Annotated in this window: 60 protein-coding genes (2 of these 60 only partly in view); 26 read left to right on the top strand and 34 right to left on the bottom strand. The window is 67.9% G+C overall.

Going from position 1 to position 54044, the window contains the following annotated elements; all coding sequences use genetic code 11:
- A protein-coding gene (locus C3E99_RS02320; protein ID WP_083675010.1) for a TonB-dependent receptor crosses the window boundary here: on the bottom strand, positions 1–22 show its start. Its footprint begins 2309 nt before the window's first position; 22 of the gene's 2331 nt are visible here — the first part of the coding sequence; the start codon lies at positions 20–22; the stop codon falls past the left edge of the window.
- Positions 23–249: 227 nt separating this feature from the next.
- Between C3E99_RS02320 and C3E99_RS02315 the strand changes: the two genes are divergently transcribed.
- The gene (locus C3E99_RS02315; RefSeq protein ID WP_076074207.1) at positions 250–864 is read left to right on the top strand and encodes a TetR/AcrR family transcriptional regulator; all 615 of its coding nucleotides are present in this window, start codon (positions 250–252) and stop codon (positions 862–864) included.
- Positions 865–876: 12 nt separating this feature from the next.
- On the opposite strand, the gene C3E99_RS02310 is transcribed toward C3E99_RS02315, so the two are convergent.
- Together C3E99_RS02310 and C3E99_RS02305 are read right to left on the bottom strand one after the other, a co-directional pair.
- On the bottom strand, positions 877–2511 hold the full coding sequence (locus C3E99_RS02310; RefSeq protein ID WP_076074204.1) for a sulfatase-like hydrolase/transferase: 1635 nt from the start codon (positions 2509–2511) through the stop codon (positions 877–879).
- A gap of 14 nt (positions 2512–2525) precedes the next feature.
- The gene (locus C3E99_RS02305; RefSeq protein ID WP_076074202.1) at positions 2526–3170 is read right to left on the bottom strand and encodes a hypothetical protein; all 645 of its coding nucleotides are present in this window, start codon (positions 3168–3170) and stop codon (positions 2526–2528) included.
- A gap of 127 nt (positions 3171–3297) precedes the next feature.
- Here C3E99_RS02305 and C3E99_RS02300 point away from each other — a divergent pair, with 127 nt between their 5' ends.
- Both C3E99_RS02300 and C3E99_RS02295 read left to right on the top strand, forming a co-directional pair.
- Complete coding sequence (locus tag C3E99_RS02300; RefSeq protein ID WP_076074200.1) at positions 3298–3930, top strand: TetR/AcrR family transcriptional regulator; 633 nt, start codon at positions 3298–3300, stop codon at positions 3928–3930.
- Positions 3927–4865 (top strand): formylglycine-generating enzyme family protein, encoded by a 939-nt coding sequence (locus tag C3E99_RS02295; RefSeq protein WP_104959344.1) that lies wholly within the window; start codon positions 3927–3929, stop codon positions 4863–4865. The genes C3E99_RS02300 and C3E99_RS02295 overlap by 4 nt, the downstream gene beginning before the upstream one ends.
- On the opposite strand, the gene C3E99_RS02290 is transcribed toward C3E99_RS02295, so the two are convergent.
- Both C3E99_RS02290 and C3E99_RS02285 read right to left on the bottom strand, forming a co-directional pair.
- Entirely contained in the window at positions 4785–6653 is a 1869-nt protein-coding gene (locus C3E99_RS02290; protein ID WP_234002564.1) for an arylsulfatase, read from the bottom strand. The two genes, C3E99_RS02295 and C3E99_RS02290, sit on opposite strands and share 81 nt — an antisense overlap.
- Positions 6654–6967: 314 nt before the next feature.
- Positions 6968–8506: a sensor histidine kinase gene (locus C3E99_RS02285; protein ID WP_083675007.1), complete on the bottom strand. Its 1539-nt coding sequence runs from the start codon at positions 8504–8506 to the stop codon at positions 6968–6970.
- A gap of 210 nt (positions 8507–8716) precedes the next feature.
- Between C3E99_RS02285 and C3E99_RS02280 the strand changes: the two genes are divergently transcribed.
- Positions 8717–9514, top strand: a complete 798-nt coding sequence (locus tag C3E99_RS02280) for a response regulator (protein WP_067108234.1) — start codon at positions 8717–8719, stop codon at positions 9512–9514.
- Positions 9515–9664: 150 nt separating this feature from the next.
- Here C3E99_RS02280 and C3E99_RS02275 read toward each other — a convergent pair whose 3' ends face one another.
- Positions 9665–10291: a sigma-70 family RNA polymerase sigma factor gene (locus C3E99_RS02275; RefSeq protein ID WP_067112087.1), complete on the bottom strand. Its 627-nt coding sequence runs from the start codon at positions 10289–10291 to the stop codon at positions 9665–9667.
- A 442-nt stretch (positions 10292–10733) separates the two neighbouring features.
- Between C3E99_RS02275 and C3E99_RS02265 the strand changes: the two genes are divergently transcribed.
- The 4 genes from C3E99_RS02265 (at position 10734) to C3E99_RS02250 (ending at position 13780) form a co-directional block, all read left to right on the top strand.
- A complete protein-coding gene (locus C3E99_RS02265; RefSeq protein ID WP_067112089.1) occupies positions 10734–10991 on the top strand; it encodes a NepR family anti-sigma factor in 258 nt (85 codons plus the stop codon).
- On the top strand, positions 10988–11623 hold the full coding sequence (locus tag C3E99_RS02260; protein ID WP_067112092.1) for a sigma-70 family RNA polymerase sigma factor: 636 nt from the start codon (positions 10988–10990) through the stop codon (positions 11621–11623). Before C3E99_RS02265 ends, C3E99_RS02260 begins: the two co-directional genes overlap by 4 nt.
- 199 nt (positions 11624–11822) lie before the next feature.
- Positions 11823–12992, top strand: a complete 1170-nt coding sequence (locus C3E99_RS02255; RefSeq protein WP_076074194.1) for a PQQ-dependent sugar dehydrogenase — start codon at positions 11823–11825, stop codon at positions 12990–12992.
- A gap of 20 nt (positions 12993–13012) precedes the next feature.
- On the top strand, positions 13013–13780 hold the full coding sequence (locus tag C3E99_RS02250) for an esterase/lipase family protein (RefSeq protein ID WP_076074192.1): 768 nt from the start codon (positions 13013–13015) through the stop codon (positions 13778–13780).
- On the opposite strand, the gene C3E99_RS02245 is transcribed toward C3E99_RS02250, so the two are convergent.
- On the bottom strand, positions 13759–14268 hold the full coding sequence (locus C3E99_RS02245) for a GNAT family N-acetyltransferase (protein ID WP_076074189.1): 510 nt from the start codon (positions 14266–14268) through the stop codon (positions 13759–13761). The genes C3E99_RS02250 and C3E99_RS02245 overlap by 22 nt on opposite strands.
- A 248-nt stretch (positions 14269–14516) precedes the next feature.
- Between C3E99_RS02245 and C3E99_RS02240 the strand changes: the two genes are divergently transcribed.
- Both C3E99_RS02240 and C3E99_RS02235 read left to right on the top strand, forming a co-directional pair.
- A complete protein-coding gene (locus tag C3E99_RS02240) occupies positions 14517–14975 on the top strand; it encodes an Rrf2 family transcriptional regulator (protein WP_076074187.1) in 459 nt (152 codons plus the stop codon).
- Entirely contained in the window at positions 14968–15663 is a 696-nt protein-coding gene (locus tag C3E99_RS02235) for a class I SAM-dependent methyltransferase (RefSeq protein WP_076074184.1), read from the top strand. The genes C3E99_RS02240 and C3E99_RS02235 overlap by 8 nt, the downstream gene beginning before the upstream one ends.
- A 3-nt stretch (positions 15664–15666) precedes the next feature.
- Here C3E99_RS02235 and C3E99_RS02230 read toward each other — a convergent pair whose 3' ends face one another.
- Positions 15667–16149, bottom strand: a complete 483-nt coding sequence (locus C3E99_RS02230; protein WP_076074181.1) for a GNAT family N-acetyltransferase — start codon at positions 16147–16149, stop codon at positions 15667–15669.
- Between the two features lie 101 nt (positions 16150–16250).
- On the opposite strand from C3E99_RS02230, the gene C3E99_RS02225 reads away from it, so the two are divergent.
- A complete protein-coding gene (locus C3E99_RS02225; protein WP_067112112.1) occupies positions 16251–16580 on the top strand; it encodes a DMT family transporter in 330 nt (109 codons plus the stop codon).
- A 10-nt stretch (positions 16581–16590) separates the two neighbouring features.
- Here the strand turns inward: C3E99_RS02225 and C3E99_RS02220 are convergent, their stop codons facing one another.
- From C3E99_RS02220 to C3E99_RS02210, 3 genes are all read right to left on the bottom strand, one after another.
- Entirely contained in the window at positions 16591–17103 is a 513-nt protein-coding gene (locus tag C3E99_RS02220; protein WP_076074179.1) for a GNAT family N-acetyltransferase, read from the bottom strand.
- Positions 17100–17498 (bottom strand): acyl-CoA thioesterase, encoded by a 399-nt coding sequence (locus C3E99_RS02215; RefSeq protein ID WP_083675198.1) that lies wholly within the window; start codon positions 17496–17498, stop codon positions 17100–17102. The genes C3E99_RS02220 and C3E99_RS02215 overlap by 4 nt, the downstream gene beginning before the upstream one ends.
- Positions 17499–17675: 177 nt before the next feature.
- Positions 17676–18926 (bottom strand): threonine ammonia-lyase, encoded by a 1251-nt coding sequence (locus tag C3E99_RS02210; RefSeq protein WP_104959343.1) that lies wholly within the window; start codon positions 18924–18926, stop codon positions 17676–17678.
- Between the two features lie 58 nt (positions 18927–18984).
- Here C3E99_RS02210 and C3E99_RS02205 point away from each other — a divergent pair, with 58 nt between their 5' ends.
- The 4 genes from C3E99_RS02205 to C3E99_RS02190 all read left to right on the top strand — a co-directional run bounded on the left by C3E99_RS02205 (position 18985) and on the right by C3E99_RS02190 (position 24133).
- A complete protein-coding gene (locus C3E99_RS02205; RefSeq protein ID WP_083675005.1) occupies positions 18985–19863 on the top strand; it encodes an NAD(P)-dependent oxidoreductase in 879 nt (292 codons plus the stop codon).
- 167 nt (positions 19864–20030) lie between these two features.
- Complete coding sequence (locus tag C3E99_RS02200; protein WP_104959342.1) at positions 20031–21662, top strand: amidohydrolase; 1632 nt, start codon at positions 20031–20033, stop codon at positions 21660–21662.
- Positions 21662–22882, top strand: a complete 1221-nt coding sequence (locus C3E99_RS02195; RefSeq protein ID WP_076074166.1) for an NAD(P)/FAD-dependent oxidoreductase — start codon at positions 21662–21664, stop codon at positions 22880–22882. The genes C3E99_RS02200 and C3E99_RS02195 overlap by 1 nt, the downstream gene beginning before the upstream one ends.
- Positions 22883–22984: 102 nt before the next feature.
- Entirely contained in the window at positions 22985–24133 is a 1149-nt protein-coding gene (locus C3E99_RS02190; protein ID WP_076074163.1) for an alpha-hydroxy acid oxidase, read from the top strand.
- 43 nt (positions 24134–24176) lie between these two features.
- Here the strand turns inward: C3E99_RS02190 and C3E99_RS02185 are convergent, their stop codons facing one another.
- The gene (locus C3E99_RS02185) at positions 24177–24905 is read right to left on the bottom strand and encodes a TorF family putative porin (protein WP_104959341.1); all 729 of its coding nucleotides are present in this window, start codon (positions 24903–24905) and stop codon (positions 24177–24179) included.
- A gap of 558 nt (positions 24906–25463) precedes the next feature.
- Positions 25464–26231 carry a TorF family putative porin gene (locus C3E99_RS02180; RefSeq protein WP_067109147.1) on the bottom strand — a complete coding sequence of 256 codons (768 nt, stop codon included), beginning with the start codon at positions 26229–26231 and terminating at the stop codon, positions 25464–25466.
- A 218-nt stretch (positions 26232–26449) separates the two neighbouring features.
- On the opposite strand from C3E99_RS02180, the gene ispG reads away from it, so the two are divergent.
- The 4 genes from ispG to C3E99_RS02160 are packed head-to-tail and all read left to right on the top strand — an operon-like array spanning position 26450 to position 28783.
- The gene (gene ispG, locus C3E99_RS02175; protein ID WP_067109151.1) at positions 26450–27601 is read left to right on the top strand and encodes a flavodoxin-dependent (E)-4-hydroxy-3-methylbut-2-enyl-diphosphate synthase; all 1152 of its coding nucleotides are present in this window, start codon (positions 26450–26452) and stop codon (positions 27599–27601) included.
- 55 nt (positions 27602–27656) lie between these two features.
- Positions 27657–27917 (top strand): AbrB/MazE/SpoVT family DNA-binding domain-containing protein, encoded by a 261-nt coding sequence (locus C3E99_RS02170; RefSeq protein WP_067109155.1) that lies wholly within the window; start codon positions 27657–27659, stop codon positions 27915–27917.
- Positions 27914–28300, top strand: a complete 387-nt coding sequence (locus tag C3E99_RS02165) for a type II toxin-antitoxin system VapC family toxin (protein WP_067109159.1) — start codon at positions 27914–27916, stop codon at positions 28298–28300. Before C3E99_RS02170 ends, C3E99_RS02165 begins: the two co-directional genes overlap by 4 nt.
- 3 nt (positions 28301–28303) lie before the next feature.
- Positions 28304–28783, top strand: a complete 480-nt coding sequence (locus C3E99_RS02160; protein ID WP_067109162.1) for a GNAT family N-acetyltransferase — start codon at positions 28304–28306, stop codon at positions 28781–28783.
- A gap of 22 nt (positions 28784–28805) precedes the next feature.
- On the opposite strand, the gene C3E99_RS02155 is transcribed toward C3E99_RS02160, so the two are convergent.
- From C3E99_RS02155 to C3E99_RS02140, 4 genes are read right to left on the bottom strand one after another with little or no spacing between them, the layout of a single operon-like run.
- Positions 28806–29336, bottom strand: coding sequence for a GNAT family N-acetyltransferase (locus C3E99_RS02155; protein ID WP_067109165.1), 531 nt, complete (start codon positions 29334–29336; stop codon positions 28806–28808).
- Complete coding sequence (locus C3E99_RS02150) at positions 29333–30418, bottom strand: alpha/beta fold hydrolase (protein WP_076074158.1); 1086 nt, start codon at positions 30416–30418, stop codon at positions 29333–29335. Before C3E99_RS02150 ends, C3E99_RS02155 begins: the two co-directional genes overlap by 4 nt.
- Entirely contained in the window at positions 30415–30771 is a 357-nt protein-coding gene (locus C3E99_RS02145) for a hypothetical protein (protein WP_076074155.1), read from the bottom strand. Before C3E99_RS02145 ends, C3E99_RS02150 begins: the two co-directional genes overlap by 4 nt.
- 58 nt (positions 30772–30829) lie before the next feature.
- Positions 30830–31963, bottom strand: coding sequence for an acyltransferase family protein (locus C3E99_RS02140; RefSeq protein WP_324787700.1), 1134 nt, complete (start codon positions 31961–31963; stop codon positions 30830–30832).
- An 89-nt stretch (positions 31964–32052) separates the two neighbouring features.
- Between C3E99_RS02140 and C3E99_RS02135 the strand changes: the two genes are divergently transcribed.
- A complete protein-coding gene (locus C3E99_RS02135) occupies positions 32053–32904 on the top strand; it encodes a LytR/AlgR family response regulator transcription factor (protein ID WP_158682063.1) in 852 nt (283 codons plus the stop codon).
- A gap of 118 nt (positions 32905–33022) precedes the next feature.
- Here C3E99_RS02135 and C3E99_RS02130 read toward each other — a convergent pair whose 3' ends face one another.
- Together C3E99_RS02130 and C3E99_RS02125 are read right to left on the bottom strand one after the other, a co-directional pair.
- Positions 33023–33733: a head GIN domain-containing protein gene (locus C3E99_RS02130; protein WP_076074148.1), complete on the bottom strand. Its 711-nt coding sequence runs from the start codon at positions 33731–33733 to the stop codon at positions 33023–33025.
- A 44-nt stretch (positions 33734–33777) separates the two neighbouring features.
- Complete coding sequence (locus C3E99_RS02125; protein ID WP_104959340.1) at positions 33778–34551, bottom strand: head GIN domain-containing protein; 774 nt, start codon at positions 34549–34551, stop codon at positions 33778–33780.
- Positions 34552–34682: 131 nt separating this feature from the next.
- Between C3E99_RS02125 and C3E99_RS02120 the strand changes: the two genes are divergently transcribed.
- The 5 genes from C3E99_RS02120 to C3E99_RS02100 all read left to right on the top strand — a co-directional run bounded on the left by C3E99_RS02120 (position 34683) and on the right by C3E99_RS02100 (position 39513).
- Entirely contained in the window at positions 34683–35159 is a 477-nt protein-coding gene (locus C3E99_RS02120; protein ID WP_067109187.1) for a GreA/GreB family elongation factor, read from the top strand.
- Positions 35156–35335 carry a hypothetical protein gene (locus C3E99_RS02115; RefSeq protein WP_076074145.1) on the top strand — a complete coding sequence of 60 codons (180 nt, stop codon included), beginning with the start codon at positions 35156–35158 and terminating at the stop codon, positions 35333–35335. The genes C3E99_RS02120 and C3E99_RS02115 overlap by 4 nt, the downstream gene beginning before the upstream one ends.
- Positions 35336–35341: 6 nt before the next feature.
- Positions 35342–36520 (top strand): NAD(P)/FAD-dependent oxidoreductase, encoded by a 1179-nt coding sequence (locus C3E99_RS02110; RefSeq protein WP_076074143.1) that lies wholly within the window; start codon positions 35342–35344, stop codon positions 36518–36520.
- Between the two features lie 146 nt (positions 36521–36666).
- Positions 36667–38424 (top strand): DEAD/DEAH box helicase, encoded by a 1758-nt coding sequence (locus C3E99_RS02105; protein ID WP_076074140.1) that lies wholly within the window; start codon positions 36667–36669, stop codon positions 38422–38424.
- Positions 38425–38535: 111 nt separating this feature from the next.
- Positions 38536–39513: a quinone oxidoreductase family protein gene (locus C3E99_RS02100; protein WP_076074137.1), complete on the top strand. Its 978-nt coding sequence runs from the start codon at positions 38536–38538 to the stop codon at positions 39511–39513.
- 140 nt (positions 39514–39653) lie between these two features.
- On the opposite strand, the gene fghA is transcribed toward C3E99_RS02100, so the two are convergent.
- The 15 genes from fghA to C3E99_RS02025 form a co-directional block, all read right to left on the bottom strand.
- A complete protein-coding gene (gene fghA / locus C3E99_RS02095) occupies positions 39654–40502 on the bottom strand; it encodes an S-formylglutathione hydrolase (protein WP_104959339.1) in 849 nt (282 codons plus the stop codon).
- Positions 40499–41002 carry a prolyl-tRNA synthetase associated domain-containing protein gene (locus C3E99_RS02090; RefSeq protein WP_076077569.1) on the bottom strand — a complete coding sequence of 168 codons (504 nt, stop codon included), beginning with the start codon at positions 41000–41002 and terminating at the stop codon, positions 40499–40501. Before C3E99_RS02090 ends, fghA begins: the two co-directional genes overlap by 4 nt.
- Positions 41003–41010: 8 nt before the next feature.
- The gene (locus C3E99_RS02085; RefSeq protein ID WP_076074133.1) at positions 41011–41388 is read right to left on the bottom strand and encodes a VOC family protein; all 378 of its coding nucleotides are present in this window, start codon (positions 41386–41388) and stop codon (positions 41011–41013) included.
- A gap of 49 nt (positions 41389–41437) precedes the next feature.
- Complete coding sequence (gene purU, locus C3E99_RS02080; RefSeq protein WP_104959338.1) at positions 41438–42298, bottom strand: formyltetrahydrofolate deformylase; 861 nt, start codon at positions 42296–42298, stop codon at positions 41438–41440.
- A 136-nt stretch (positions 42299–42434) separates the two neighbouring features.
- The gene (locus C3E99_RS02075) at positions 42435–43547 is read right to left on the bottom strand and encodes an S-(hydroxymethyl)glutathione dehydrogenase/class III alcohol dehydrogenase (protein WP_104959337.1); all 1113 of its coding nucleotides are present in this window, start codon (positions 43545–43547) and stop codon (positions 42435–42437) included.
- 209 nt (positions 43548–43756) lie between these two features.
- Complete coding sequence (locus tag C3E99_RS02070; RefSeq protein ID WP_082797089.1) at positions 43757–44026, bottom strand: hypothetical protein; 270 nt, start codon at positions 44024–44026, stop codon at positions 43757–43759.
- Positions 44027–44079: 53 nt separating this feature from the next.
- The gene (locus C3E99_RS02065) at positions 44080–45459 is read right to left on the bottom strand and encodes an L-serine ammonia-lyase (protein ID WP_076074130.1); all 1380 of its coding nucleotides are present in this window, start codon (positions 45457–45459) and stop codon (positions 44080–44082) included.
- A 116-nt stretch (positions 45460–45575) separates the two neighbouring features.
- Positions 45576–46193: a superoxide dismutase gene (locus C3E99_RS02060; protein WP_104959336.1), complete on the bottom strand. Its 618-nt coding sequence runs from the start codon at positions 46191–46193 to the stop codon at positions 45576–45578.
- 98 nt (positions 46194–46291) lie between these two features.
- A complete protein-coding gene (locus C3E99_RS02055) occupies positions 46292–47884 on the bottom strand; it encodes a cisplatin damage response ATP-dependent DNA ligase (protein WP_076074127.1) in 1593 nt (530 codons plus the stop codon).
- Positions 47881–48894 (bottom strand): ligase-associated DNA damage response exonuclease, encoded by a 1014-nt coding sequence (locus tag C3E99_RS02050; RefSeq protein WP_076074125.1) that lies wholly within the window; start codon positions 48892–48894, stop codon positions 47881–47883. Before C3E99_RS02050 ends, C3E99_RS02055 begins: the two co-directional genes overlap by 4 nt.
- Positions 48895–48907: 13 nt before the next feature.
- A complete protein-coding gene (locus tag C3E99_RS02045; RefSeq protein WP_067109225.1) occupies positions 48908–49534 on the bottom strand; it encodes a UdgX family uracil-DNA binding protein in 627 nt (208 codons plus the stop codon).
- A 132-nt stretch (positions 49535–49666) separates the two neighbouring features.
- Positions 49667–50470 carry an enoyl-CoA hydratase/isomerase family protein gene (locus C3E99_RS02040; protein WP_076074124.1) on the bottom strand — a complete coding sequence of 268 codons (804 nt, stop codon included), beginning with the start codon at positions 50468–50470 and terminating at the stop codon, positions 49667–49669.
- Entirely contained in the window at positions 50467–51243 is a 777-nt protein-coding gene (locus tag C3E99_RS02035; RefSeq protein WP_076074122.1) for an SDR family NAD(P)-dependent oxidoreductase, read from the bottom strand. The genes C3E99_RS02040 and C3E99_RS02035 overlap by 4 nt, the downstream gene beginning before the upstream one ends.
- 286 nt (positions 51244–51529) lie before the next feature.
- Positions 51530–52570 carry a rod shape-determining protein gene (locus tag C3E99_RS02030; RefSeq protein ID WP_076074121.1) on the bottom strand — a complete coding sequence of 347 codons (1041 nt, stop codon included), beginning with the start codon at positions 52568–52570 and terminating at the stop codon, positions 51530–51532.
- 206 nt (positions 52571–52776) lie between these two features.
- Positions 52777–53703 (bottom strand): 4-hydroxy-tetrahydrodipicolinate synthase family protein, encoded by a 927-nt coding sequence (locus C3E99_RS02025; protein ID WP_076074119.1) that lies wholly within the window; start codon positions 53701–53703, stop codon positions 52777–52779.
- Positions 53704–53843: 140 nt separating this feature from the next.
- Between C3E99_RS02025 and C3E99_RS02020 the strand changes: the two genes are divergently transcribed.
- Positions 53844–54044, top strand: the 5' end (the start) of a protein-coding gene (locus C3E99_RS02020; RefSeq protein ID WP_076074118.1) for an amidohydrolase family protein. The gene runs 1134 nt beyond the window's last position; the window shows 201 of its 1335 coding nt (coding positions 1–201); its start codon is at positions 53844–53846; its stop codon lies beyond the right edge, outside the window.

Below are 54044 nucleotides of genomic sequence, written 5' to 3'. Positions count from 1 at the left end.
CCGTCTTAACCTGAAAACCCATCGAATTCCTCCCGAGAATGACAATGTAGTTATCGCTATATTATAGCAATCGCTATAATGGGTCAATATTCGCGGTGCGCAGGTCGACTCGGTTGACTCCCGGGGGTGCCGGCTTTGCCGTGCGGACGATTTGGCGCGCGCGGGCGAACGGGTTATGGGTCGGTCAACCCTCGGGTCAGGACCCAGGCCGATGCGGCCGCGCAGGGAGCGATGGAGATACGGGGAGCAATGGCGATACCAAGGCAGGACGCGGCCGGACGGCCCCGCCGATCGACGCGCGAGCGGCTGCTCGACACGGCGGGCGAGTTGCTGGCCGAGGTCGGGATGGACCGCATCTCGACCAATTTGATCTGCGAGCGCGCCGGGCTCACTCCGCCGGCGCTTTATTATTACTTCACCGACAAGTTCGAGGTGATCGTCGCGCTCGGCGAGCGCCTAATGGATCGCCAGAATGCGGCGCTGGTCCGCTGGCTCGACCGCTACGCGAGCGCGGGCATTCACGCCTATGCCGAGAATAACGAGGAACTGCTCCGCGAGACGGCGGAGATCACCGAGGCCGAACCGGGGGGCGTCTGGATCGAACGCGCGCTGCATTCGAGCCCACGGCTCGAACATGTCCGCATCGAATCGCACCGCTATGTCACCGACCGGCTGACCGACGGCTTCCAGCCGTTCCTGCCCGACCGAACCCGCGACGAGGTCTGGCTGCGCATGCGCATGCTCGTCGAGTTCGGCTATGTCGCGACCGAATTGCTCCACGCCGAAAGCGGAATCGCGCGCGACGCCATCCTCGCCGAAACGGCGCGGATGCAGAGGCTCGTCATCCTCGACCTCGTCGACTGACCCCCGCCAGCCTCAATTGGTCCAATAGACATAATCCTGCCCGTCGCGCCACGGCGCGTCGAGCGGTACGTCGATCCGCACCGGTCCCTCGATCAGCCCCGGCCAGATCGGTTTCGCCATGTCCCTGTTCTGCCGCGCGATCATCGCGGCAAGCTGCGCGACGCGCTGCGGCTCGCGCGCCGACAGGTCGTGCCGTTCGGTCGGGTCGGCGGCCAGATTGTAGAGGCGCGCCTTTTCGGGGCGCTTCGTCACCTGCAGCTTCCAGTCGCCCATGCGCACCGCGCGATAGGCGCCCGACCGCCAGTACATCGCCTGCCGCTTCGCCGGCCCGGCCAGGATATTCTCGCTGTCGATGATGCGGTCGGACGGCAGCTTCGCCCCCGCGGCCGCGGCGATGGTCGCGAAGAGGTCGAGGTGCCCCGTCATGTCGGCGCGCGTCGATCCCGGCGCGATATGCCCCGGCCAGCGCATGAACAACGGCGTGCGGATGCCCCCCTCGAAGAAGGTCGCCTTCCACCCGCGATAGGGCGCGTTGAGCCGCGGGATGCCGTTGTACCAGGCGCCGCCGTTATCGCTGGTGAAGATGACGAGCGTGTTGTCGTCGATCCCCTGTTTCTTCAGCGCCGCCATCACGTCGCCGATGCGCCGGTCGAGCTGCGCGATCATCGCGCCATAGACACGCGTCTTGTGGTCCTTGATCTGCGGCAGCTTCGCATAGTCCGCCTTCGTCGCCTGCAACGGCGTGTGCGGCGCATTGAAGGCGAGATAGAGGAAGAAGGGCCGGTTGCGGTTCGCCGCGATCGCCTTTTCGGCCTCGGCGGCGAAATAATCGGTCATATGCCCGTTGGGATGAAAGCGCTTGCTGCCGTTGAAGGTCACGGCGTGGCGCAGATTGGCCCAGATGAACCGATCGATCGGGTCCCACGGCAGCTTGGCGTTGACCGTATCGGGGTCGTCGTCGGGCAGGAACTTCGCCCCACCGGCCAGGATCGCGAGGCTTTCGTCGAAGCCCTGCGCCTGCGGCTGCAGCGCGGGCGATTCGCCCAGATGCCACTTGCCGATATGGATGGTGTGATAGCCCGCCGCCTTCACCGCCTCGGCGATCGTCACCTCGCCCGACGGAACGCCCATGTCCGGATAGTCGGGAATATCGTCGGTGATCAGATCCTTGTGGAATATCGCCTTCAGCGGCCCGACGCCGTCGCCATGCGCGAGGTTTTCCGCGAAAGCGGTGGGAACGGCGGTGAATTCGAAGCCGAACCGCGTCGGATAGCGCCCGGTCATCATCGCGGCGCGCGACGGCGAACAGGTCGCGTTGGCGGCATAGGCGGTGGTGAAATTCAACCCCTCGCGCGCGATCGCGTCGATGTTCGGCGTCCGGACGATCCCGCCCGCGACCCCGCCGCCGTTGAGGCTGATGTCGTTGAAACCCATGTCGTCGGCGACGATCAGGATGATGTTGGGGGGCCGCTCGCCTGCCGGCGGCGCCTCCGGTCCCTGCTGCCACGACACCGCGCGATTGGGCTGCACCGGGTCCCGCCAGTCCTGGATCAGTCCCGGCAGGCGGAACTTGTTCGCCTCGAACGCCCAATACCCCCCCGCTCCCGCCAGCGCGAGCACGCCGAGCGCCACCCATCTCTTTCGCATCCTGTCCTCCCCACCTATCCGAATGTCAGAACCGCGATGTGACCGAAGGCCGCCGCGAGCGCGAGCGCCAGCCCGACGGTGACGCGCGGGCTGGCGTAAAAGCCGATCTGGCGCTGCGTCGGGAAGGAAAAGGTCGATTCGATCCCCAGCGTCTTGTTCGGATGCGCGGCGCGGAAAGCGGGGTCCGCCGCCATGCGGACCAGATCGCGGCGGCTGCGGTAGCGCATCGTACCGACAAGCGACCAGCCGGGGTCGGCGGGCGTATTCCACGCATCGATATAGCCGCCGACCTTGCGCCCGACGAACAGCGGATGGCCGCCGCGCGCGATCAGGCCGCGCACGAACGGCTCCGAATAGCGGCGCAGCCACTCGCTGCCCTCGCGCGCCGTGCCGCTCGCCGGATCGGTGACGAGACCGGGCCGGGTTCGCACGAGGTTGACCATCACGAATTCGCGGCCGTCGTCGGCTTCCAGAAAGGCGCGCAGCCGTTCGGCATCGTTGCCGGTTTCCGCCATGCGCGGCCCCAGCGTCGCGAGGAAAGCCTCGATCTCCTCGCCGCGCAGCGGGCGGCGGATACCGTCGTAGAACAGCAGGAAGGCAAGCCAGAGGAACAGCGCGCCCGCCCAGATCGCCGCCAGCGCCGTCTCCGGTCCGGTCATCGCCTCTCCCCTCTCTCCGGTTGCCCCGAAACAATTGACACTCTATGTGTCATTATATTCATGGCGACGCAAGACGGTTCGGCGTCACCCATTGACCCCGGCGGCAAGCTGGGCCAGCGGAGGCGGCATGGCGACGCAAACGAAGAAGCGGGAGACGAAGGCGGCGCGGCCGGAGCGCATCGACGGGCGGCGCGAGCGCAGCCGGTCGAGCCACAAACGCATCGTCGAGGCGATGATGGAACTGATCGCCGGCGGCGACCTGATGCCGAGCGCGGCGCGCGTCGCCGAGGAAGCGGGAATCGGGCTGCGCACCGTGTTCCGCCATTTCGACGACATGGATTCGCTCTACAGCGAGATTTCGGCGACCGTCGCCGAGCGGGTGATGCCGATCGTCACCGCGCCTTATCGCGGCGAGGACTGGCGGGCGCATGTCCGCGATCTGGTCCGGCGCCGGGTGCGGGTGTTCGAGACGATGCTGCCCTTCCGCCTCGCCGCGAACATCAAGCGCTATCAGTCGCCGTTCCTGATGGCCGAATATGGCCGGGTGATCACCGTCGAGCGCGAACTGGTGCTCCGTCTGCTGCCCGACGCCGTCGCCGCCGACCGGATCGCGAGCGAGGCGCTGTGCGCCGCGCTGTCGTTCCAGACCTGGCGCGCGATGCGCCACGACCAGGGCCTGCCCGCCGAGGAGGCGGGAACGGTGATGGCGCATATGGTCGATGCGCTGCTCGCCGTCGCGCCCGCAGGACAAGACCGGTGATCGGCCGCGCCGCGCTGCTGTCGCTCGGCGCGCTGGCAGTGCTCGCCGCCTGCGGCAAGCCGAAGGCGGAGCGGCTCGCCGAGGCGCAGCCGCCCGAATGTCCCGCAATGCCTGCGGCCGATTATGTCTGGATTCCCGGCGCTAACTTTACCATGGGCGCCGACGCGACCCTGCCCGAGGAGGCCCCGGCGCGCGCCGTGACGGTCAAGGGCTTCTGGATGGCGACGCACGAAGTCACCAACGCCGAATTCGCCGAATTCGTGAAGGCGACCGGCTACAAGACGCTGGCCGAGAAGGACCCGCCCAGGCTGCCCGGCGCGCCCCCCGAAATGCTGGTTCCCGGTTCGGCGGTGTTCGCGGCGCCGACCGACGGCAACCCCAATTGGTGGCGCTGGGTGGTCGGGGCCGAGTGGCGCCACCCCGAAGGGCCGAAGACGGGCATCGCCGATCGCGGCCGCGACCCGGTGGTGCAGGTCGGCTTCGAGGACGCGCTCGCCTATGCGCGCTGGAAGGGCAAGGCGCTGCCGAGCGAGGAGCAATGGGAACTGGCGGCGGCAACCGGCGGCGCACGGCGCGACGTGCCGGTCGATGCCGATGGCCGCCCGCTCGCCAACTATTATCAGGGCGTCTTTCCAGTCCGCGATCTCGGCACCGACGGTTTCAGGGGCCGGGCGCCGGTCGCCTGCTTTCCCGCCGACGGCCACGGGGTCCACGACCTGATCGGCAATGTCTGGGAATGGACGACGAGCGCTCTCGACACCGACCGCAATGTGATCAAGGGCGGCAGTTTCCTGTGCGCGGCCAATTATTGCGCGCGCTACCGCCCCGCGGCGCGCCAGTTTCAGGAACGCTCGCTAGGCACCGATCACATCGGCTTTCGCCTGATCGACACGACGCGCCCGCCGCCGCCGGACCAGCAGCCAGCCCAGCGCTGAGAAAGCGACGAGCGCGCCCCCGAGCACCAGTGCCGCCTGGATCGCGCGCTTGCGCCCCTGCTTGCGCCACGCATAGAGGTTGATCTGATCGTCGGCGGTGTAGCCCGCCGGCATTTCGAGCACCCCGTTCGCCTTGGCGAAGGCCGCGTAATCGGCGCGCATCGCGGCGAAGCGGTCGGGCATCGTCCGCGACAGGTCGCGCGTCTCGCCGGGGTCGGTGCGGATGTCGAACAATTGCCAGCGCCCGTCGCCGGTCGGCGGCAGGTTGCGCACCAGCTTGTAATCGCCGCGGAAGAGGGCGGCATTGCCCGACAGTTCATAGCCGATCGGCGTGTCGCCATGGACGCTGCCCGCCGCGCCGGCGAGCACCGGAACCAGGCTGCGTCCGGCCAGCGGTTCGACCCGCCGGCCTTCCCATGTCCCGCCATGCGCCGGGACGCCGGCGAGTTCGGTCAGCGTCGGCACGATGTCGGTGACGTGCGCCAGCCCGTCGCTGATCGCGCCCCCACGGACCTGCGGATGGCCGGGCCAAGCGATGATGAGCGGCACGCGCAGCCCTCCCTCGGTCGCACTGAACTTGTAGCCCGACAGCGGCGACGCCGCCGCGCTCGCCCAGCCGGGACCGATGGCGGCGAAGCTGTGCCGGCGGCCGATGTTCGCGATCGACGTGTCATATTCCATCCCCAGGAACAGCCGGTTGCGCAGCCGGTTATAGGGATCGAGCGGTTCGGGTCCGTTGTCCGACAGGAAGACGAAGATCGTGTTGTCGTAATCGCCGCTCGCCTTCAGATGCGCGACGAGGCGACCGATCTCGCGGTCCATCGCGGTCGCCATGCCGGCATAGGCCTGCATCGTGCGCGTCGCCGCCCTGCGCTCGTCGGCGTCGAGCGCCTTCCAGTCGCGGGTGGTCGCCATCGTCACCATCGGCGCGCCCGCGGGCACGATGCCGAGTGCGGCGGCACGCCGGGCCCGCGCCTCGCGCAGCGCCGTCCAGCCGTCGCGATACAGACCCGCATAGCGCGCGATGTCGCTGTCGGGCGCCTGCACCGGGATATGGTTGGCCAGGAAGTTGACCGAGGCGAGGAAGGGCTTGCCGCTCACGCGGTCGGCCTCGATATAATCGATCATCGTCTGCACGACGAAACGCGACGAATAATAATCCTTGGGCAGCTTGCCGGGCTTGCCGTTGTCGGTCCAGTTCGCCTTGTCGTACATTCCCTCGATCGGGCGCTGGTCGAAATTGTCGGCACCCGCATCGGCGAGACTGAAGGCGCGGTCGTACCCGCGTGCCTCGGGCAGCCGCGTCGCGTCGCTGCCCAAATGCCATTTGCCGGTCAGGTACGTGCGATAGCCCGCCGCCTTCAGCATCTGCGCGATGGTGACGACGCTGTGATTCATCACCGTGTCGTATCCGGGCTTGCCGCGATGCGCGTCGGGGATCGTCTCGGGCATATTGCCGAGCCCGGCGCGGTGATTCATCACCCCGGTCTGGAGCATCGCGCGCGTCGGCGAACAGGAGCCCGCGGCATGGAAGTTGGAAAAGCGCACCCCCGCCTTCGCGAGCGCATCGATGTTCGGCGTCGCATAGCCGGCGCCGAACGATCCGACGTCCGAAAAGCCCCAGTCGTCGGCGAGCAGGATGACGATATTGGGATGGCGCGGCGGTGCCGGGGCGCGCTGCGCCGCAGCCGGCACCGCCGCGAGCAGGGCGCCGGCAGCCAAAAGTCCGGCGCGGCGAACGACGGCCATGCGGTCCGGCCCCCCGCCGGTTTCCACGCGCACAGCCATCGCTCCCTCCCTGCTGTTATATTGGCACTATCCATGCCAATATATCGACGCATGCGCAAGGGGGCGTCGCAAGATGGAGGTGCAGATGGAGCGACGTGGGTTAGGGCTAGCGGAGATTCGGTTTCCGCACGCTTATCCTCCCGTCGTCATGCTGAACTTGTTTCAGCATCCATGGCCCGGCCTTCCCTACTGCGCTGCCTTCTATTCAAGGGCAGACCGCGGACCCTGAAACAAGTTCAGGGTGACAAAACATAGAGAGCAAACGCGTTACTTCCATTCCGGACGGGGAAAGTCGGTAATTCAGCCGACGATTTCTATGCCTCGCGCCACCGCGCCGGCAGCGTGATCTCGCATATCAGGCCGCCGGGTTCCCAGCGACGCTCGATCGTGCCGCCCAGATTGTTGCGCACGCTGCGTTCCATAAGCAGCGTGCCGAAGCTCGTCCGTTCGGGCGGGGCGACGGCGCCCACGCCGCCCGATTCGGTCCAGGTCAGGCGCAGCAGGCGCGGGTCGGCGTCCTCGTCGTCCTGCGTCCATTCGATATCGACGCGGCCCTTTTCGGCCGACAGCGCGCCGTGTTTTGCGGCGTTCGTCGCCAGTTCGTTGAACAGCAGCGCCATCGCCACCAGCGCATTTTCGGGGAGAAGCAGATCGGGTCCGGACCAGCGGATGCGCGGAAAGGATGCCTCCACCTCGCGCAGCAGCGCATGCATCGACCCGGTCATGAAATTGGCGCCCAGCAGCACGTTCTGCGCCCGGTTGAGCGCGTCGAGCCGGCTGCTGATCCGGTCGACATAATCGTCGACGTCGCGCGCCGACTGGCGCGTCAGCGAGATGATCGCCCCGACCGTCGCGAACAGGTTCCGCATCCGGTGATGAAGCTCGCGCATCAGCAGGTTGGCGTTTTCCTGCCGGCTTTTCTGTTCGGTGATGTCGACGCTGATCCCGGTCAGCATCGCATCGTCCGCCCGCACGTCCCAGTCGCCGCGCGCCGCGATCCAGCGCACCCCGCGCTCGGGATGGCAGATACGATATTCGGTCGCATAGGGATCGCCGGTGTCGATCGATTCGTCGAGAACGCGGCGCGCCGCCGCGCGGTCGTCGGGATGGACCCGGGCGAAGAATCCCTCGCCGGTCGACAGCGCGGTCTGGAAATCGGCCCCCCACAGCTCGGCGGTCGCGCCGCGCCAGCGCAGCTGGTCGGTGCGCGCATCGAGCTGCCAGGTGGCAATGCACGAGAAATCGAGCGCGCGTTCGAGCATGCGGCGCGCCGCGTCGCGCTCGGCGGCGGTGCGGCGCAGTTCGGCCTCGGCCATGATGATCGCCGCGAAATCGCGCAGCCGGCCGAGCAAACGCGCGTCGAGCGCAGGACGCGACTTGCGATCGACGATGCAAAGCGTACCAAGCGCGACGCCGTTATGGGCCAGCAACGGCACACCGGCATAGAAGCGGATGCCGGGCTCGCCGGTGACGAGCGGATCGTCGCGGAAGCGCGGGTCGAGCGCCGCGTCGGGAACAATCAGCGCCTGCTGGTCGGCGACGACATGACGGCAGAAGCCGATGTCGCTCGGGATTTCGGCGAGGTCGAGCCCGTGCGCCGACTTGAACCATTGCCGGCGGTCGTCGAGCAGCGCGACCAGCGCGATCGGCGCGTCGAACAGGTCGGCGACCAGCTTCGTCACCCGGTCGAAAGCGGGGTCGGGGCCGCTATCGAGAATGTGATATTCGCGCAATGTATCGAGCCGGCGACGTTCGTCGCGCACTGCCTCGCTGTCCCCACCGTCGGCCAATGCCTGTCCCTTGCTGCGATCCGGCGTGTCCGCGCCGTTTGTCACCCCGGGCCGCTTTGCCATGAATCCGGTTCCCAAATCAAAGCCTGGGGGTCCGAAATCGCAAAAAGGTCGCAAATTCACCCGCTTGCGCCGAACCCATGTCGCGTCCCGGCTATGTCTACGCATCGCGACGCGACAAGTTGCAGCGCGGCGCCATGCTTTTTTGCGCGCGAAAAGCGGAACCTGCGCGGGCGAGCCGCGTATGACTCGCTCAAAGAGGGAGCTTCCAACATGCCATTGGGCGAAGAAATCCGTGGGCACCTGCCCTTCCTGCGCCGCTATGCGCGCGCGCTCACCGGCAGCCAGTCGCATGGCGACCATTTCGTCCATACCTTGCTGGAAGTCATCGTCGCCGCGCCCGACGAAATCCGGTCGGGCCAGGGCATCCGCATCGACCTCTATCGCTGCTTCCACCGCATCTGGGAAAGCGCCTTCATCGAGGATGGCGAGGTCGACGGCGACGCCGCGGAGGACCCGCTCGTTCGCGCCGCCAATCGCCGCCTCGCGCGCATCACGCCGCTGGGGCGCCAGATTCTGCTGCTGACGGCGCTCGAGGGATTTTCGGTCGAAGAGGCGGCGATCGTCACCGGCACCGACGTCGCGACGGTCGAAAGCCTGCTCGACGAAGCGGTCGCCGACCTCGACCGCGAATCGCGCACCTCGGTCCTGATCATCGAGGACGAACCGCTGATCGCGATGGAGCTGGAGCAGATCGTCCGCGACCTCGGCCATCGGGTCGCCGGGATCGCGACGACCCACGACGACGCCGTCGCGGCGTTCGAGCGCAGCGAGGCGGGGCTGGTGCTTGCCGACATCCAGCTTGCCGACGGGTCCTCGGGGATCGATGCGGTGCAGGACATATTGGCGATCGCGCCGGTTCCGGCGATTTTCATCACCGCCTTTCCCGAACGGCTGCTCACCGGCAACCGCATCGAACCGACCTTCCTGATCTCCAAGCCCTTCCGCGAGAATACGGTGCGCGCCGCGATCAGCCAGAGCCTGCTCTTCACGCCGCAACTCGCGGCCTAGGGCGGATCGACATTCAGCTCTGGCGGCCTGCAAATGGCGGCTTTTCGCGCTTCCGGTGCTCACGTGCCATCAGCACGCTGCGCTCCGGGTCGCGAAAAACCACCATTTTCGCCTCGCCATCTTCTGAATGTCGATCCGCCCTAGGAGGGTTCAGCCCCCGGCGGGTCCGTTCGCGGTCAGATCGTCGACCGTGCCCATGATGGCGGCGAAGGCCTCGCTCGCCGGCAGTTCGTCGGTACTGCGCAGCGGCATCTGCCCGCTGTCGAGAATCGCGTGCAGCGCGGCGCGCGCGCGCGACACGCGGCTCTTCATCGTGCCCACCGCCACGCCGCAGATTTCGGCGCCCTCGTCATAGGACAGTCCCCCCGCGCCGATCAGCACCAGCGCCTCGCGCTGATCGACCGGCAGCAGCATCAGCGCGCGCTGCACGTCGGCCAGGTGCAGGCTGTCGTCCTGATCGTCGGGCGCGACCAGCATCCGCTCGGCCGCAAGCTCGTCATAGTCGGCGGTGAATTTCCGGCGCCGCATCTGCGACAGGAAGCAATTGCGCAGGATGACGAAGGCCCAGCTCTTCATGCTCGACGGGCCCGGGACATATTGCGCGCGCGCCTTCCACGCCTTCAGCATCGTTTCCTGCACCAGGTCGTCGGCGAGGTCGGCGTTGCCGCACAGGCTGCGGCCGAAGGCGCGCAGATGCGGCAGCAGCGCCGCCAGCTCGCGCTTGAAACTGGCGTCGTCGAGCGGACCGGTAGCGGCGATGTCGGAGGTGCGGCTCATGGTCGGCGCCGATCGGGACGCAAGAACCGCGCGGAAGAAAAATCATGCATTCCGTCGTTACTTAGCGGGTGGCGACGCCGATGCAAAGCCTATCGCGCCGGTGGCAAATACCTAGGGTCAGGGCCCCTTAATGGCGCGTTCGAGGTTTGAAGCGATTTTGCTCAGGGCGAGGAGGCAAGGCGCAATCGCGAAGCGACGCCGAAATGGCTTCGATCTCGGGCCCGCGCGGCCTTGCGGGTAGCGATGCTACCCGCTGCACCCGCCCAAGCCCGAGATCTTCGCCATTTCGACGCCTCGAACGTGCCATTAAGGGGCCCTGACCCTAAGGTCGGGGCCGCGCCCACGCGGGCCCGTGCCCGCTCACTGTGGTTTTAGGGCAACGCATCTCGTCGCAAAAAATCGGACGCGGGGAACCTGCGGCCCCCTCTGTCGTTGCTTCGGAATGGCAACGCACGGAGAAAACAGGATCAACGGCGCACATGCGCCCGGCCGCGCGGTCGACGCGCCGCGCCGGATGCACGGTGGCTTTCCGGGCACGGGAAGCGACCAGTGGCACCGGACGCTGACGGGCCGCCAGTCGCCCGAGCCAGTCAGCGCCAGGCTGCGCATGATCTATGGCAACATCGTCGCGGAAAGACTGCCCGACGGGATGCTCGATCTCTTGTCCCAGCTCGATCAGAAAAGCCCGACCAAGGAATGACCCGAACCCAAGCTGCGGCGCCATCGCAGGACGACAAGCGTTTGACCGATGGCGAATTCAAGACGCTGCTCGCCGGCGTCATTCCGCACCTGCGCGCCTATGGCCGCAGCCTGTCGGGCAATCCCGACCTCGCCGACGACCTGACGCAGGACACGATGGTCAAGGCCTGGGCCTCGCGCGACCGGTTCGAGCGCGGCACCTCGATCAAGGCGTGGACCTTCGTCATCCTGCGCAACACCTTTCTGTCGCAGATGCGCCGCAACAAGTTTCGCGGCGATTACGACGAACTGGCGGTCGAGCGCACATTGTCCACCCCCGCCTCGCAGGAAGAGGCGAGCGAGATGGCCGATCTGCAGCGCGCGCTGATGGAATTGCCGCAGGACCAGCGCGAGGCGCTGATCCTCGTCGGCGCGGGCGGCCTGTCCTATGAGGAAGCGGCGAGCATCTGCGACTGCGCGCTCGGCACGATGAAGAGCCGGGTTTCGCGGGCGCGCGGCGCGCTCGAGGAGATCATGACGCGCGGCCAGTTCTCGCAGAAGCGCGCCGACGCGCCCCCGGCGAGCGAGGCGATGGATGCGATCATGGACAGCGTCGAAATCATCGCCGCGCGCCGCGAGGAATCGCGGCGCTGACGGACGCCGGGTCCCCGCGAAGACGGGGACCCGGAGCCATGCGAGGACACTCTGGCCTCCGCCTTCCGGAAGCGCGGCTTTTCGACGACTTCGGCGCCAGAGAGCCAGGCCACGGAGCCCCCTCCACTCTCTCCCGCTCGACATTCGGCCGATCGCGCGCCAGACTGCATCCGTCTCCCCAGCCAAGCGAGTATTTGCAATGATGAAGCTTCCAGCCCTCGCCCTTTCCGCCGCGATGATCGTCGCGGCCTGTTCGACCGGCCCGGCGAGCAACGCCGCCGACAATGCGCGGCTCGACGCCTCGGGCGAGCAGCCCGCGGCGCCGCTTGCCGACGCGCCCTTCACCGTCGAGACGGCGGCGGCCTTCGACGAGCCCTGGGCGATGACCTTCTTTCCCGGCGGACGGCAGGCGCTCGTCACCGAACGCGCGGGCAAGCTGAAGCTGTGGCAGGAGGATGGGCCGGTGCTGGACGTCGCGGGCGTTCCGCCGGTCGCCTACGGCGGGCAGGGCGGATTCGGCGACGTGATCCTCGCGCCCGATTTCGCGACCACCGGCATCATCTATCTGAGCTGGGTCGAGGCGGGCGACGGCGACAATTTCGGCGCGGTCGTCGGCACGGCGAAGCTGGTTCAGGGCGACGCACCGCGGCTCGACGGTCTCCGCATCATCTGGAGACAGGACCCCAAGGTGCCGGGCCGCGGCCATTTCTCGCACCGCCTCGCCTTTTCGCCCGACGGCAAGCATCTCTTCATCACCTCCGGCGAGCGGCAGAAGTTCGACCCGGCGCAGGACATGAAGGCCAATCTCGGCAAGGTCGTCCGGCTGAACCCCGACGGCAGCATTCCCGCCGACAATCCCTTTGCCGCGCAGGGCGGCGTCACCGCGCAGATCTGGTCGCTCGGCCACCGCAACCTGCTGGGGCTGACCTTCGACGGCGCCGGGCGGCTGTGGAATCAGGAAATGGGGCCGAAGGGCGGCGACGAGGTCAATCTGGTCGAACGCGGCGCCAACTACGGTTATCCGATCGTGTCGAACGGCGACCATTATGACGGCAAGCCGATCCCCGACCATCCGACCCGCCCCGAATTCGCCGCGCCGAAGCTGTGGTGGAATCCGTCGGTTTCGCCGGGCGGGCTCGCCTGGTACGGCGGCGACCTCTATCCCGGCTGGCAGAACAGCCTGCTGATGGGCGCACTGTCGGGGCAGGGCCTGATCCGCATGCGCGTCGACGGCGACCGGCTGCACAAGGCCGACCGCTGGGATTTCGGCACCCGCATCCGCGAGGTCGAGGTGCGCGAGGACGGCAGCGTCTGGCTGCTCAGCGACGGCAAGGACGGCAAACTGCTGAAGCTGGTCCCGAAGGGCTGATCCCCGCGCGGGCGCATGCCATGATCCGCACCCTGCTCTCGCGCCGCGCCGAATGGCCGGCCCGCGTTCCCGATCCCGACGCGCCGCCGCCGCTCGGCCTGTTGTGGCGCGAGGTCGCGGCGCTGCTGCGCGCGCTGGGCGGGCGCGTCCGCCCGATGCCGCCGGAACCCAACCCCGACAGCCCGTGGCCGCCGGTGATGATCCTTCCCGGCTTCCTCTCCGGCGACTGGTCGACCAAGGGGCTGCGCGCCGACCTGCGCCGCGCGGGTTTTCGCTGCTATGCCTGGGGCCTCGGTTTCAATCGCGGCGCCACCGCCGACATCATCGAGCGGATCGACACGCGCGTCCAGTGGATCATCGACCGCACCGGCCGCGCGCCCGCGCTCGTCGGCTGGAGCCTCGGCGGCATCTATGCCCGCGAATATGCGAAGCATCACCCCGGCCGGGTGGCGCGCGTCGTCACGCTGGGATCGCCCTTTTCGGGCAGCCGCCGCGCCAATCGCGCGTGGCGGCTCTATCACCTGATCGCGCGCCACCCGGTCGACAATCCGCCGATCGACTTCCACCCCGCCCCACGCCCGGCGATGCCGACCTTCGCCCTGTGGTCGGCGCACGACGGGGTGGTCGCGGCGGCGAGCGCGCGCGGCCTGCCGCACGAAAGCGACCGGCAGGTCGAGGTCGATTGCGGCCATATGGGCTTTGCCTATGCCGCCACTTCGGTCGCCGCGATCGCCGCAGCGCTGACCGAAGAGGTCGCGGCGCGCGATCAGCAGACGTCGATCCGGTAGTCGGCGCCCGCGCGCCACGCGAACAGCATACGCCCCGGCCGCCGGCCCGCCTGCCCCGTCGGCACGAAGCCGATCCGGCGCAGCAGCGCTTCGGAGCGCGCATTGCCCGGACGGCATTCGGCGACGATCGTGCCGCCGGGCCACGCCGCCGCCAGATCGCGCACCACCGCCGCGACCGCCTCGCGCGCCAGGCCCCGGCCGCGCGCCGCGGCGGCGAACCAGTATCCGACCTCGTGATCGCGGCCGCGGCGATGCACCCCGATCACGCCGATCAGCGCCGCGCCTTCGCGCACGGCGTGAAAGACGTCATCGCCGCCCGAACGCGCGATCAGCGCGTGGGCATCGGTCTCGGTGAACGGGGTCGAGAGGAAATGCACCTGCTCGGTCACCGACGCATCGGTGATCGCGGCGAGCGCGGGCGCGTCGGCGGCGTCGAGCCGGTCGATGCGGCAGCGCGCGGTGGTCAGGCGGATCAATGTCTCTGTCATCTTGCGGCTTTCCGAAAAGGCGCGCCGTGGCAGAGAGGGTGTGGTTTCGGGATGATGACCAGGCGCCTTCCGACACGGCGGCGATGGTCATGATAGGTGATGCCATGCCGCTCCTTAGGTAAAGGAGCGCCAATAGGCCTTGAAACGTGGAGATCGGTCGCTGGTCATCACGGCGGCGCGTCTACCACCGCCGCGCGCGCCGATCAAGTCGGCTTGACTCGTGTCAATCACGCACTAATTGAAGTTACATGAAACGCGACAGCCGTCTTTCGGGCGTTCTCCACATCTTGCTCCACATGGCGGACGCAGGGGAACCGCGAACGTCCGACCAGCTGGCAAAGGCGATGCGGACCAACCCCGTCGTCGTTCGCCGCCTGCTGGGCGGGCTGCGCGACGCGGGGCTGGTGCATTCGGAGAAAGGGCATGGCGGGGGATGGACGGTCGCGCGAAACCTGGCTGCGATCAGCCTGGCCGACATCTATCGTGCGATCGGCCGTCCGGCGCTGATCGCAATGGGGAATCGCGACGATGCGCCCGACTGCCTCGTCGAACAGGCCGTGAACGCAGCCCTCGAGGCAGGCTTTCGCGAGGCAGAGGCGTTGCTGCTCGCACGGTTCGAACGGGTGACGCTGGCCGCGCTCGCCGACGAATTCCACGCGCGCCTCGCCGCGCTCCCCACTGCCTGCAAGGACCCTGTTCATGGCTGAAGCCATCCAGTATTTCCTCGACCATTTCAAAGACCCCGAAACGGTCGCGCACTATGCCGACGGCCCGCGCCGCTTCGTGCCCGGTATGGACGGCCTCCATCGCATGACCGGGCTGCTGCTGGCCGAGCATGTTCCCGAGCGCGGGCATGTGCTGGCGCTGGGAGCGGGCGGCGGACTGGAGCTCAAGGCGATGGCGGAGGCTCACCCCGGCTGGCGCTTCACCGGCGTCGATCCGGCCGGGCCGATGCTGGCGATGGCCGCGCAGATGCTCGGGCCGAACGCGGCGCGTGCGAATCTGGTCGAGGGTGTCATCGACGATGCCCCCGCCGGTCCCTTCGACGGCGCCACCTGCCTCCTCACCCTGCATTTCCTCGACCGCGACGAACGGATACGCACGGCGGCGGCGGTCCGCGAACGCCTGCGCCCCGGGGCGCCCTTCGTCGTCGCGCACGGCAGCTTCCCCCAGGAACCCGGAGAGCGCGACCGCTGGCTCGACCGCTATGCCGCCTATGCCGTCGCTTCGGGTGCCGACCCCGATGCGACGGCGAAAGGACGCGATGCGGTGGCCCGCCACGTCGCCATGCTGTCGCCCGAAGAGGATGAGGCGGTCCTGCGCGCCGCAGGCTTTTCCGGCGTCGCGCTGTTCTATGCCGCCTTCACCTGGCGCGGCTGGGTCGCTTATGCCTGACGGTCAGAGCGTCCGATACAGGACCAGCGCGTCGACGAACCCGTGCGCCGGGTGGTCGAACGCGCCCGGCAGGCGTCCCACCACCTCGAACCCCAGCCTTTGCCAGAGCCGGACCGCGCGGTCGTTGGAGGAGACGACGAAATTGAACTGCATCGCGCGAAAGCCGCGCGCCCTGGCGCGCTCGACCGAATGATCGCACATCGCCCGCGCGATGCCGCGCCCCGTGGCGGCGGCGGCGGTCATATAGCCGCAATTGCACACATGGGCGCCGCCGCCGGCCTGGTTGGCGCGCAGATAATAGGTGCCGAGCACCGCCCCTTCGACCTCGGCGACGAACACTTCCTTGTCGGCCCCGAACCAATAGGCGAGGGCCTGTTCCTCCCCCATGTCGCGATCGAGCGCATAGGTATCGCCGGCCCGGATCGTCGGCCCGATGATCGCCCAGATGGCGGCCGCGTCGGCCGGGGTGGCGGATCGTATCTGCATGGCCGCCGTGCCTATCGCGCCGCCGCCGCGCCAGCAAGCGCCGCGACGGCTGGACGCGCCCAGCCGGGCGGCATATCCCCGTGGGGCGAGGAGCGCCTGCCATGAGCTATGTCTATCTTTTCATCGCGATCGTGTCGGAGGTCGTCGCAACCTCCTTTCTGAAGGAATCGCACGGCTTCACCCGGCTCGGCCCGTCGCTCGTCACGATCGTCGGCTATGCCGTCGCCTTCTATTGCCTGTCGCTGACGCTGCGCGCGATGCCCACCGGCGTCGCCTATGCGATCTGGTCGGGGGTCGGCATCGTGCTGATCGCGACCGTCGCCTGGCTGTTCCAGGGGCAGAAGCTCGACACGCCCGCGATCGTCGGCATGGCGCTGATCATCGCCGGGGTGATCGTGATGAACGTCTTTTCGGAAAGCCTCGCCCAATAGCGCTGGGACGCTACGCGTCCACCGGCCGCCGCATGACGAAGGTGCCGGGACCGTAAGGACCGTCGGCGCCCGGCGCGGCATAGGCGAAACCCAGGCGCTGCCAATAGGCGTCGGCACCGCCCACCGCGACCAGTTCGATCACCGGCAGACCCGCCGCCCGCGCGAGGTTCAGGACCAGCGCGACCGCCGCCTCCCCTGCCCGCTGGCCGCGCGCCGCGGGCAGAAGCGCGATGTCGTGGAGATAATAGCTGTCGGGGTCCGCCGGGAGAGCACCGAGCGCGGCCCCGAGCTTCGGCGGCGCTCCGAGCCGCCACGGATGGGTGACGAGATAGCCGATCGCCGTCCCTTCGCCCTCGAACCCCCTGCTTTCGAGGATATGGCACCCCTGCGGATAGAGGGCGAGCCGCTCGGCATAGGTCGCCAGCGGTTCGGTGAAGGCGCCGTGCACGGCATCGGACATCGCGGCGACCGCAGGCAGGTCGTCGGCACGCATCGGGCGCCACGTCGCCGTGCCGCCGCTCATGGCGCGTCCAGAAAGGGCGCGACGACAGCGGCCGTCACCCGCAGCGGCCGCCCGCTCGCCTTGTCGAGCAGCGCCCACACCGTCCGCGCGCGAACATGGACCCGCCCATCCGCGCCGGTGAATTCCATGAAACGATCGAACTTCGCGCCCTGCGGCGCATCGGCGACCCACGTCCGCGCGGTGACGCTCTCGCCCGGCCCCAGCGCGCGCAGATAGTCGATCTCGTGCCGCACCACGACCCAGACATAGGCATCCTTGTGGCTCTGCGGCGCCGCGGCATCCCAATGCGCGGTCGCGACCTGCTGAATCCACTGGACCCAGACCGCATTGTTGACATGGCCGAGTTCGTCGATCGTGTCGGGCGTGGCAGTGAGGGAGAGGGTGAAGTCTTTCATCTCGATCCTCGCATGAAAGGGCATCCCCCAATCGTCATGCTGAACTTGTTTCAGCATCCATGGCCTGCGCTTTCGACAAACGCGGCGTTTCGTTCAAAGTCAGGGCCATGGACCCTGAAACAAGTTCAGGGTGACGAGGCGGGAAAGGCCTCCTTCCACAGGCAGAAGGGGGGCGATTTACGCCAGCTCGACCGTCGTCACCATATAGCCCGCGTCGCGCAGCGCCCGGACCAGCTTGTCGAGATGTTCGCGGTCGCGCGCCTCGCACTCGATGTCGGTGATCAAGCCCTTGGCGGGCAGCGTCGTGAAGATGCGCTGGTGATAGATTTCGATGATGTTCACCTGCTCGGCGTTGAACACCTCCATCACCTTGAACAGCGCCCCCGGGCGGTCCTGCAACCGGATGCGCAGCCGCGCGATGCGGCCCGACCGCGCAAGGTCGCGCAGCAGCACGTTGGCGAGCAGCCGCGTGTCGATATTGCCGCCGGTCAGGACGAGTCCGACCTTGCGCCCGGTGAACTCCTCCGGATGCGCAAGCATCGCCGCGAGGCCCGCCGCGCCCGCGCCCTCGACCACCGTCTTCTCGATCTGGAGCAGCAGGCTGACCGCACGCTCCAGATGCCGTTCGGCGACGAGCACGATATCGTCGTTGAGCTCGGCGACGAGGCGACGGGTATAGGTCCCCGGCTCCTTGACCGCGATCCCTTCGGCCAGCGTGTCGCCCTCGCACGCCATGTCGACGCCGTTGAGTTCGGCGTACATCGAGGGATAAAGCTCGGCCTGCACCCCGACGAGGCGGATGTCGTTCTTGATCCCGCGCGCCGCGGTTCCCATGCCGCTGAGCAGTCCGCCGCCGCCGATCGGCACGATCAGCGTATCGAGCTCGGGCACGTCCTCGAGCATTTCGAGCGCCACCGTCCCCTGCCCCGCCGCGGTGTGCGGATGGTCGAACGGGTGGACGAAGGTCAGCCCGCGTTCCTTTTCCAGCTCGCGCGCATGGGCATAGGCGTCGTCGAACTTCTCGCCGAACAGCACGATCTGCGCGCCGTGGCTCGCGGTCTGCGACACCTTCACCTGCGGCGTCGTCTTCGGCATGACGATGGTCACGGGGACACCCAGCCGCTTGCCATGATAGGCCAGACCTTGCGCATGATTGCCCGCCGACGCCGCGATCACCCCGCGCGCCTTCGCCTCTTCGCTGAGCAGCAGCAGCGCGTTCAGCGCGCCGCGTTCCTTGTAGGCGGCGGTGAATTGCAGATTCTCGAACTTCAGCCACACATCGGCGCCGACCAGTTCCGACAGCGTCTGCGACTTCAGCGTCGGCGTGCGAACGACCGCCCCCATAATTCGCCCCGCCGCCGCGCGCACGTCGTCGAGCGTGATCGCCGAGAAATCGGCTGCGGAGGTCAGGGTGAGTTGATCGGTCATAGCGCTGCGCCCTAACCCCATCTGGCGCGCCACGCAAACCATGGTTATGGACCGGTGCATGAGCGAACGGACATTGCGCGTCACATTCATCGGCACCGGCGTCATGGGCGGACCGATGGCGGGGCATCTCGTCAGGGCGGGGCACAGCGTCACCGTCTACAACCGGACAAGGGCCAAGGCCGATGCATGGGCGGCGCATTACGGCGGCACCGCGGCGGCGACTCCCGCCGAGGCGGCGCGCGATGCCGACGTCGTCCTGTCCTGCGTCGGCAACGACGACGACCTCGCGCAGGTGACGCTCGGCAGCGACGGCGCCTTCGCGGCGATGCGCCGGGGCGCACTGTTCGTCGACCACACCACCGTTTCGGCACGCATTGCCCGCCGGCTTGCCGCGGAGGCCGAGGGACTCGGGTTGATGAGCCTTGACGCCCCGGTGTCGGGCGGCGAGTCGGGCGCGCAGGCGGGAACGCTGTCGATCATGTGCGGCGGATCGCCCGAGGCCTTTGCCGCCGCCGAGCCGGTGATGCGCGCCTATGCCGGGCGCATCGTCCACATCGGCGGTCCCGGCGCGGGGCAGACGACGAAAATGGTCAACCAGATCGCGATCGCCGGCGCCATCCAGGGCGTGTCGGAGGCGCTGCGCTTCGCGCAGGCGTCACAGCTCGACACCGACAAGGTGTTCGAGGCGGTATCGGGCGGCGCGGCGGCAAGCTGGCAGATGCTCAATCGCTGGGGCACGATGGCGAAGGACGAATTCGATTTCGGCTTCGCGGTCGACTGGATGCGCAAGGACCTCGGCCTCGCGCTGGAAGAGGCGCGCGCCAATGGCGCGACCCTGCCGGTCGCCAGCCTGGTCGATCAATTCTATGCCGATGTGCAAAAGGCCGGTGGCGGGCGAAAGGACACCAGTTCGCTGGTGACGCGGTTGCCGAAGTGAGAGGTCAAGGGAAACATCCTCTCCCGCAAGCGGAAGGGGCGGCCAAACTCGGTCCGGCGAAGCCGGGTCCGGTTGCCGGCCGGCTGCGCCGCCTGCCCACCCCGCTGCGACTAGCGAGCAAGCTCGCAAGTCTCGCTGCCCCTCCCGCTTGCGGGAGGGGGTTACTGATGCTCGCCGCTTCGACTCTCGCCGCCCCGGCCCACGCCGACACGCTGGTCGACAATGTCAACGGCATCACACTCGACCAGCAGGGCAAGGTCGTGCACTTCACCGGGCTCGTCATCGACAATGACGGCAAGGTGAAGCAGTTGCTCGACCGCAAGGACAAGCGGCCCGAGCGACCCGATTTCAAGGAGGACGGCAAGGGCCGCACGCTGATTCCCGGGCTGATCGACGCGCACGGCCATGTCATGGGGCTCGGCCTTTCGCTGATGACGCTCGACCTGTCGGAAACGCGCTCGCTCGACGAAGCGCTTGCCGCGATCCGCAAATATGCCGCCGCCAATCCCGACATGCCGTGGATCATCGGGCGCGGGTGGAATCAGGAGAAATGGGGTCTCGGCCGCTTTCCGACCGCCGCCGACATCGACGCGGTGGAAGCTGCCCGCCCGGTCTGGCTCGAACGCGTCGACGGCCATGCCGGCTGGGCGAACAGCGCCGCGATGGCGGCGGCGAAGATCACCGCCGCCACGAAAGCGCCCGAGGGCGGGCGCATCGAGATGGCGGGCGGCAAGCCGAGCGGCGTGTTCGTCGACGCGGCGGCGGCGCTGATCGACGCCGCGCGGCCGAAGCCGCTGGCGCGCGACCTCGACCGCGCCTTCCTGCTCGCGCAGGCGAAGCTGATCGAACAGGGGATCACCGCGATCGCCGACATGGGCACGACGATCGAGGACTGGCAGGCCTATCGCCGCGCCGGCGACCGCAGACAGCTGACGGTTCGCATCCTCTCCTATGGCCATGATGTCGGCGACATGGCGCTGATCGCGGGGCCCGAACCGACGCCGTGGCTCTATGACGACCGGCTGCGCATGGTCGGGGTGAAGCTGTATCTCGACGGCGCGCTCGGCTCGCGCGGGGCGTGGCTCAAGGCGCCCTATGCCGACGCGCCGGGGCAGAAGGGGCTGCCGCTGCTCACCCCCGCGCAGCTCCGCAACAAGATGGTGCGCGCCTCGATGGACCGGTTCCAGGTCGCGATCCACGCGATCGGCGACGCCGCCAATGCCGAGGCGCTCGACGCGATCGCCGACCTCAACGCCGACCTGCCCGGCGAGCGCCGCTGGCGCATCGAGCATGCGCAGATCGTCGATCCCGCCGATATCCCGCGCTTCAAGCAGCTCGGCGTCATCGCCTCGATGCAGCCGATCCACCAGCCGTCGGACCGGCTGATGGCCGAGGCGCGGCTGGGGCCCGAACGGCTGAAGGGCGCCTATGCCTGGCGCAGCCTGGAGAATGCCGGGGTCCGCCTCGCCTTCGGGTCCGACGTGCCGGTCGAAAGCGCGAACCCCTTCCCCGGCATCGCCGCCGCCATCTCGCGCACCGATGTCGCGGGCCAGCCCTTCGGCGGCTGGCACCCCGAGGAAGCGGTGAGCCGCGAGAGCGCGCTCGACGGCTTCACCCGTACCGCCGCCTATGCCGCCTTCGCCGAGGACCGGCTGGGGACGTTGATGCCCGGAATGCGCGCCGATTTCCTGATCGTCGACAGCGATCCGCTGCTCGCCAGTCCCGACGAGATCCGCCGCATGACCCCGCTCGAAACCTGGATCGGCGGGTCGCGCTATTACCGGAAGAAGGGCGGCTGATGGATCGCCGCCGCCTGCTCGGCGCGCTCGCCGCGGTTCCGACGGCGCTCGCGCTCGGCGCGGCGGCGAAGAAGGAGCCGCGCGCGTCGCGCCGGCGCAAGGGTGCGAAGGCGCCCGAAAAGCATGTCGATGTCGCGGTCGTCGGCGCCGGCGCGATCGGCGCCTGGACCGCGTGGCACCTCGTGCGGCAGGGACGCAGCGTCCGCCTGTTCGACGCCTATGGCGCGGGCAACGGCCGGGCCGCGTCGAACCTGCCGACGATGCTGCTCGACCCGGTGCAGAACGGCGACGCGCTCTATGCCGGGCTGGTCGAGGACAGCATCGAGGCGTGGCAGCGCCTGTCCGACAGCGCCAGCCTGCCGATCGTGACGCGATGCGAAACCGTGACGACGCAGGCCGCCGCGGCCGAGGCGGCCGGCGAACCGCGCGGGGCCGACCGGCTCGCCGGCGACCGGCTGCGCCACCGCTTCACCCAGATCGCGTGGCGCGCGGACGAAAGCGCGCTGCTCGCCGAAAAGGCGGCGATGATCGCCGGGCGGCGCGGGGTGTTCGAAACCATCCTCGACGCGCAGGTCGAGCCCGAGACCGTCGTCATGCCCGCGCCGCTGCGCGACAAACGGCGCGACCTCTATGTGCTGCCCGACGGCGGCACCGCCGAAAGCATCGTCTATGCGAGCGGCGCCTGGCTGACCGAGCTGTTCCCCCAGATCCTGACCCCGCAGCGGCTGTCGGCAGTCCGGCATCAGCTTTTCCATTTCGGCGCCGGCCAGGGCGACACGCAGTTCCGTCCGCCCGCGATGCCCGCGCTGGTCGACCGCGCCTATGGCTTCACCCTGCTCCCCGACGTCGAGGGGGTGGGGCTGCGCTGCTGGAAGGGGATGCCCGACGCCACCGTCCACCCCGACAGCTTCGACCGCCGCGCCGATGAACGCGCGCTGGCGGAGGTCCGGCAATGGCTGACCGGCCGCCTGCCGCGGCTGGCCGACGCGCCGGTCGTCGCGAGCGCGGCGGCGCACGATTGCCGCACCCTGACCGGCGACCTGCTGCTCGACCGGCTGCCGGACCAGCCGCGCGCGTGGCTGGTCGGCGGCGGCGCCGGCCGCGCTTTCGCGCTCGCCCCGGCGATCGGCGCGCGCGTCGCCGCGCATGTCGGGGATGCCGCGCGCCCTATCGAACCACGCTGGGCGCTGACGCGGCTGACGGGTGGGCTCACAGGATAGGTCTTTTCCGTTTGTCCTGAGCTTGTCGAAGGGCCGTATTTTCCTTCATAGGTTGCAAGGAAGGACTGTCCTTCGACAGGCTCAGGACGAACGGGGGATAGGGTGCGCCTCACCGACTGCCACAATATCGACGATTTCCGCGCGCTGGCGAAGCGGCGCCTGCCGTGGCCGGTGTTCGATTACATCGACGGCGCCGCCGACGACGAGGTGACGCGCCGCCGCAACCGCGATGCCTTCGATCGCTGCGACCTGATCCCCCGCGTGCTGACCGGCGTGGAGACCGTCGACATGCGCACGACATTGTTCGGGCGCGAGGTCGCGATGCCGCTGTTCCTGTCGCCGACCGCGCTCCAGCGGCTGTTCCACTGGCAGGGCGAGCGCGCGGTGCTGCGCGCTGCCGCCGACGCGGGCACCGTCGCGGGCATCTCCAGCCTCGCGACGATCGGCCTCGCGGAGGCGGGCGCGCTGACCGGCGGCCCCAAGCTGTTCCAGCTTTATGTCCATCATGATGAGGGGCTGAACCGCGCGATGCTCGACGCGGCGCGCGCGGCGCGCTTCGACGCGGTCGCGCTGACGGTCGACACGATCGTCGGCGGCAATCGCGAGCGCTGCCTGCGCTCGGGCTTCACCTCTCCCCCGCGCTTCACCGCGCGCAACATGCTCAGCTATGCGATCAAGCCGGGCTGGGGCCTCAACTATGTCTGCCGCGAGAAGTTCAGCCTGCCCAACCTCGCCACGCACGTCTCCGAAGGGTCGAGCGTTCCCCGGTCGGTCGCCGAATATTTCACCACGATGCTCGACCAGAGCCTCGACTGGCGGCGCGCCGAGGCGATCCGCAAGCAATGGGACGGTCCCTTCTGCCTGAAGGGCATCGTCGCGGTCGAGGATGCCCGGCGCGCGGTCGACATCGGCGCCACCGCGATCATGGTGTCGAACCATGGCGGGCGCCAGCTCGACGGCAGCATTGCGCCCTTCGACGCGCTCGCCGACATCGTCGACGCGGTCGGCGACAAGGTCGAGGTGATCTGCGACGGCGGCATTACCCGCGGCACCCACGTGCTGAAGGCGCTATCGGTCGGGGCGAAAGCCTGTTCGGGCGGCCGCCTCTATCTCTATGCGCTCGCCGCCGCGGGCGAGACCGGGGTGACGCGCGCGGTCGCGCTGCTCCGCGCCGAGATCGAGCGCGGGATGAAGCTGATGGGCGCGAAAAGCCTCGCCGACCTGTCGCGCGGCAACCTGCGCTGGCGCTGAATCCAGCGAACGGGGCGGCCGCCGGAAGCCGCCCCGCCGCATCTCAGAACGACACGCCGAGCGTGAAGATCACCGCGCCGTCGGCGCCCACCGCCTCCTTGAACCCCAGCGCCTTGGGCGCGTCGGTGTTGACATAGGCGATGCTGCCCGTCAGCGCCTTCCAGCTCGCTTCGATGCCGACCGAATAATCGACGACATCGCCGTCGGCGCCGCCCAGGAAGCTGTCGCTCTTCGCGTAACCGACATGGCCTTTCAACGTGAAGGGCGTGTTCGGGATGGCGAGCCCGGCGTCGGTGTAGAGATAGACGCCGCTGGCATCGCCCAGCGAGTCCTGGCCGCCCGGCGCCCACGCGATTCCGGTCTTGATCGATGCGTGGCCAAGGTCGCCCGACACCGCGAAATAGGGCTCGATCACCGACGTGTTCGAGGTGCCGGGATACAGATAGAGCGTCGCGCCGATATCGGCGGTCAGCCCCGGCGCCACCTCCTTCGCATAGCCGGCGAAGACGTCGATCTCGGTCCCGTTCGCGAAGCCGATGCTCGACCCCCAGGTGCCGACATAGAGGCCGCTGTCGTGGCCGATGCTGAAACCGCCCTGGATCGCCGCCTCTTCGTTCGACTGGCTGAAGCCGCGGAAGCGATAGTCGCTGACGACGGTGGCATTGCCCGAAATGGTGATGCCGTCGTCCGAAGCCTCCTGCGCGAAAGCGGTGGCCGGCACGGCGGACAGGACAAGGAGCATGCAGGCGCATGCGCGAGAGAGATTTGTCATGGGTTGATCCTCGAAAGTTGAATGGATCGTCCCTGCCTGCTGCGCGGCGGCCGGCCTCTGTCAGGGCCGGTCCTTCCGCACAGGCTTTGTGTCGGTCAAAATGCTGCGGCGCACAAACAAAAAATGCATCGGCGCGCGCTTGGCTTTGCCATGCGACAAATCGGCAACAGTTGCCGACACCGGAGTTGCGAGAGAGGCCCCGAAGAGAAGAGTCGGAGCGGAGGCCGTGCGCCCTCCGCAAAAAGGCTTTCCTATTGTATCGCCGCGCGCCAGCCTCTCCCCATATCCTTCGCTGAACAAATCTGCCCCCTCCCGCTTGCGGGAGGAGCAGCGAGGCTTGCGAACTCGTTCGCTCGACTCTGATGACTTTGGATTGACCTACTTCGTCATTGCGAGCGGAGCGAAGCAATCCAGAGCGGTTTATGCCTGCTCTGGATTGCCGCGCGGCTTCGCCGCTCGCAATGACGATTCCATTCGATGTCATCACGGTCTAGCCGCAACAGGCGGGCAGATGCGACGCCGCCAGCCCATGAGCGGCGGTTCCGCATCATGCCATCGCTAAAAGGATACCCCCAGCGACAGCACCACGCCCGCGTCATAATATTTGTCGATCGCCTTCACCCCGGTCTTGGGAATGTCGGTATCGACATATTTGATCCCCGCGGTGATCGGGCCGAAGCTCGCCGATGCACCGATCGACCAGTCCCAATAATGCCCCCCCGGCGCGAATGCCCCGAGCGCGCCGTCGGTATAGCCGACCGATCCCGACAGCGTGACCGGCGTCGTCGGGATGCCCGCCGCGAGGTCGAACCGCAGATAGAGATTGTCGTCGTTGCCGAGCGCGGCCTGGCTCCACGCATAGCCGAGCGTGCCCGTCGCCTCGACCGGCCCCAGCGTGTGCGACAACCGGCCGATCGCCTCCACATAGTCCGACGGCCCCGCCGCCTTGCGTCCGTCGGGATACCAGTAATAGGTCAGCCCGACGTCGACTTCGGTCCCCGACGCGATCTCGGTCGCATAGCCGCCGTAGATATTGGCCTCGATCTCGCCATAGGTCGGCGTGTCCTCGATATTCGATCCCCAGGCGCCGATATAGAGGCCGCTGTCGTGGCTGATCGTGACGCTCGGCTGGATCGCGACGTCGCCGCCCGATTCCGACAGGCCGCGAAACCGATAATCGGAGACGAGATCGACGCTGCCCGAAACGGCGATCGGGCCGACACCGATACCGCGGTCCTGCGCGAGAGCCGGCGTCGCGAAGGCGGCCAGAGCGATGAACGCAGTAGCGCCGAACGCGGCCAGGCCTGCTGTGCGGTGTCGTGTCATGGATGTCCCTTTTTTTCGATTATCGCCTGTTCCGTCCCTTCGGCGGCGCCGAAAGAGCCGCTTTTCCGGCGCGGCACAAGGTGCAACCGGCCGCGCCGGTCGCGGATCGCGCCCGGCTGTGTCTTTCGCGTCACAGCGCCGTCCTCTTCCACGAGCCTTTGCCAAGCGGGCGCCGGAGGGCTAAGGAGCGGCAGCCCCTCCACTATCGAGCAACAGCCATGAGCGATCATAATCCCGGCCTGCGTCCCTGGCGCGACATCGCGCGGCGCGCGTGTCGGCAGATCATGGTCGGCACCGTCCCCGTCGGGGGCGACGCGCCGATCACCGTGCAGACGATGACCAACACGCTGACCAGCGACGCGGTGGCGACGATCGACCAGATCCGCCGCTGCGAAGAGGCGGGCGCCGACCTGATCCGCGTGTCCTGCCCCGACACCGACTCGACCGCGGCGCTGGGCCAGATCGTCCGCGCCTCGCGCATCCCGATCGTCGCCGACATCCATTTCCACTACAAGCGCGCGCTCGAGGCCGCCGACGCGGGCGCGGCGTGTCTGCGCATCAACCCCGGCAACATCGGATCGTCGGAACGCGTCGGCGAGGTCGTGCGCGCCGCCAAGGCGAACGGCTGCGCGATCCGCATCGGCGTCAACGCCGGCAGCCTGGAAAAGGACCTGCTCGAAAAATATGGCGAGCCCTGCCCCGAGGCGCTCGTCGAAAGCGCGCTCGACCATATCAAGCTGCTCCAGGACCATGATTTCCACGAATATAAGGTCGCGGTGAAGGCAAGCGACGTCTTCCTTGCCGTCGCATCCTATATGCAGCTTGCCGAAGCGGTCGACTGTCCGCTGCACCTCGGCATCACCGAGGCGGGCGGGCTGATCGGTGGCACGGTGAAAAGCGCGCTCGGGATCGGCAACCTGCTGTGGGCGGGCATCGGCGACACGATCCGCGTCAGCCTGTCGGCCGAACCCGAGGAAGAGGTGCGCGTCGGCTATGAAATCCTGAAATCGCTGGGCCTGCGCACCCGCGGCGTGCGCGTCGTGTCCTGTCCCAGCTGCGCGCGGCAGGGCTTCGACGTCATCCGCACCGTGCAGAAGCTCGAAGAGGCGCTCCAGCACATCAAGACCCCGATGTCGCTGTCGGTCCTCGGCTGCGTCGTCAACGGGCCGGGAGAGGCGCGCGAGACCGACATCGGCATCACCGGCGGCGGCCACGGCAAACATATGGTCTACCTGTCGGGCGTCACCGACCACCATGTCGAAGACGCCGACATGATCGCGCACATCGTCCAGCTCGTCGAAGCGAAGGCGGCGGAGATCGAGGCGGGCAGCTCGGTGAGCATGGACAAGCTGCACGGCAAGGCGGCGTAGGTCTCTTGTTGCTATTTGGGTCCCGTGATACCTTGATATACCCAAGGAGCACATCATGTCCTATCATGCCAAGCTGATCAAGGGCGGCAAGATCGTCATTCCCGCGGAACTGCGCCGCGAACTGGGATTGAAGGACGGCGATCAACTGGTCATCGAGCGGATGGGCGGCAGCCTGACGATCAAGACCTATGCACAGATGGTGCGCGAGGTGCAGGCGGAGATCAAGCGGCTGGTCGGCCCCTATGAGGGATCGCTGGTCGACGAATTGATCGCCGATCGGCGAGCGGAGGCGGCGGCCGAAGATCGCCGGCCATGACCACCGTCCTCGATGCATCGGCCATCCTCGCGCTTCTTCTGGACGAGACGGGCAGCAATATCGTGCTGGATCAACTCGCCGATGCCCACCTGTCGACCGTCAACATGAGCGAAGCGATCGCCAAACTGGCCGAACGCGGAATCGGGACCGGGCAAGTGCGCCGGCAAATCGAACGGCTGGAGCTTCATATCCATGATTTCGACGCCGATCAGGCCGAACGTGCAGCCGCACTGCGGCCGCTCACGAAGCCGTTCGGCCTGTCGCTCGGCGACCGCGCCTGCCTTGCATTGGCTCAGCGCCTCGGGGTTCCGGTTCTGACCTCGGACCGCCGCATGGCAGACGCGGCCCCGGCCGCCGATCTTCAAATCGACACGATCCGGTAACCTATGACCCTTTCGATCCGTCCCGCAAAACCCGCGGACCTGCCGCTGATCGCCGCGCTCATCCGCGCGCTCGCCGATTATGAAAAGCTCGCCGACGAAGTGCGCTTCGACGAAGCGACGCTCGGCGAGCATCTCTTCGGCCCGCATCCGCATGCCGAGGTGGTGATCGGCGAAGTCGACGGACAGCCGCAGGGTTTTGCGCTTTTCTTCCACAATTTCTCGACTTTCGAAGGAAAGCCCGGCCTTTATCTCGAAGACCTGTTCGTCCGCCCGGAGGCGCGCGGAGCGGGGCTCGGCAAGGCGCTGCTCGCGCATCTGGCAAAGCTTTGCGTCGCGCGCGGCTGCGCACGGCTCGAATGGTCGGTGCTCGACTGGAACGCACCGGCCATCGGCTTTTACGAAAGCCTCGGCGCGCGGATGATGGACGAATGGACGGTGATGCGCGTCGACGGCGCCGCGCTCCCGGCACTCGCGGCGGCGTGAGGCCGGAGTCGGCGCGGGCGCCCTACCGATAGGCCTCGGCCATCCGCTCGGCGCGGCCGCGGTCGAGCGACAGCAGCACCAGGTCGTGCAGCGCGCCGTCGGCGTCGCGGACATGATCGCGCAGCAACGCCTCGGCGCGAAAGCCCGCTTCCTCGAACAGGGTGATCGCACCGCGCTGATCGGGGGTCATGTAGGCGACCAGCTTGGCCGCGCCGCGCTCGCCGGCCAGCACGATGCAGCGGTCGAGAAGCTGCCGCCCCAACCCGCGTCCGCGCCATTCGGGCGCGACGAGCAGCCGCACCTCGGCGACGTGCGGCGACCAGCCGAGCGGATCGGCGAGCAGCGCCGCCGTCGCGACCACCTGTTCCCCGTCGGTCGCGACGAGGCTTGGCATCGTGTCGCCCGCCGCCGCCGCCAGCCACGCCGACACGACCCGCTCGTTGCGGATGTCGCGTGCCAGGAACAGCAGGTCGTGCGCGGGCACCGCCGCGGCGAAGCGCAGGATGGCCGGGCCGTCGCCGGGCTCCAGTTCGCGGATCGTCGCTTCGCTCATACGCTTTTCTCGCCCAGCCATTCGTCGACCATCGGCCACATGCGGCGCACCGCATTGGCGCCGGCGATCAGGCTGACATGCCCGCCCTTCAATTCCACCTGGTTCTTCTCCTGCGAACCTACCATCTCGATCAGCGGCGCCGATGCCGGCGGCGGCACGATATGATCGTGCTGCGCGGTGATGTGCAGATAGGGCGCGGCGATCGCGCCGAGGTCGACCGGCCGCCCCGCGACCGTCATCGTCCCCGCCATCAGCGCATTGTCCCACATCAGCTTCTTGGTCATGTCGCGGAAATATTCGCCGGGAAGCGGCAGCGCATCCATGCCCCAGCGGTCGAACATCCGGTGCGCCTTGACGAATTCATCGTCCCACAGATTGTCGTAGAGCCGGATATTGCCCGCGACCCGCTGCGCCGGGCGCAGCATCTCGAAACTGGTCATGATCAGGTCGCTCGGCACGTTGCCGACCGTATCGACCAGCCGGTCGACGTCGAAGAAGCTCTTGTCGGACCACGCCTGGAACTGCGGCATATGGCGAAAGTCGACCGGCGTCGTGAAGGTGACGAGGTTCGCCGGACCCGCCGCCCCGGCGGTTGCCGCCCACAGCAGCGACAACAGCCCGCCGGCGCAATAGCCGACGACGCTGACGTCCGATTCGCCCGTCACCGCGCGGACGCGCTGCACCGCACTCGGCAGGAAATCGAGCACATAGTCGGCGATCCCGACCGTTTTCTCCTCGGGACGCGGGGCGTCCCAGTCGACCATGAAGACGTCGTAACCCGCCTTCAGCAGGAACTCGACGAAGCTCTGCCCCGGCGCCATGTCGAAGATATAGCCGCGGTTGGTCGGCGCCATCACCAGCATCAGCGGCATGCGGTAGATCTCGTCGACCAATGGGCGGTAGTGATAGAGGCGAAAGGTGCCACGCGAAATCAGCACGTCCTTGCCGCTGCTCCCCACGACCGGCGCGGGGGAGCCAAGATATTCGACTCCCTTGATATTGCGCAGCATCGCGCGCTCGAACTCGCGCCGCGCGGCGGCAAAGGGGTCCGCGTCGGCCTGCGCCGCGGCCCCGCCGGTCATTTCGTCTTACCGGGCTTGCGCGTCCGGGCGGGCTTCAGCGTCCCGTCGGCAGGCTGGCCGCCGCTTGCGAGCAGCGTCTCGATGCGCGCCACCGCCGCCTCGATCGCGCCGATCCGCGCGCCCAGATCCTCGATATCGGCCTTGCTCGGCATCTGGATCGCGTCGAGCGCCTTCAGCATGCCGTCCTTCATCTGCGCCTGCATCGCGACCTTGGCGTTGTTCAGGCCGTTCATCGCCTGCGCCGCCTCTTTCTGCTGGAGGAACTTGGCGCCGAACTCGTTCGCCATCTTTTCCCAATTGCCCAGCATGTCGCGATAGGCATCCATGAAGTCCTGCGGTCCCTTGGTCGCCATGCTTCACCTTCTTCCCGTCATGTTTCGGAGAAGAAGGTTGCACAAGATCGCGCCGCTGTCACGCGCCGCGCTGCAGTCCGATCAGCGGCCGCAGCCAGCCGACGCGCCGCCCGCCGAGATAGAAGGCCCAGCAGCCGGCGACGGTCGCCGCGACCAGCAGCATGAAGAGCGGGAGCGCCGCGACACCGGCCCGGATCAGATACCAGCCCGCGACGACGATGATCGTCTGATGGATGATGTAGAAGGGAAAGACCGCCTCGGCGAGCGGCGCGCGCCAGCGATGGTCGCGGTTCCACCAGCGGTCCGCGATGCCGACCAGCGCGACGATCGCGGCCCAACCCTGCGCCTGCCGCGCGCCATGGAACGCCATGTCCGCCCATGCGGGCCCGCCCTCCGGCCACGCGCATGCGATCCAGACGATCGGTACGAAGGCGAAGACGGCCAGTATCGCCGCTCCGGTCCGACAACAGGCGATCGCGTCGAACAGGACCGGACGCGCGCGAAGCAGCCACCCGACCGCGAACGCGATCAGGTAATGGAGATGCACCGGCCCGTCATCGACGAGCGCGTGGGTTTCGCGATGGTCCGGAAAGGCGGCGTAGACAAGGAGCCAGCCGGCCATCGGCAGCAGCAGGATATTCCAGCCGCCGAGCCGCCTCGCCGCGCCATCGGCGACCAGCACCCATAGCCAGGACGGCACGATGGCAAACAACAGGTCGGCGAGCATCGTATAGACCCACAGATAGACGACGAACCACAGATGCTGCCACGTCGGCAGGACGATGCCGTCCAGCGTTCCGAAGCGAAAATAATCGTGCAGCCAGAAATGGAGCAGGCCGTGCGCATAGCCATGCTGCCCGATCAGTTCGATCCACGGCTGCGGCGGTATGACGACGAGGATGCCGAACGCGAGCGGGATCAACAGGCGCGCGCTTCGTGCCCGTGCAAAGTCCCCCGCCCCGCCAAGCTTCACCAGCAGCGCCGCGCTGGCATATCCCGAAACGAGGAACAGCAGCGGCAGCCGCCAGCCGTTGGTGGCAAGCATGGGAATCGCAACCCAATCGATCGTCGGCTCGCTCTTGACGTGCCAACCCCATGGCACGAAGACCATGCCGATATGATAGAGGATCAGCAGCGCGAACGCCCCGATCCGCAGCCAGTCCATGCCAAGATGCCGTATCGCTCCGGCCACGCCGAATCTCCTTTGCCCGGTTTCGCGAGGACGGCTACGTCAGGGCCGGACAGAGCCGCGACCGGCGCGGGACCAGCGGCGGAGGGAGCGTGACCGAAGGAACAGCGCCTGGGACCAACGGCGGCGGAGCCGGGACGAATCGCATCAGCCCGCGTCGGTTGACGATCCTGCTCGTCGGCGCGCTTTTCGCTTACGGCCTCATCCGCATCACCTCGAACGTCTATTCCTATCTCGCCGAGCGCCATGCCTTCGGCCGCGACGTGCCGGCATCGACGGCCTGGGCCTATGAGGGCACCAGCCTCGTCGCCTGGACGATGATGATCCTGCTCTGCTGGTTCGGTGTCCGCTTCATCCGTCCGCCGCGCTTCGGCTGGATCGCGACGATCGCGATCCACGCCGCGCTCGCTCTGCCCGTTTCGCTCGCCCATATCGCGCTGATGGTGGGGCTGCGCATGGTCGTCTGGTGGCTTGCCGGTAGCAGCTATGCGTTCGAATCGCCCGATGGATCGCCGATCCTCTATGAACTGCGCAAGGACGCGGCGACCTATGCCGAACTGATCCTGCTCATCTTTCTGATGCAGTGGCTGATCGCGCGCCACGCCGCGCCCTCCACGCCGGTCGAAGCATCGCGGACGCTGACCGTGAGCGATGGATCGGTCGCGCACCGCCTTCCGGTCGCCGAGATCGGCCATATCGCCGCCGCGGGCAATTATGTCGAGATCGCATGGCGCGGGCGCCGCCTGCTCCATCGCGCGACGCTGAGTGCGGTCGAGACCGAATTGGCCGGCGCCGGCTTCGTGCGCATCCACAGGAGCCGCCTCGTCCGCAAGGACGCGGTGCGCCGCGTCGTCACCCACAGGAGCGGCGATTTCGACGTCGAACTGGCGGACGGCGAGATGCTGCGCGGCAGCCGCCGATATCGCCCCCGCATCGAAGGCTGAACGCGGTCGCTGCGCCTAGAGTGGATTCGGTTTTGATGGAATCAAAACCGGCACTCTGGATTCTTGTTTTACCGTGTTTTCCGAGTCGTCAGGTGATTCCACCTGACTTGAAAACACTCTATCGCGCCTGCCCGCAGGTGACGGAACCGCTGCCGATATTGCGCACCGTGCAGGTCGGTCGGCCAAGCACGACGGTCCGCCCGATCCCGCGTGCCGTGATCGTCGCGGATTTTTCGGCCCGCAGGACATGGTCCCCCGCCCCTTCGCTGTCGCTGGTCCATTCGCCCGCCACCAGCGCCCCGGCGTCGAGGCTGCCGGCCCCCGACAGCGTCGCCTGCGCCTGTTTGACAGAACCCGCGAGCGTCATCGCGCCGTTGCCGATCATCGCAACCGACAGCCGGTCGCCGACCACCTCGCCCACCCGGATCTCGCCGGGGCCGCGCAGACCGATGCTCACGCGCGTTCCCTTCAGCCGGTCGATGTGCAGCGCGCCCGCGCCGCCCAGCATGGCCGACCGCAAATTGACGGCATTGACGCGGACCGTCACCGGCGCCTGCGGTTTCGTCCGGCGCTCGTCGCCCGCGAACCGGCGCTCGCCGATCACCAGGCGCCCGTCACGCGTTTCGAGGCTGACGCGATCGAGCGCCTCGGGCGTCCCGATCGCGACCGCGCCGACCGGCGCCCGCGTCGTCACCTCGACGATGAAATCGGCATCGACCTCTATCGCCTCGAAACTGGTGAGGCCAAAGCGCTTCTCCGCGCTTGCCGCGGGTCCGGCGAAGAGGATGGCGGCAGCCGCAAGCGCGGCCCATCGCGAGGCGCTGGTCATACCGCCGCCTTAACCGTTCCGCGCGGGCCGCGCCAGCGGGCGCGTCACCTGCAGGTGACGGTGCCCGATCCCATCTTGCGCGTCGAACAGGTCGCGCCGCCGGTCAGCGTCACGTCGCCCGAACCGAGGACGCGGACGTCGGCCTTGCCGGTCGCCTGCGTCTCGACATTGCCCGACCCCGTGACCGAGACGGCCAGCGTCGTCGCGACCAGCCCGTCGGCATCGACGTCGCCCGATCCGGTCACGCTGATGTCGCCCGCGTCGATCGTGCCATTGTCGATATCGATATCGCCGGACCCCGACACGGTGATGTCGGCGCGCTTGCCGGTAAGCTTCGCGATCTTGAGGTCGCCCGACCCGGTCAGCACCGCCGCGACCTTATCGCCCGCGACCGCGTCGGCGTCGATCGAACCCGACCCGGTCAGCCGCACGGTGTCGAGTTTCGGCATGGTGATCGCGATCTCGACACCGCGATGGCGGCCACCGCCGAGACTGAAGCCCTCGCGCTTGCGGCCGATCGACAGCAGCGCTCCGTCGAGCGTGATGTCGAGTTCGTCGATCTCCGCCTGCGGCCCCCTGGCTGCGATCGAAAAATTGTCGCCCTGACGGATCGTGACGTCGTCAGGGCCTGCGACCTGGACGCCGGTGAAGCCGGTGAGGGTGAAATTCTGCGTCGTTTGCGGTCCCGCATCGGCGGCGCGGTCGGCATCGCCGCGGGTCTCGCTGCGGTCGCCGCGATCGCCGCGATCGGCGCCGCTGCAGCCCGTCGCGGTCATCGCCAGCGCCAGCGGGAGGAAGGCCATCGTCCAGTTGCGCATCGCATATCTCCTTCGTGTGTTATGGTTATAATACACGAAGGAGGGACTGTCCAGCACGACCGGCGCCGCGCCATCTTGTCGCCACCTTCGCGGTGCAAAGGGATGGCTTCCCTTCCCCGAGAGTATGGACGATGAGCGTAGCCTTTCGGCGCGAGAGCGACGACGAACATAAGGAACCGACCTTCGAATGGCCGATTCCGCCGGGACCGAATCTGGTGACGCCGCGCGGGTTGCGCCTGCTCGGCGAAGGCGTGGCGGCGCTCGACGCGGCGATCGAGGCGGAAACGGATGCCGAAGCGAAGGCAAAGCTGCAACGCCAGCTCCGCTATCTCGGCACGCGCAAGGCGACCGCCGAGGTGCAGGAACCGCCCGCGGAAGGGTCGGTCGGTATCGGCAGCCGGGTGCGCTACCGGCTGAACGGCGCCGACCGCGAAGTGACGATCGTCGGCCATGACGAGGCGGACCCGACCGTCGGGCGCATCGCCTTCACCGCCCCGCTCGGCCGCGCGCTGCTCGGCGCCGAGGTCGAGGATATGGTCGAATTCCAGGGACGCGAAGACGCGATCACGGTCCTGGCCGCCGCTCCCAACCCCGAGGCGCAGGCATGAAGGACAAGTTCGAACGCCACAAGCAGCCATGGACGGCGGCGGAAATCGACAAGCTTCATACGCTCGCAAGGAAGGGCGTGGCGCTGAAGGCGATCGCCAAGGCGCTGACGCGCAGCGAGGAGTCGGTGAAGGCGCGCGCCAAGCAGGACGGGCTGTCGATCGCAAAGCTGCGCTGACCGCCGATGACCGCTGCCCCTTATGATGCCATCGTGCTGGGCGCCGGCGCGGCCGGGCTGATGTGTGCGGCGGTCGCCGGGCAACGCGGACGGCGGGTGCTGCTGCTCGATCATGCCGACGCGATCGGAAAGAAGATCCTGATCTCCGGCGGCGGGCGCTGCAACTTCACCAATATTCACACGGCCCCCGACCGCTATATTTCGGCGAACCCCCATTTCGCCAAATCGGCGCTCGCCCGCTACACCCCCGCCGATTTCCTGGCGCTGGTCGAAGCACATGGCATCGCGTGGCACGAAAAGACGCTCGGCCAGCTGTTCTGCGACGGATCGGCGAAGCAGATCGTCGCGATGCTGATGGAAGAGGCGGCGAAGGGCGGCGTCACCATATTGCACGGCCAGCCGGTCCGCGAGGTCGCGCACGGCGCGGAAGGGTTCGCGGTGACCTTCGGCGAGCGGCGCTTCACCGCCCCGGCGCTGGTCGTCGCAACGGGGGGTCCGTCGATTCCGAAGATGGGCGCGACAGGCTTCGCCTACGACCTCGCGCGGCGCTTCGGCCTGAAGGTCGTCGAGCCGCGTCCCGCGCTCGTCCCGCTGACGCTCGGCGGCGACGATCTGCTGTTCCGCGAGCTGTCGGGTGTCGCGGCACCGGTCGAGGCGCGCGCGGGCAAGGCGGCTTTCCGCGAAGCGGCGCTGTTCACCCATCGCGGCCTGTCGGGGCCCGCGATCCTCCAGGTCAGCAGCTATTGGCAGCGCGGCGATCCGGTGACGATCGACTTCCTGCCCGATGCCGCGCCGGGCTGGCTGGTCGAGGCGAAGCGCGCGCGGCCGCGGGCGACGCTGGCCTCGACCCTCGCGCCCCTGCTCCCCGCCCGGCTCGCCCAGACGCTCGCCGACCGTCTTGCGCTACCCGGCGAACTGGGAGCGCAGACCGACCGCAAGCTCGTAGAGGCCGAGACGCGCCTGAAGCGCTGGGCCTTCCAACCCAACGGCACCGAGGGTTTCGCCAAGGCAGAGGTCACCGTGGGCGGCATCGCGACCGCCGGGCTGTCGTCGCAAACAATGATGGCCAAAAGCGTTCCGGGGCTCTATGCGGTCGGCGAAGCCGTGGATGTCACCGGGTGGCTGGGCGGCTATAATTTTCAATGGGCGTGGGCCAGCGGATACGCAGCGGGCCAGGCGCTTTAGGAAAAGCTTGCGTCCCTTCGTCACCCCGGATTTGATCCGGGGTCCCTTCAGCGCTTCGTGGCAAGGGGCGAATGGATGCCGGATCGGGTCCGGTATGACGAATTAAAGAATCGGCGGCGCGGCCCGTTACGGAAAAGAAGAGAAATATGGCCTTCGATCATCTTCCCCCCGCCCTCGCGGACGCTCTCGGCGCGCGCGATTATCAGACGCTGACCCCGGTGCAATCGCAGGTCATCGAGGCCGGGGCCCACGGCCGCGACCTGCTCGTTTCGGCGCAGACGGGTTCGGGCAAGACGGTCGCCTTCGGTCTTGCGATGGCCGACGAACTGCTGGCGGACGGCCGCCTTCCCTTCGCCTCGGCACCGCTTGCGCTGATCGTCGCGCCGACGCGCGAACTGGCCCTGCAGGTCAGCCGCGAACTGGGCTGGCTCTATGCCGCCACCGGCGCGCGCATCGCGACCTGCGTCGGGGGGATGGACGCGAGCCGCGAGCGCCGGGCGCTGAATCAGGGCGTGCACATCGTCGTCGGAACGCCCGGCCGATTGCGCGACCATCTCGAGCGCGGCGCGCTCGACCTCGCCGCGTTGCGCGTCGCGGTGCTCGACGAGGCCGACGAAATGCTCGACATGGGCTTTCGCGAGGATCTGGAGGAAATCCTCGACGCGACGCCCGAAACGCGGCGCACGCTGCTGTTCTCGGCGACGATCCCCAAGCCGATCGCCCAGCTCGCCAAACGCTATCAGCGCGATGCACTTCGCATCTCGACGGTCGGCGAGGATCGCGGCCACGGCGATATCGCCTATCAGGTCGTGACCGTCGCGCCCGCCGATATCGAAAGCGCGGTGATCAACCTGCTGCGCCTTCACGACGCCGAAACCGCGATGCTGTTCTGCGCCACGCGCGAAAATGTTCGCCGCCTGCACGCGCGGCTGGTCAACCGCGGCTTCGCCGCCGTCGCGCTGTCGGGCGAGCATAGCCAGAACGAGCGCAACCAGGCGCTGCAGGCGCTGCGCGACCGCCGGGCCCGGGTGTGCGTCGCGACCGACGTCGCGGCGCGCGGCATCGATCTGCCCAGCCTGAGCCTGGTCGTCCATGTCGAAATCCCGCGCGATGCCGAAACGCTCCAGCACCGTTCGGGTCGCACCGGGCGCGCGGGGAAGAAGGGGACGGCGGTGCTGATCGTGCCCTATCCGCGCCGCCGCCGTGTCGACGCCATGCTGCGCGGCGCCCGGATCGACGCCGAATGGACCGGCGCCCCGACCGCCGACGACGTACGGGCACGCGACCGCGAACGGCTGATCGAGGCGCTGCTCGCCCCCATCGAGCATGACGAGGAGGATATCGAGCTCGGCCGCCGCCTGCTCGCCGAGCGCGCGCCGGAGGACATCGCCGCCGCGCTTGTCCGCGCGCACCGCGCCACCATGCCGCTGCCCGAGGAACTGATCGACAACGGCCCGCCGCCGCGCCGCGAGCGGGGCGAACGCGCCGAACGCGAACCGCGCGAGCGCGGCGGGCACCGCGACGGTTTCGACGACAGCGTCTGGTTCCGGCTCAACATCGGTCGCCGCCACAATGCCGACCCACGCTGGATATTGCCGCTGCTCTGCCGCCGCGGCCATGTCACCAAGCACGAAATCGGCGCGATCCGCATCGGCCCGAACGAAACGCTGTTCAACATTCCGCTCGCCATCGCCGACCGCTTCGCCGAGGCGGTCGAGCGCAGCGCCAACAAGGATGGCGAAGACGACAATGGCGTCGCGATCACGCCGGCGCCCGGCGGCGCGACCTGGCCGCCGCGACGCGAAGGGGGTCCGCGCAAGGACGGGCCGCGCAAGCCCCATGGCAAGCCCGGCGGGTTCAAGGCCAAGCCCTTCGGCAAGGGCAAGCCGCGCGCGCCCCGCTGACTCACCCCCTCCTCGGAAGAGGAGGGCTTAGGGTCAGGACCCTAGATCGCATCGACCCTTGCGCTGCCTGTCCGCTCGCTCCAGATGAAGCGGACCAGCAGGAGAGCAGCCATGCAGGCAATCGAGGCGTTCATCGCGGAGCAGGGCGGTCCCGAGGTTATCCAGTGGCGCGAGGTGACGCTCGGCGCGCCCGCTGCCGGACAGGTGCTGGTGCGCCAAACCGCCATCGGGCTCAACTATATCGACACCTATCATCGCGACGGCACCTATCCGATCGAGCTTCCCGGCGGACTGGGCGTCGAAGCGGCGGGCGAGGTGGTCGCGACCGGCCTCGACGTCCACGGCCTGCAGCCCGGCGACCGCGTCGCGACCTTCGGCCCGCAGCGGGGCGCCTATGCGAGCGCGCGGATCGTTCCCGCCGCATCGCTGATGAAACTGCCGGCCGGCATCGACGACGACACCGCCGCCGCCGCGCTGCTCAAGGCCTGCACCGTCGAGGCGCTGGTCGAGCGCTGCGCGAAGATCGAGGCGGGCTGGCCGGTGCTGGTCCATGCCGCGGCGGGCGGCGTCGGTCTGATCCTCGTCCAATGGCTGAAGGCGGTCGGCGCGACGGTGATCGGCACCGTCAGCACCGAAGCCAAGGCGCAGACGGCCCGCGACGCCGGCGCCGACCATGTCATCCGCTACAAGCAGGACGATGTCGCCGCGCATGTTCGCGAGATCACCGACGGCCAGGGCGTCCCCGTGACCTTCGACGGCATCGGCATGGCGACATGGACCGTGTCGCTGAAGGCGACCGCACGGCGCGGGTTGATCGTCAGCTACGGCAATGCCGGCGGACCGGTGACCGGGGTCAATCTGGGCGTCCTCGCGCAGCATGGATCGCAGTTCGTCACGCGGCCGACGCTGTTCGACTATTATCTCGACCCCGGCGAACGCGCGGCGGGCGCCGCGCGCGTGTTCGAGATGATCGAAAGCGGGGCGGTCGCGATTACCGTCGGCCAGCGCTATGGGTTGCAGGACGCGGCGCGCGCGCATGCCGATCTGGAAGCGGGGCGGACGACCGGATCCAGCTTGCTGATTCCATAATCTCCCCTCCCGCTTGCGGGAGGGGTCGGGGTGGGCAGCAACGGTGCGACCAGCCCACCCCGCTGCGGCTAGCGAACAAGTTCGCAAGCCTCGCTGCCCCTCCCGCTTGCGGGAGGGGGGGGAAAGCCTACGCCTAAATCCTACTCCTTCAACCGCTCCGCATGCCATGCGACATGCTCGGCCATGAAGGTCGAGATGAAATAATAGCTGTGATCGTAACCCGGCTGCATGCGGATCGTCGCCTTCTGCCCGGCCTTTCGGCACGCCTCTTCGAGAAGCGGCGTCTTCAACTGCTCGGCGAGGAATGTGTCCGCATCGCCCTGGTCGACCAGCAGGTCGGGCAGCCGGGCGCCGCCGTCGATCAGCGCGCAGGCATCATAGGCGGTCCATAGCGCGCGGTCGGGGCCCAGATAGCCGCCCAGCGCCTTTTCGCCCCATGGGCACTGCGTCGGCGCGACGATCGGCGCGAAGGCCGAGACCGAGCGGAAACGGTCGGGGGTGCGCAGCGCCACGGTCAGCGCGCCATGGCCGCCCATCGAATGGCCGCTGATCCCCTGCCGCGTCATGTCGGCCATCGGGAAATGGCGCAGCAGCAGCGAGGGCAGTTCGTCCTCGATATAGGAGCGCATCCGGTAGTTCTTCGCCCATGGTTCGACGGTCGCGTCGACATAGAAGCCCGCGCCGAGGCCGAAATCCCAGGCTGCATCGGGGTCGCCGGGAACGCCCTCCCCCCGCGGCGAGGTGTCGGGCGCGACGAAGATGATGCCGTGCGCCGCACAGGCGGCGCGATACTCGCCCTTCTCCATCACATTGGCATGGGTGCAGGTCAGCCCCGACAGATACCAGAGCACCGGCAGTTTCGCGCCTTCCGCATGGTCGGGCACAAAGATCGCGAAGCTCATGTCGGTCGCGGTCGTGTCGCTCGCATGGCGGCAGACGCTTTGCGTGCCGCCATGGCTGCGGGTCGTCGAAAGGGTTTCGATGGTCATGCGATGGCCTGAACGGGAATGGGCGCCACCAGCGGATCATGCCCCCAATGGCGCAGAAGGTCGAGGATCGCCGCCCCGGCGAGCCCCAGCGTCGCGGTATTGCGCAGCGGATGGACGTTGACGCGGCTCGCGGCGGCCAGGCCCGCATCGAGCACGACGGCGATGCTGCCCGGCGGCGCGTTGATCGCGGCGAGCGGCGTCACCGATCCCGGCTGGATGCCGAGCAGCCGCTCCATATCCTCCGGCTTGCCGAAGCTCACGCGCTTGCAGCCGATCGCATCGGGCAACGCCTTCAGGTCGACGCGCGCCGCGGCCGGCACGGTGACGAGCCAGAAGGCGCCGCCGGCATCCTTGAGGAACAGGTTCTTGCTGTGCGCACCGGGGATCGCGGCGCTGACCTTCTCGCTCTCGGCGACGGTGAACACCGCGACATGTTCGTGCGCGGCAAAGGGAATCGCGAGCGCATCCAGATCCGCCAGCAATCCCGCTTCGCCGCGCACGACCGTCCTCACATCCGGTGCAGGGCGCAGAGCTTGTTGCCCGACGGATCGCGCAGATAGGCGAGATACATCTTCATGCCATTGCCTTCGCGCACGCCCGGCGGGTCTTCGATCGCGGTGCCGCCCGCTTCGACCCCGGCGCGATGCCACGCGTCGGCCTGTTCGGGATTGGCCATCGCGATACCGATGGTGCAGCCGTTGCCCGCGGTCGCCGGCTGCCCGTCGATCGGCGCCGTCACCAGGAACAGACCGCCGTTGTGCATATAGATCAGGCGCCCCTTGTCGTCCTGGATCCCCGGCTTGCCGCCGATCGCCTGGAAGGTCGCATCATAGAATTTCCGCGATGCATCGAGGTCGTTCGACCCGACCATATTGTGGCTGTACATATGTCCGCTCCTCCTGATTCTGGTTGCGAATCGATACCTATAGCGTTGCCTAGCGGAAGACCACCGTCTTGCACCCATCGATCAGCACGCGCTGTTCGGCGACCCAGCGCACCGCGCGCGCGAGCACCTGCGCCTCGATATCGCGGCCGGTGCGGATCAGGTCGTCGACCGAATGGCGATGATCGACACGCTCGACCGCCTGTTCGATGATCGGGCCTTCGTCGAGGTCGCCGGTCACGAAATGCGCGGTCGCGCCGATCAGCTTCACCCCGCGCTCGTGCGCGCGGTGATAGGGCCGCGCGCCCTTGAAACCCGGCAGGAAGCTGTGATGGATATTGATGCAGCGGCCGATGAGCCGCGCCGACAGGTCGGTCGACAACACCTGCATATAGCGCGCGAGCACCAGATAATCGGCCTTGCCGCGCGCCATGACGTCGAGGATCGCGGCCTCCTGTTCGGCGCGGTTGGCGTCGCTGACGGACAGATGATGAAAGGGCACGCCATGCCATTCGGAAAGCCGCCGCAGATGCTCGTGATTCGACACGACCCCGACGACGTCGATCGCCAGATTCCCCGTCGACCAGCGGTGGAGCAGGTCGTTGAGGCAGTGGCTGCCCTGCGATACGGCGATGACGAAGCGCGGCTTTTGCGCCGCGTCGCGAATGCGCGCATCCATCGCGAAGCGTTCGACGATCGGCGCGAACGCCGCCTGCACTGCGGCGAGCCCTTCGGGAAAGCGGGGTCCCGCGGCGCGGAACGCGACCCGCATGAAGAAGCGCCCCGATTCGAGATTGGCATATTGCTGGCTGTCGAGGATGAAGCCGTCGGCTTCGGCGAGCAACCCCGTCACGGCCGCGACGATGCCGACGGCATCGTTGCAACTGAAGGTCAGGACATAGGGTCCGGTCACTGTATCGCTCCCCTTCCTCAATTCCGTGTGTCCCCGCGAAGGCGGGGACCCATCTCCGGTGGTATCGGATCGCACCGATGGGCATGGGTCCCCGCCTTCGCGGGGACACAACAGTTTTTTTGCTGCCCCTGGTGCTTTAATACACCACGACGCAGCGGATGCTTTCGCCCGCGTGCATCAGGTCGAAGCCCTTGTTGATCTCCTCCAGCGTCAGGACGTGGGTGATCATCGGATCGATCGCGATCTTGCCGTTCATGTACCAGTCAACGATCTTCGGCACGTCGGTGCGGCCCCTGGCGCCGCCGAAGGCCGTGCCCTTCCACACGCGGCCGGTGACGAGCTGGAACGGGCGTGTCGCGATTTCCTTGCCCGCCTCGGCGACGCCGATGACGATGCTCTCGCCCCAGCCGCGGTGGCAGCATTCGAGCGCGGTGCGCATCACCTCGGTATTGCCGGTGGCGTCGAAGCTGTAGTCGGCGCCGCCGTCGGTGGCCTCGACGACCTTCGCCACCGTCTCGTCGCGCGAAAGGCCCTTCGAGTTGATGAAGTGCGTCATGCCGAACTTGCGGCCCCATTCCTCGCGATCGGGGTTGATGTCGATGCCGATGATCTTGTCGGCACCGACCATCTTTGCACCCTGGATCACGTTGAGCCCGATGCCGCCGAGACCGAAGACGACGACATTCTCGCCCGCCTGCACCTTCGCGGTGTTGACGACCGCGCCGACGCCGGTGGTGACGCCGCAGCCGATGTAGCAGCTCGTCTGGAACGGCGCATCCTCGCGAATCTTCGCGACCGCGATCTCGGGCAGCACGGTGAAGTTGGAGAAGGTCGAGCAGCCCATATAATGGAAGATCGGCTGCCCCTTGTAGGAAAAGCGCGTCGTGCCGTCGGGCATCAGCCCCTTGCCCTGCGTCGCGCGGATCGCGGTGCACAGGTTGGTCTTGCCCGAAAGACAGCTTTTGCACTGGCGGCATTCGGGGGTGTAGAGCGGAATCACATGGTCGCCGGGCTTCACCGACGTCACGCCCGCGCCGACCTCTCGCACGATGCCCGCGCCTTCGTGGCCGAGCACCGACGGAAAGATGCCCTCGCTGTCGAAACCGTCGAGCGTATAGGCGTCGGTATGGCAGATGCCCGTCGCCATGATCTCCACCAGCACCTCGCCCGCCTTCGGGCCTTCGAGGTCGAGTTCGACGATTTCGAGCGGTTTCTTCGCTTCGAACGCGACGGCGGCGCGGGTTTTCATGGGGCGGTCTCCTTCTCGCAGGTCCCCATCACGCAATCACCGACGCAATGCAAGCGTCCGGCGGACCGTCAGGCGATTCGAGTCGCCCCCACCCTGCCTGCAGAAAGAGTCATCTGTCCGCGGCGCCGCCACCTGCAGCCGAAGATGCACATGCTGCGCGGGGAATTGCCGGGGCCGAAGCGGATTGACGTAGCTTAAAGAACGAGCAGCTACAGCTTTTGAGTAAGTGCCTTCAACCACTTACCGAAATAATATCCAACCAATGCACCAAGGCTTGGCCAAAGCGGACCGAAAAGATAATCCAGCCCGCTTGTTGAGCGGAGATCTGCTGGATGCCCGCTTTGCCACCATGCTACGTAAAACAACATCGCGACAGGGATAATTAACAAGATCGAACAGCCAACTCTTGGTCGCGCGAACGCCAACCCAACAGCAAGCCCGGCAACCATACCAAAAACGAGCATGAGTTCGATTGTCATAACAATCACCTTAACCTGCGAATCTACTTCCGCAATTGGTGATTATAGGTCGCTCAACACTCCACCACGCTGACTGCCAGCCCGCCCTTCGACGTTTCCTTGTATTTGTCGCGCATGTCGCGGCCGGTTTGCAGCATCGTCGCGATCACCGTGTCGAGGCTGACGACATGGGTGCCGTCGCCGATCATCGCGATGCGGCTGGCGTCGATGGCCTTGATGGCGCCCATCGCGTTGCGCTCGATGCAGGGGATCTGGACGAGGCCGCCGATCGGATCGCAGGTGAGACCGAGGTTGTGCTCCATGCCGATCTCGGCGGCGTTCTCGATCTGCGCGTTGGTGCCGCCGAGCGCGGCGGTCAGCCCCGCCGCCGCCATCGAGCAGGCGACGCCGACCTCTCCCTGGCAGCCGACCTCCGCGCCCGAGATGCTGGCGTTGCGCTTGTAGAGCGCGCCGATGGCCCCCGCCGTCAGCAGGAAGGTCCGCACCCCCGCCGCATCGCCGCGGCAGCCGCGCCGGTAATAGCGGATCACCGCCGGGATGATCCCCGCGGCGCCGTTGGTCGGCGCGGTGACGACGCGGCCGCCGGCGGCATTCTCCTCGTTCACCGCCATCGCCCACAGGTTGATCCAGTCCATCATCGCGAGCGGTTCGGACAGGTTCGCTTCGTGCCGCTCGCGGATGTCGGCGGCGATCTGCGGCGCGCGGCGCCGGACCTTGAGGCCGCCGGGCAGGATGCCGGTGCTCGCGCAGCCCGCGTCGATCGATGCATCCATCGCCGCCGCGATCGCGTCGAGCCCCGCTTCCACCTGCTCCGCGTCGCGGTGCACGAGTTCGTTGTCGAGCATCATCGCGGCGAAGCTCTTCCCCGACGCCGCGCCCATCGCCATCAGGTCGGCGCCCGAGGTGAAGGGAAAGGGCAGCTCGACCTCGTCCTCGGCACCGCGGCTGTTGCGTCCCGCCTCTTCCTCGTCGACGACGAAGCCGCCGCCGATCGAGAAATACATGCGCTTCGCCAGTATCTCGCCGTCCGCGTCGCGCGCGGTGAAGCTGAGCGCGTTGGTGTGGAAGGGTTGGCGCTGGCGCATCTGGAAATGCAGGTCGCGCTTCGGTTCGAAGCGCACCGGAACCCGCCCGAGCAGGTCGAGACGGCCTTCGCACTCGGCGCGCGCCCAGTGCGCCTGGATCGCGGCAAGGTCGGTCGTCGCGGGCACCTCCCCCGCCAGGCCCGCGACGAGCGCGGTATCGGAGGCGTGTCCCTTGCCGGTCAGCGCCAGCGAGCCATAGAGGTCGGCCTCGACATGCGCCGTGCGGTCCAGCAGGCCATGCGCATCGAGCCACTCGCCGAAGCGGCGGCCCGCGACCATCGGCCCGACGGTGTGCGAACTCGACGGACCGACGCCGATCTTGAACAGTTCGAAAAGGCTGATCGTCATGGCGGCGCTATAGGCCAAGCCCCGCGGGGACGATAGGGGTGCGCGGACCGGTCGCCGCCGGTCCGCGCCCCGTATCGCCCGTCGTCATCCGGCGCTTACCGGACGACGGGCCTTCGTCACGCCGCTGGGTAGGTCCAGGCGCCGTCGCGCGCCAGATTCTCGGCCGCGAAATCCCAGTTGAGCAGCTCGTCGACCACCGCGTTCACATAATCGGGGCGGACGTTCTTGCGGTCGATGTAATAGGCATGCTCCCACACGTCGATGACGAGCAGCGGCTTGGCGCCGCCGGTTGCCTCGGTCCCCGCGTCGTGCGTGTCGGTGACCGACAGCTTGCCGTCCTTGGCGACGAGCCAGGCCCAGCCCGAGGCGAAGTGGTTGACCGCGGTGTCCTTGAGTTTCTGCTTAAGTTCGTCGAGCGAGCCGAAATCGCGATCAATCGCTGCGGCGAGATCGCCCGCCGGCGCGGTCTTTACCGGAGCCAGGCTGTTCCAGTAGAACGCGTGGTTCCAAGATTGGGCAGAGTTGTTGAACAGCCCCTTGTTGCCGGTACTTTCGGCGTGGCGAACGATGTCCTCGAGGCTCTTGTCCGCAAGGTCGGTGCCCTCGATCGCGGCGTTGACCTTATCGACATAAGTCTTGTGATGCTTGCCATGATGCGTCGCGAGCGTGTCGGCCGAGATATGCGGCGCGAGGGCATCCTGCGCATAGGGCAGGGGCGGGAAGGCGATCGTCATGGCAGTCTCCATTTTTTGCTTGAACGGATAGGGTTTCTAACTCGGTATCGCGCTTAGCGCTTACAACCCTGCGAAGGCAAATTTTCCTGCCCGGCCAGTCATGTCGTCATCGCCTTCAGTGTCGCGATGCGGTCGGCCTCTTCCGCCGGTTTGTCGCGCCGGATGCGGGCGATGCGCGGGAAGCGCATCGCGAGCCCCGACTTGTGCCGCTTCGACGGATGGATCGAATCGAAGGCGACCTCCAGCACCAGCGTCTTTTCGACCTCGCGCACCGGGCCGAAGCGATCGGTGGTGTGGTCGCGCACGAACTGGTCGAGCCATTTCAGCTCCTGGTCGGTGAAGCCCGAATAGGCCTTGCCGACGGGCAGCAACTCGCCCGCGTCGGACCAGCACCCGAAAGTGTAGTCCGAATAGAAGCTGGCGCGCCGCCCGTTGCCGCGCTGCGCATACATCATCACGCAGTCGGCGGTTAGCGGATCGCGCTTCCACTTGTACCACAGCCCGGCGCGGCGACCGGCAACATAAGGCGCATCGCGCCGCTTGAGCATCACCCCCTCGATCGCCGCGTCGCGCGCGCCCGCGCGCAGTTCCGCCAGATGCGCGAAATCACGCGCCTCGATGACCTGCGACAGGTCGAAATGGCTGATCGCGAGCCGCGGCACGAACGCTTCCAGCTGCCGCCGCCGCTCGGTCCACGGCAGCAGGCGCAGGTCGTTGCCGTCAACGCCGAGCAGGTCGTAGACGCGCACGAAGGCGGGATAGTCGGCGAGCATCCGTTTCGTCACCGTCTTGCGCCCGAGCCGCTGCTGGAGCGCGTTGAAGCTGGCGGCGCCGCCCTCGACCCCGCCCTGCGCCTCGCCGCGTACCAGCAGTTCGCCGTCGATCACCGCATCTTGGTCGAAGGCGGCGAGCAGTTCCGGAAAGGCGGCGCCGATATCCTCGCCGCCGCGGCTGTAGAGGCGCGTCTCGCCACCGCCCGCGCTGCCGCCGCGCGCGATCTGGACGCGGATACCGTCCCATTTCCATTCGGCGGCAAAGGCGGCGAAATCGATCGCCTCGTCCTCGCCCAGCGGGTGCGCGAGCATGAAGGGGCGAAAGAAGGCGACGTCGGCGAGGTCGGGCCGGGCAGCGCGCCCCTCGCCCCACGCGAAGAGCGGCGCATAGGGCGGCGGGATCGCGTGCCACAATTCCTCGACGTCATCGACCGGCACATCGAACGCCTGCGCGAAGGCCTGCTTCGCGAGTCGCGCCGACACCCCGACCCGCATCCCGCCGAGCGCCAGCTTGAGCAGCGCATAGCGGCCGTCGGCGTCGAGCCGGTCGAGCAGTGAAGCAAGGACCGCGGGCGCATCGCTGCGCGTCGCGGCGGACAAGGCGTCGACGGCGGCGGAAACGCTGATATCGCCCTTTTTCCCTGAACCGTCCGGCCACAGCAGCGCCGCGGTCTCCGCCGTGTCGCCGACGAAATGGCGCGACAGGCGGAACAACTCCTCATCGATCCGCGTCGCGAGCAGCGCTCGGACCGTCCCCGCCTTCACCGCCGGGAAATCGAGCGCGTCGGTCAGCGCCGCGAGCGCCCAGCCGCGATCGGGATCAGGCGTGTGCCGAAGATAATCGACGATCAGCGCCAGCTTGCTGTTGCGCGAACGCGTGTAGACCAGCCGGTCGATCAGGGCCGCGAAGCGCTTCACGCCTCTTCCTCCAGATCGCGCCCGACGAGATGCAGCGCGCGCGCCCGGCGCTGCGTCAGCTCGCACCAGCGCAGCAGCCCTTTTTCGCTGCCGTGGGTGATCCAGCTTTCGCGCGGTTCGACCTCGGCGATCGTCGCGGTGAGTTCATCCCAGTCGGCATGGTCGGAGATAACGAGCGGCAGTTCGACCATGCGCGCCCGCGCGCGCTGGCGCACCCGCATCCAGCCCGAGGCCATCGCGGTGATCGGATCGGGCAGCCGCCGCGACCAGCGGTCGTGCAGGGCGGAGGGCGGCGCGAGCACGACCTGCCCCGCCATTTCCGCCTTCGCGGTCTCGCCGACCAGCCGCAGCTCGCCGAGCGCGACGCCATGGTCGGCGTAGAGCGCGCACATGCGTTCGAGCGCGCCGTGGATGAAGATCGGCGCATCCCATCCCGCGCGGCGCAGTTCGGCGATCACGCGCTGCGCCTTGCCCAGCGCATAGGCGCCGACGAGCACGCAGCGGTCAGGCTCGGCGCGCACCGCAGCGAGCAGCTTCGCAATTTCTCCGTCGGTCGGCGGATGGCGGAACACCGGGAGGCCGAAGGTCGCCTCGGTGATGAAGATATCGCAGGGGACGATTTCGAACGGCGCACAGGTCGGGTCGGCGCGGCGCTTGTAATCGCCGGTGACGACAATCCGCTCGCCGCGATATTCCATCGCGATCTGCGCGCTGCCGAGGACATGGCCGGCGGGGTGGAAGGAAAAGCGCACCCCGCCGCGTTCGAACCCGTCGCCGTAGGCGAAGGCGGCATTGCGGCTCGCCGCGGTATCGACGCCATAGCGCAGCGCCATGATCGCCAGCGTCTCCGGCGTCGCGAAAACCGCGTGATGGCCGCTGCGCGCATGGTCGGCATGGCCGTGCGTCACCGCTGCGCGCTCGACCGGGCGCGACGGGTCGATCCACAGATCGGCCGGCCGCACGTAGAGGCCATGCGGATGCGGTTCGAGCCAGGCCGCCGTGCGCGCCATCAGACCACCCCCGTCACGCCAGCAGCGTCCGCGCCCGGACGAGGTCGGCGACGAAGGCGGCGCGCTCCTGCGCCGCGCGCTCGCGATCGGGCATGCGAAGCAGGAAGGACGGATGGACCGTCGCGACCAGTCTTGCGCCTCCTTCCAGTTCCACCGCGTGCCCGCGCATCGACCGGATGCTCGCGCTCTTTCCCGTCACCCCGCGCAGCGCGGTGGCGCCCAGCGTGACGATGAGATCGGGCTGCACCAATGCGCGCTCCCTGTCGAGCCACCAGCGGCAGATGTCGACCTCTCCGGTGGTCGGGGTCTGGTGCAGCCGCCGCTTGCCGCGCGGCGTGAACTTGAAATGCTTGACCGCATTGGTGAGGAAAAGCCGCCGGCGGTCGAGCCCGGCCTCGTCCAGCGCGGCGTCGAGAAGCCGTCCCGCCGGGCCGACGAACGGCCGGCCCTGCCGGTCCTCCTGATCGCCCGGCTGTTCGCCGATCAGCATGATGCGCGCGCTCTTTGGCCCCTCGCCCGCCACGCCCTGCGTCGCGTGGCGATAGAGTGGGCAGCGCGTGCAGCGATCGACCGCCGCCGCCAGCGCGGATAGCGTTGCGGGAGCGTCGGAGGCATCGGCGGATGGCTGATCTTCGGGCACGCGGGTCGTTCCGTTTCCGTTCGGGTCGTTCCCGAAACGGCCGCCGCCCGCTTCCGTTCCTGTTCTGCTCGAATCCGGCTCGCCTTTCCGGGGCCGGGGCGCCCGAACGCCGTCCTTTCTTCCGAAGGCCCGCTATCGCTCGCGATATTCGGGCGGGCGCTTGTCGAGGAAAGCGGTGAGCGCTTCCTTGTAATCCTCGGTCGCCGACAGAATCACCTGCTGCCGGTCCTCGATCGCCATCGCCGCTTCCAGGCTCGGCGCGTCGATGTTGAGGTTCAGCGCCTGCTTGGACAGACGCAAGCCCCATGGGCTGGTCGCGAGCATCTCTTCGGCGAGCGCGAGCCCGCGGTCGAGCAGCTTGTCCTCGTCGACGATCTCGCTGATCAGCCCCGCCGCGAGCGCCCGCTCCGCGCCGACGAAGCGCCCGGTCAGGATCATCTCCGACGCGAGGCTCGCCCCGACGAGGCGCGGCAGGAAATAGCTCGACGCCATGTCGCAGCCGCCGAGCCCGATGCGGATGTAGGCGGCGTTGCAACGAAAACTGGGCGCGCCGTAGCGCACGTCCGACGCGAGCAGCAGCGACAGCCCCTCGCCCGCCGCGGCGCCGTGGCCGAGCGCGATGATCGGCTGCGGACAGGCGCGCATCCTGCGATAGATATTGCCGATATCGGTCTGGGTCCGCAGCGTGCGCAACACCGGCGTTTCGTCGCCGGCCCGGTCCTCCTGGATGTCGAGCCCGGCGCAGAAACCGCGACCGGCGCCGCGCAGCAGCACGACGCGCACATCCTTGCGTTCGGCGAGCCCGCCGAAATAGGCGTTCAGCGCCTCGACCAGCCCTTCGTTCAGCGCATTCAGCCGCTCGGGCCGGTTGAGCGTCGCGATCTCGACCGCGCCGCGCCGCTCGACGATCAGTTCGCGCTTCGCTTCGTCCGTCACAAGGTCTGCCCGTCGTCGACGGTGATGACGCTGCCGGTCACCCCCGCCGACGCGTCGGAGGCGAGGAAGAGCAGCGGCGCATGGAGGTCGCTGGCCGGGCGCAGCCGCTGGCGCGGGAAGCTGGCGACGAACTTGCGGCCCGCCTCGCTGCTGAACAGTTCGGCGGTCATCTCGGATTCGAAATAGCCGGGCTGGATGACGTTCACGTTGATCCCGCGCCGCGCCCATTCGCGCGCGAAGGCCTTGCCCATGTGGCGCGCCGCCGCCTTGGTCGCGCCATAGACCGAGGTCGCCGGGAACACCTTGTCGGCGGTGATCGAGCCGATGATGACGACGCGGCCGTGCTGCCGCTCGCGGCTGCCCGCGGCTTCGAGCCGCCGCGCGCCCTCGGTCACGGTCAGGAAGACGCCGCGGATATTGGCGGCGAGCAGGCCGTCGACCTCTTCGACCGCTAGCCCCAGTGCCACCTTCTCGGTCGCCACGCCGGCGTTGGCGATGATCGTATCGACGGTGCCGAACGCCGCCTCCGCGGCATCATAGGCGGCCTTCGTCGATGCCTCGTCGGTCACGTCGAGCGACACCGCGACCGCCTGCCCGCCCGCCGCCTCGATCGCGGCGACCTGTTCGGCGAGCCGGTCGGCGCGCCGCGCGGCCAGCACGACTTTCGCGCCCGCCGCGGCCAGCGCCCGCGCGAACCCGGCACCGAGCCCCGACGACGCCCCCGTCACCAGCGCGACGCGCCCCGAAAGATCGAATTGCGGTTCCTTGCTCATAGATGTCTCCCGTTCCGATGCAGCGACCGTTAGACAAGTTACCGTTTACGTCAACCGAGGGGAGCGTGGGGCGGCGGCGGGCGCCTCCCTTCCAAGCAAAGTCACGCGACGCATTTCAAACTGTGTCGCCATCGCGTGCATGCGCAGCTTGACAGCCGCCATTTGTTCTCTTAATGTTCTTTCCGTGCACAACCAACCTATTCCCCCGTCGCAGCCGCCAACGGTGGCGGGCGGGGGATGAGGGTTCGGCGGCCGAAAGGCTATTCCCATCGGCCCTGCGCGGCCGTCAGGCGGCCATCAATATACCGCGATAGCTTTGATCGTCGAAGGTCAGGCCCGCGCCCATCGCGACGCAGATCAGCGCGTCTTCCGCTACCCGGACGGGCAGGCCGGTCGCCTTGGCGATCGCCTGGTCCATGCGGCGCAGCAGCGCCCCGCCGCCGGTCAGCGTGATGCCTTCATCGATGATGTCGGCCGACAGTTCGGGGGGCGTGCGTTCGAGCGCCGCCTTCACCGCGCTGACGATCTGGCCGACGGGTTCGGCGAGCGCCTCCGCGATCTCCGCCTCGGACACCTGGACTTCGGACGGCCGGCCGGTGACGAGGTCGCGTCCCTTGACAGCCATGACGATGCCCTCGCCCTGCGGCGCGACGGCCGAGCCGATCGCGAGCTTGACGCGCTCGGCGGTCATTTCGCCGATCATCATGTTGTGCTTGCGGCGGATCGACGAGGCGATCATGTCGTCCATCTTGTCGCCGCCGATGCGCACCGAACTGCTGTGGGCGACGCCGCCGAGCGACAGCACCGCGACCTCCGTCGTGCCGCCGCCGATGTCGACGACCATCGTTCCGCGCGGTTCGGTCACGGGCAGCCCGGCGCCGATCGCCGCGGCCAGCGGTTCCTCGATCAGCTGGACGCTGACGGCGCCGGCGTTGGAGGCCGCGTCGCGGATCGCGCGGCGCTCGACATGCGTCGAGCAGGAGGGGACGCAGACGACGACATGGCTGCGGCGGCGCAGGCGGCTCGGCCCGCCGAGCGCCTTGTCGATGAAATGCTTGATCATCTGTTCGGCGACGTCGATGTCGGCGATCACCCCGTCGCGGAGCGGCCGGATCGCCTCGATATTGGCGGGCGTCTTGCCCATCATCGGCTTGGCGTCGTTGCCGACGACCTTGACGTGGCGAATCCCGTCGCGCGTTTCGAGCGCGATGACCGACGGTTCGTTGAGCACGATCCCCCGACCGCGAACGTAAATGACGGTGTTCACCGTCCCGAGGTCGATGGCGATGTCATGCGCGTGCGGCGCGAAGCGCTGGAATATGGTCATGAACGGGGACGAAACCTTTGATCCTTGTCGCGCCCGAATCAAGCGCCCCGCCCCCCGGCCCACGCTTGCCCAAGCAAGCCGTCCGCATGGGTAAAGGGCGAGGCCAGGTCAATAACCGTGCGAGCCGGACCGTGGGTTTCCCGCGCCTGACCGAAAATCCGGCCGTTCCCGGACGCTCCAGGGATCGCGCGAACGCCGCGCCCTGTTCACGACGTCCCAGTGGTATAGCCGTAGCGAGCCCCCATTCCGCTCGTGCGGATGAATTCCAGCCCCGTCTCGACCTGCGCCGGCGACAGACCGCGAAGCGGCCGGCGCAATTCGCCGACCGGCAACCCGCAGGCACGCATCAGCGACTTGATGGCGACCGGGTTGATCGCCGAGTAATGAAAATGCAGCAGCGGCAGCAGCTCCAGATAGCGCTCGCGAAAAGCGGCGGCATCGTCGGCACCCGTCCAGGGTTTCGAGATCGCCGCCATTTCGGCCGGAGCCAGATTGCCGCTCATGTTCGCGGTCCCGTGCCCGCCCAACGCCATCGTCGGCACGACCAGCCCGAGATTGGGGGAATCGCAGCACATCACCGAAACGTCGGGTGCGGCCGCCAATATCTGCGCCACCTGCCCGACGCGCCCCGTCGATTCCTTGTGCACGACGATATTGGGATGGCGGAAAAGCCGCAGCAGCTGGTCCCAATGAAGGTCGGTCTTCACGCGCGGCGGGTTGTTGTAGATGCCGAGCGGCAAGTCCGCCGCATCGGCGACGTCGAGATAGAATTGCTCGATATCGGTCTCCGGCGCGCAGATATAGGGAGGCGCGGCGATGATCGCGCCGTCGGCGCCGTTGGCGGCGGCAAAGCGCACATTGTCGATCACCTGCGCCGTCGAGGCTCCGGTGCAGCCGTAATAGAAGAGCATCCCCGGCGGCCGCATCTTCGCGGTCTCGACGATCACCCGCTGCTTTTCCTCGGGCGACAGCAGCGACGGTTCGCCGGTCGATCCCAGGAACAGCATCGCCGCGGTGCCGTGGCGATGCTGATGGTCGATCAGCGTCCGCCAGGCGCCGAAATCGATCTCTCCGCGGCTGTCGAACGGTGTGACGGTGGCGACGAACGATCCCTCGATCCGGCTCTTGGACATGCTGCTCCCCTGTTGCTGCCGCGCATGAACAGGATGGATGGCGACGCGAAATCCGCTATCGCGCTGGCGGATTCGGCGCACTCGTCGCTCCTATGCGATAGGGCGTTCGCGTCTTTGCCGAAGGGGTCGGGGGACATGCCATGCTGAAAGCCATTCAACGCATCGCGCGCGCGGGACTGGCGGGCGCCCTTCTGCTCTGCGCCGGCGCGACCGGATCGGCGCAGGATGGCGAAAAAACGGTCGTGCTTCGCGCCGCGCACCTGTTCGACGCGACGAGCGAACGACTGCGCAGCGATGCCGTCGTCGTCGTGCGGGCCGGCCGGATCGTCGCGGTGGGCGGC

The sequence above is a fragment of the Sphingopyxis sp. MG genome, assembly GCF_002953155.1.
In the GTDB taxonomy this organism is placed as follows: domain Bacteria; phylum Pseudomonadota; class Alphaproteobacteria; order Sphingomonadales; family Sphingomonadaceae; genus Sphingopyxis; species Sphingopyxis granuli.
The sequence above is the reverse complement of the archived record's forward strand: the minus strand, read 5'-3'. Positions and strand labels throughout refer to the sequence as shown.

What these genes read in the sequence shown, in the direction of transcription:
- C3E99_RS02315 (WP_076074207.1), top strand. Translation starts at nt 250, where the DNA reads ATGGCGATACCAAGGCAGGACGCGGCCGGACGGCCCCGCCGATCGACG.
- C3E99_RS02310 (WP_076074204.1), bottom strand. Translation starts at nt 2,511, where the DNA reads ATGCGAAAGAGATGGGTGGCGCTCGGCGTGCTCGCGCTGGCGGGAGCG.
- C3E99_RS02305 (WP_076074202.1), bottom strand. Translation starts at nt 3,170, where the DNA reads ATGACCGGACCGGAGACGGCGCTGGCGGCGATCTGGGCGGGCGCGCTG.
- C3E99_RS02300 (WP_076074200.1), top strand. Translation starts at nt 3,298, where the DNA reads ATGGCGACGCAAACGAAGAAGCGGGAGACGAAGGCGGCGCGGCCGGAG.
- C3E99_RS02290 (WP_234002564.1), bottom strand. Translation starts at nt 6,653, where the DNA reads ATGGCTGTGCGCGTGGAAACCGGCGGGGGGCCGGACCGCATGGCCGTC.
- C3E99_RS02285 (WP_083675007.1), bottom strand. Translation starts at nt 8,506, where the DNA reads ATGGCAAAGCGGCCCGGGGTGACAAACGGCGCGGACACGCCGGATCGC.
- C3E99_RS02280 (WP_067108234.1), top strand. Translation starts at nt 8,717, where the DNA reads ATGCCATTGGGCGAAGAAATCCGTGGGCACCTGCCCTTCCTGCGCCGC.
- C3E99_RS02275 (WP_067112087.1), bottom strand. Translation starts at nt 10,291, where the DNA reads ATGAGCCGCACCTCCGACATCGCCGCTACCGGTCCGCTCGACGACGCC.
- C3E99_RS02265 (WP_067112089.1), top strand. Translation starts at nt 10,734, where the DNA reads ATGGCAACGCACGGAGAAAACAGGATCAACGGCGCACATGCGCCCGGC.
- C3E99_RS02260 (WP_067112092.1), top strand. Translation starts at nt 10,988, where the DNA reads ATGACCCGAACCCAAGCTGCGGCGCCATCGCAGGACGACAAGCGTTTG.
- C3E99_RS02255 (WP_076074194.1), top strand. Translation starts at nt 11,823, where the DNA reads ATGATGAAGCTTCCAGCCCTCGCCCTTTCCGCCGCGATGATCGTCGCG.
- C3E99_RS02250 (WP_076074192.1), top strand. Translation starts at nt 13,013, where the DNA reads ATGATCCGCACCCTGCTCTCGCGCCGCGCCGAATGGCCGGCCCGCGTT.
- C3E99_RS02245 (WP_076074189.1), bottom strand. Translation starts at nt 14,268, where the DNA reads ATGACAGAGACATTGATCCGCCTGACCACCGCGCGCTGCCGCATCGAC.
- C3E99_RS02240 (WP_076074187.1), top strand. Translation starts at nt 14,517, where the DNA reads ATGAAACGCGACAGCCGTCTTTCGGGCGTTCTCCACATCTTGCTCCAC.
- C3E99_RS02235 (WP_076074184.1), top strand. Translation starts at nt 14,968, where the DNA reads ATGGCTGAAGCCATCCAGTATTTCCTCGACCATTTCAAAGACCCCGAA.
- C3E99_RS02230 (WP_076074181.1), bottom strand. Translation starts at nt 16,149, where the DNA reads ATGCAGATACGATCCGCCACCCCGGCCGACGCGGCCGCCATCTGGGCG.
- C3E99_RS02225 (WP_067112112.1), top strand. Translation starts at nt 16,251, where the DNA reads ATGAGCTATGTCTATCTTTTCATCGCGATCGTGTCGGAGGTCGTCGCA.
- C3E99_RS02220 (WP_076074179.1), bottom strand. Translation starts at nt 17,103, where the DNA reads ATGAGCGGCGGCACGGCGACGTGGCGCCCGATGCGTGCCGACGACCTG.
- C3E99_RS02215 (WP_083675198.1), bottom strand. Translation starts at nt 17,498, where the DNA reads ATGAAAGACTTCACCCTCTCCCTCACTGCCACGCCCGACACGATCGAC.
- C3E99_RS02210 (WP_104959343.1), bottom strand. Translation starts at nt 18,926, where the DNA reads ATGACCGATCAACTCACCCTGACCTCCGCAGCCGATTTCTCGGCGATC.
- C3E99_RS02205 (WP_083675005.1), top strand. Translation starts at nt 18,985, where the DNA reads ATGAGCGAACGGACATTGCGCGTCACATTCATCGGCACCGGCGTCATG.
- C3E99_RS02200 (WP_104959342.1), top strand. Translation starts at nt 20,031, where the DNA reads ATGCTCGCCGCTTCGACTCTCGCCGCCCCGGCCCACGCCGACACGCTG.
- C3E99_RS02195 (WP_076074166.1), top strand. Translation starts at nt 21,662, where the DNA reads ATGGATCGCCGCCGCCTGCTCGGCGCGCTCGCCGCGGTTCCGACGGCG.
- C3E99_RS02185 (WP_104959341.1), bottom strand. Translation starts at nt 24,905, where the DNA reads ATGACAAATCTCTCTCGCGCATGCGCCTGCATGCTCCTTGTCCTGTCC.
- C3E99_RS02180 (WP_067109147.1), bottom strand. Translation starts at nt 26,231, where the DNA reads ATGACACGACACCGCACAGCAGGCCTGGCCGCGTTCGGCGCTACTGCG.
- ispG (WP_067109151.1), top strand. Translation starts at nt 26,450, where the DNA reads ATGAGCGATCATAATCCCGGCCTGCGTCCCTGGCGCGACATCGCGCGG.
- C3E99_RS02170 (WP_067109155.1), top strand. Translation starts at nt 27,657, where the DNA reads ATGTCCTATCATGCCAAGCTGATCAAGGGCGGCAAGATCGTCATTCCC.
- C3E99_RS02165 (WP_067109159.1), top strand. Translation starts at nt 27,914, where the DNA reads ATGACCACCGTCCTCGATGCATCGGCCATCCTCGCGCTTCTTCTGGAC.
- C3E99_RS02160 (WP_067109162.1), top strand. Translation starts at nt 28,304, where the DNA reads ATGACCCTTTCGATCCGTCCCGCAAAACCCGCGGACCTGCCGCTGATC.
- C3E99_RS02155 (WP_067109165.1), bottom strand. Translation starts at nt 29,336, where the DNA reads ATGAGCGAAGCGACGATCCGCGAACTGGAGCCCGGCGACGGCCCGGCC.
- C3E99_RS02150 (WP_076074158.1), bottom strand. Translation starts at nt 30,418, where the DNA reads ATGACCGGCGGGGCCGCGGCGCAGGCCGACGCGGACCCCTTTGCCGCC.
- C3E99_RS02145 (WP_076074155.1), bottom strand. Translation starts at nt 30,771, where the DNA reads ATGGCGACCAAGGGACCGCAGGACTTCATGGATGCCTATCGCGACATG.
- C3E99_RS02130 (WP_076074148.1), bottom strand. Translation starts at nt 33,733, where the DNA reads ATGACCAGCGCCTCGCGATGGGCCGCGCTTGCGGCTGCCGCCATCCTC.
- C3E99_RS02125 (WP_104959340.1), bottom strand. Translation starts at nt 34,551, where the DNA reads ATGCGCAACTGGACGATGGCCTTCCTCCCGCTGGCGCTGGCGATGACC.
- C3E99_RS02120 (WP_067109187.1), top strand. Translation starts at nt 34,683, where the DNA reads ATGAGCGTAGCCTTTCGGCGCGAGAGCGACGACGAACATAAGGAACCG.
- C3E99_RS02115 (WP_076074145.1), top strand. Translation starts at nt 35,156, where the DNA reads ATGAAGGACAAGTTCGAACGCCACAAGCAGCCATGGACGGCGGCGGAA.
- C3E99_RS02110 (WP_076074143.1), top strand. Translation starts at nt 35,342, where the DNA reads ATGACCGCTGCCCCTTATGATGCCATCGTGCTGGGCGCCGGCGCGGCC.
- C3E99_RS02105 (WP_076074140.1), top strand. Translation starts at nt 36,667, where the DNA reads ATGGCCTTCGATCATCTTCCCCCCGCCCTCGCGGACGCTCTCGGCGCG.
- C3E99_RS02100 (WP_076074137.1), top strand. Translation starts at nt 38,536, where the DNA reads ATGCAGGCAATCGAGGCGTTCATCGCGGAGCAGGGCGGTCCCGAGGTT.
- fghA (WP_104959339.1), bottom strand. Translation starts at nt 40,502, where the DNA reads ATGACCATCGAAACCCTTTCGACGACCCGCAGCCATGGCGGCACGCAA.
- C3E99_RS02085 (WP_076074133.1), bottom strand. Translation starts at nt 41,388, where the DNA reads ATGTACAGCCACAATATGGTCGGGTCGAACGACCTCGATGCATCGCGG.
- C3E99_RS02075 (WP_104959337.1), bottom strand. Translation starts at nt 43,547, where the DNA reads ATGAAAACCCGCGCCGCCGTCGCGTTCGAAGCGAAGAAACCGCTCGAA.
- C3E99_RS02070 (WP_082797089.1), bottom strand. Translation starts at nt 44,026, where the DNA reads ATGACAATCGAACTCATGCTCGTTTTTGGTATGGTTGCCGGGCTTGCT.
- C3E99_RS02065 (WP_076074130.1), bottom strand. Translation starts at nt 45,459, where the DNA reads ATGACGATCAGCCTTTTCGAACTGTTCAAGATCGGCGTCGGTCCGTCG.
- C3E99_RS02060 (WP_104959336.1), bottom strand. Translation starts at nt 46,193, where the DNA reads ATGACGATCGCCTTCCCGCCCCTGCCCTATGCGCAGGATGCCCTCGCG.
- C3E99_RS02050 (WP_076074125.1), bottom strand. Translation starts at nt 48,894, where the DNA reads ATGGCGCGCACGGCGGCCTGGCTCGAACCGCATCCGCATGGCCTCTAC.
- C3E99_RS02035 (WP_076074122.1), bottom strand. Translation starts at nt 51,243, where the DNA reads ATGAGCAAGGAACCGCAATTCGATCTTTCGGGGCGCGTCGCGCTGGTG.
- C3E99_RS02030 (WP_076074121.1), bottom strand. Translation starts at nt 52,570, where the DNA reads ATGACCATATTCCAGCGCTTCGCGCCGCACGCGCATGACATCGCCATC.
- C3E99_RS02025 (WP_076074119.1), bottom strand. Translation starts at nt 53,703, where the DNA reads ATGTCCAAGAGCCGGATCGAGGGATCGTTCGTCGCCACCGTCACACCG.